This is a genomic window from Virgibacillus sp. M23 (assembly GCF_034190895.1).
Lineage (GTDB): Bacteria > Bacillota > Bacilli > Bacillales > Amphibacillaceae > Virgibacillus > Virgibacillus salarius.
This window is the reverse complement of sequence record NZ_JAWDHA010000010.1, coordinates 1-57,671: the sequence shown is the minus strand read 5'-3', so window position 1 is coordinate 57,671 and position 57,671 is coordinate 1. Positions and strand designations below refer to the sequence as shown.

At 37.1% G+C, this 57,671-nt stretch carries 65 protein-coding genes (1 of these 65 running past the window's edge); 26 read left to right on the top strand and 39 right to left on the bottom strand.

The features are described 5' to 3' along the window. Positions 1-851 carry the 5' portion of a citrate synthase/methylcitrate synthase gene (locus RVS70_RS06230; protein WP_205389488.1) on the bottom strand. The gene continues 244 nt to the left of window position 1, outside the view, so only the first 851 of its 1,095 coding nucleotides appear in the window; the start codon lies at positions 849-851; its stop codon lies beyond the left edge, outside the window. A gap of 110 nt (positions 852-961) precedes the next feature. Between RVS70_RS06230 and RVS70_RS06225 the strand changes: the two genes are divergently transcribed. Further along, complete coding sequence (locus RVS70_RS06225) at positions 962-1,843, top strand: LysR family transcriptional regulator (RefSeq protein WP_026682453.1); 882 nt, start codon at positions 962-964, stop codon at positions 1,841-1,843. Positions 1,844-1,973: 130 nt separating this feature from the next. Here the strand turns inward: RVS70_RS06225 and RVS70_RS06220 are convergent, their stop codons facing one another. Then, a complete protein-coding gene (locus RVS70_RS06220) occupies positions 1,974-3,521 on the bottom strand; it encodes a BCCT family transporter (RefSeq protein WP_026682452.1) in 1,548 nt (515 codons plus the stop codon). Between the two features lie 259 nt (positions 3,522-3,780). After that, entirely contained in the window at positions 3,781-4,602 is an 822-nt protein-coding gene (locus tag RVS70_RS06215; RefSeq protein ID WP_026682451.1) for a squalene/phytoene synthase family protein, read from the bottom strand. Positions 4,603-4,994: 392 nt separating this feature from the next. Between RVS70_RS06215 and RVS70_RS06210 the strand changes: the two genes are divergently transcribed. After that, on the top strand, positions 4,995-6,149 hold the full coding sequence (locus RVS70_RS06210; protein ID WP_026682450.1) for an MFS transporter: 1,155 nt from the start codon (positions 4,995-4,997) through the stop codon (positions 6,147-6,149). Positions 6,150-6,218: 69 nt separating this feature from the next. Here RVS70_RS06210 and RVS70_RS06205 read toward each other — a convergent pair whose 3' ends face one another. Both RVS70_RS06205 and RVS70_RS06200 read right to left on the bottom strand, forming a co-directional pair. Then, positions 6,219-7,268 carry a DUF3900 domain-containing protein gene (locus RVS70_RS06205; protein ID WP_121604420.1) on the bottom strand — a complete coding sequence of 350 codons (1,050 nt, stop codon included), beginning with the start codon at positions 7,266-7,268 and terminating at the stop codon, positions 6,219-6,221. Between the two features lie 233 nt (positions 7,269-7,501). Beyond that, entirely contained in the window at positions 7,502-7,654 is a 153-nt protein-coding gene (locus RVS70_RS06200) for a hypothetical protein (protein ID WP_161629284.1), read from the bottom strand. Positions 7,655-7,915: 261 nt separating this feature from the next. Here RVS70_RS06200 and RVS70_RS06195 point away from each other — a divergent pair, with 261 nt between their 5' ends. From RVS70_RS06195 to thrB, 3 genes are read left to right on the top strand one after another with little or no spacing between them, the layout of a single operon-like run. Beyond that, positions 7,916-9,244 carry a homoserine dehydrogenase gene (locus RVS70_RS06195; RefSeq protein ID WP_205389486.1) on the top strand — a complete coding sequence of 443 codons (1,329 nt, stop codon included), beginning with the start codon at positions 7,916-7,918 and terminating at the stop codon, positions 9,242-9,244. Beyond that, positions 9,213-10,274 carry a threonine synthase gene (gene thrC / locus RVS70_RS06190; protein ID WP_321132752.1) on the top strand — a complete coding sequence of 354 codons (1,062 nt, stop codon included), beginning with the start codon at positions 9,213-9,215 and terminating at the stop codon, positions 10,272-10,274. The genes RVS70_RS06195 and thrC overlap by 32 nt, the downstream gene beginning before the upstream one ends. Beyond that, on the top strand, positions 10,271-11,188 hold the full coding sequence (thrB, locus tag RVS70_RS06185; RefSeq protein ID WP_321132751.1) for a homoserine kinase: 918 nt from the start codon (positions 10,271-10,273) through the stop codon (positions 11,186-11,188). Before thrC ends, thrB begins: the two co-directional genes overlap by 4 nt. Before the next feature lie 67 nt (positions 11,189-11,255). On the opposite strand, the gene argF is transcribed toward thrB, so the two are convergent. The 8 genes from argF to RVS70_RS06145 form a co-directional block, all read right to left on the bottom strand. Continuing rightward, positions 11,256-12,224, bottom strand: a complete 969-nt coding sequence (gene argF, locus RVS70_RS06180) for an ornithine carbamoyltransferase (RefSeq protein WP_051388417.1) — start codon at positions 12,222-12,224, stop codon at positions 11,256-11,258. Between the two features lie 363 nt (positions 12,225-12,587). Then, entirely contained in the window at positions 12,588-12,740 is a 153-nt protein-coding gene (locus RVS70_RS06175; RefSeq protein WP_281949587.1) for a hypothetical protein, read from the bottom strand. Positions 12,741-13,088: 348 nt separating this feature from the next. Next, a complete protein-coding gene (locus tag RVS70_RS06170) occupies positions 13,089-14,282 on the bottom strand; it encodes a class I SAM-dependent rRNA methyltransferase (RefSeq protein ID WP_321132750.1) in 1,194 nt (397 codons plus the stop codon). A gap of 208 nt (positions 14,283-14,490) precedes the next feature. Then, positions 14,491-14,958, bottom strand: coding sequence for a GNAT family N-acetyltransferase (locus tag RVS70_RS06165; RefSeq protein WP_026679768.1), 468 nt, complete (start codon positions 14,956-14,958; stop codon positions 14,491-14,493). Positions 14,959-14,971: 13 nt separating this feature from the next. Then, positions 14,972-15,376: a VOC family protein gene (locus tag RVS70_RS06160; protein ID WP_205389731.1), complete on the bottom strand. Its 405-nt coding sequence runs from the start codon at positions 15,374-15,376 to the stop codon at positions 14,972-14,974. Positions 15,377-15,870: 494 nt separating this feature from the next. Further along, positions 15,871-16,647: an enoyl-CoA hydratase-related protein gene (locus tag RVS70_RS06155; protein ID WP_321132749.1), complete on the bottom strand. Its 777-nt coding sequence runs from the start codon at positions 16,645-16,647 to the stop codon at positions 15,871-15,873. A 34-nt stretch (positions 16,648-16,681) separates the two neighbouring features. Further along, positions 16,682-17,683 (bottom strand): NAD(P)/FAD-dependent oxidoreductase, encoded by a 1,002-nt coding sequence (locus RVS70_RS06150; protein WP_205389483.1) that lies wholly within the window; start codon positions 17,681-17,683, stop codon positions 16,682-16,684. Between the two features lie 393 nt (positions 17,684-18,076). Next, a complete protein-coding gene (locus RVS70_RS06145; RefSeq protein ID WP_321132748.1) occupies positions 18,077-19,030 on the bottom strand; it encodes a nitronate monooxygenase family protein in 954 nt (317 codons plus the stop codon). A 66-nt stretch (positions 19,031-19,096) separates the two neighbouring features. On the opposite strand from RVS70_RS06145, the gene RVS70_RS06140 reads away from it, so the two are divergent. After that, on the top strand, positions 19,097-19,627 hold the full coding sequence (locus RVS70_RS06140; RefSeq protein ID WP_026679773.1) for a gamma carbonic anhydrase family protein: 531 nt from the start codon (positions 19,097-19,099) through the stop codon (positions 19,625-19,627). A 154-nt stretch (positions 19,628-19,781) separates the two neighbouring features. Here the strand turns inward: RVS70_RS06140 and paaX are convergent, their stop codons facing one another. Together paaX and RVS70_RS06130 are read right to left on the bottom strand one after the other, a co-directional pair. Continuing rightward, a complete protein-coding gene (paaX, locus tag RVS70_RS06135; RefSeq protein ID WP_321132747.1) occupies positions 19,782-20,621 on the bottom strand; it encodes a phenylacetic acid degradation operon negative regulatory protein PaaX in 840 nt (279 codons plus the stop codon). Between the two features lie 425 nt (positions 20,622-21,046). Next, complete coding sequence (locus RVS70_RS06130; protein ID WP_321132746.1) at positions 21,047-22,378, bottom strand: phenylacetate--CoA ligase family protein; 1,332 nt, start codon at positions 22,376-22,378, stop codon at positions 21,047-21,049. Positions 22,379-22,685: 307 nt separating this feature from the next. Between RVS70_RS06130 and paaA the strand changes: the two genes are divergently transcribed. Genes paaA through RVS70_RS06080 form a run of 10 tightly spaced genes read left to right on the top strand, consistent with a single transcriptional unit; the run spans position 22,686 to position 30,815 of the window. Continuing rightward, on the top strand, positions 22,686-23,597 hold the full coding sequence (paaA, locus tag RVS70_RS06125) for a 1,2-phenylacetyl-CoA epoxidase subunit PaaA (protein WP_371414010.1): 912 nt from the start codon (positions 22,686-22,688) through the stop codon (positions 23,595-23,597). Between the two features lie 24 nt (positions 23,598-23,621). Continuing rightward, positions 23,622-23,981: a 1,2-phenylacetyl-CoA epoxidase subunit PaaB gene (gene paaB / locus RVS70_RS06120; protein ID WP_026679777.1), complete on the top strand. Its 360-nt coding sequence runs from the start codon at positions 23,622-23,624 to the stop codon at positions 23,979-23,981. After that, positions 23,978-24,793 carry a 1,2-phenylacetyl-CoA epoxidase subunit PaaC gene (paaC, locus tag RVS70_RS06115; protein ID WP_308036054.1) on the top strand — a complete coding sequence of 272 codons (816 nt, stop codon included), beginning with the start codon at positions 23,978-23,980 and terminating at the stop codon, positions 24,791-24,793. The genes paaB and paaC overlap by 4 nt, the downstream gene beginning before the upstream one ends. 31 nt (positions 24,794-24,824) lie before the next feature. Then, a complete protein-coding gene (gene paaD, locus RVS70_RS06110) occupies positions 24,825-25,322 on the top strand; it encodes a 1,2-phenylacetyl-CoA epoxidase subunit PaaD (protein WP_321132764.1) in 498 nt (165 codons plus the stop codon). Between the two features lie 19 nt (positions 25,323-25,341). Beyond that, positions 25,342-25,650, top strand: a complete 309-nt coding sequence (locus tag RVS70_RS06105) for an EthD family reductase (RefSeq protein ID WP_026679780.1) — start codon at positions 25,342-25,344, stop codon at positions 25,648-25,650. Beyond that, entirely contained in the window at positions 25,640-26,413 is a 774-nt protein-coding gene (locus RVS70_RS06100) for an enoyl-CoA hydratase-related protein (RefSeq protein ID WP_026679781.1), read from the top strand. Before RVS70_RS06105 ends, RVS70_RS06100 begins: the two co-directional genes overlap by 11 nt. Before the next feature lie 2 nt (positions 26,414-26,415). Beyond that, on the top strand, positions 26,416-27,198 hold the full coding sequence (locus RVS70_RS06095) for an enoyl-CoA hydratase/isomerase family protein (RefSeq protein WP_121604409.1): 783 nt from the start codon (positions 26,416-26,418) through the stop codon (positions 27,196-27,198). A gap of 17 nt (positions 27,199-27,215) precedes the next feature. Next, positions 27,216-28,739 carry an aldehyde dehydrogenase family protein gene (locus tag RVS70_RS06090; protein ID WP_026679783.1) on the top strand — a complete coding sequence of 508 codons (1,524 nt, stop codon included), beginning with the start codon at positions 27,216-27,218 and terminating at the stop codon, positions 28,737-28,739. Between the two features lie 10 nt (positions 28,740-28,749). Beyond that, positions 28,750-29,604 carry a 3-hydroxyacyl-CoA dehydrogenase gene (locus tag RVS70_RS06085; protein WP_026679784.1) on the top strand — a complete coding sequence of 285 codons (855 nt, stop codon included), beginning with the start codon at positions 28,750-28,752 and terminating at the stop codon, positions 29,602-29,604. Positions 29,605-29,615: 11 nt separating this feature from the next. Further along, positions 29,616-30,815, top strand: coding sequence for a thiolase family protein (locus RVS70_RS06080; RefSeq protein WP_205389480.1), 1,200 nt, complete (start codon positions 29,616-29,618; stop codon positions 30,813-30,815). A 133-nt stretch (positions 30,816-30,948) separates the two neighbouring features. Here RVS70_RS06080 and RVS70_RS06075 read toward each other — a convergent pair whose 3' ends face one another. Beyond that, positions 30,949-31,140: a hypothetical protein gene (locus RVS70_RS06075; RefSeq protein WP_121604546.1), complete on the bottom strand. Its 192-nt coding sequence runs from the start codon at positions 31,138-31,140 to the stop codon at positions 30,949-30,951. 513 nt (positions 31,141-31,653) lie between these two features. On the opposite strand from RVS70_RS06075, the gene RVS70_RS06070 reads away from it, so the two are divergent. Next, the gene (locus RVS70_RS06070; RefSeq protein ID WP_026679903.1) at positions 31,654-31,890 is read left to right on the top strand and encodes a 4Fe-4S binding protein; all 237 of its coding nucleotides are present in this window, start codon (positions 31,654-31,656) and stop codon (positions 31,888-31,890) included. Positions 31,891-32,033: 143 nt separating this feature from the next. On the opposite strand, the gene RVS70_RS06065 is transcribed toward RVS70_RS06070, so the two are convergent. The 3 genes from RVS70_RS06065 to RVS70_RS06055 are packed head-to-tail and all read right to left on the bottom strand — an operon-like array spanning position 32,034 to position 33,474. Next, on the bottom strand, positions 32,034-32,720 hold the full coding sequence (locus RVS70_RS06065) for an LXG domain-containing protein (RefSeq protein ID WP_321132745.1): 687 nt from the start codon (positions 32,718-32,720) through the stop codon (positions 32,034-32,036). 53 nt (positions 32,721-32,773) lie between these two features. Then, complete coding sequence (locus tag RVS70_RS06060) at positions 32,774-33,055, bottom strand: YwqI/YxiC family protein (protein ID WP_026679901.1); 282 nt, start codon at positions 33,053-33,055, stop codon at positions 32,774-32,776. After that, positions 33,055-33,474: a DUF5082 domain-containing protein gene (locus tag RVS70_RS06055; RefSeq protein ID WP_026679900.1), complete on the bottom strand. Its 420-nt coding sequence runs from the start codon at positions 33,472-33,474 to the stop codon at positions 33,055-33,057. The genes RVS70_RS06060 and RVS70_RS06055 overlap by 1 nt, the downstream gene beginning before the upstream one ends. Positions 33,475-33,761: 287 nt before the next feature. On the opposite strand from RVS70_RS06055, the gene RVS70_RS06050 reads away from it, so the two are divergent. Together RVS70_RS06050 and RVS70_RS06045 are read left to right on the top strand one after the other, a co-directional pair. After that, complete coding sequence (locus RVS70_RS06050) at positions 33,762-34,391, top strand: TetR/AcrR family transcriptional regulator (protein WP_026679899.1); 630 nt, start codon at positions 33,762-33,764, stop codon at positions 34,389-34,391. A 12-nt stretch (positions 34,392-34,403) separates the two neighbouring features. Further along, positions 34,404-34,937 (top strand): GNAT family N-acetyltransferase, encoded by a 534-nt coding sequence (locus tag RVS70_RS06045; protein ID WP_026679898.1) that lies wholly within the window; start codon positions 34,404-34,406, stop codon positions 34,935-34,937. A gap of 243 nt (positions 34,938-35,180) precedes the next feature. Here RVS70_RS06045 and RVS70_RS06040 read toward each other — a convergent pair whose 3' ends face one another. The 5 genes from RVS70_RS06040 to RVS70_RS06020 form a co-directional block, all read right to left on the bottom strand. Beyond that, on the bottom strand, positions 35,181-35,879 hold the full coding sequence (locus RVS70_RS06040) for a hypothetical protein (protein WP_321132744.1): 699 nt from the start codon (positions 35,877-35,879) through the stop codon (positions 35,181-35,183). Then, complete coding sequence (locus tag RVS70_RS06035) at positions 35,876-36,616, bottom strand: hypothetical protein (protein WP_205389475.1); 741 nt, start codon at positions 36,614-36,616, stop codon at positions 35,876-35,878. The genes RVS70_RS06040 and RVS70_RS06035 overlap by 4 nt, the downstream gene beginning before the upstream one ends. Next, positions 36,603-37,493, bottom strand: coding sequence for an ATP-binding cassette domain-containing protein (locus tag RVS70_RS06030; protein WP_026679895.1), 891 nt, complete (start codon positions 37,491-37,493; stop codon positions 36,603-36,605). Before RVS70_RS06030 ends, RVS70_RS06035 begins: the two co-directional genes overlap by 14 nt. Then, positions 37,493-37,876, bottom strand: coding sequence for a GntR family transcriptional regulator (locus RVS70_RS06025; protein WP_026679894.1), 384 nt, complete (start codon positions 37,874-37,876; stop codon positions 37,493-37,495). Before RVS70_RS06025 ends, RVS70_RS06030 begins: the two co-directional genes overlap by 1 nt. A gap of 190 nt (positions 37,877-38,066) precedes the next feature. Beyond that, positions 38,067-38,765 (bottom strand): ArsR/SmtB family transcription factor, encoded by a 699-nt coding sequence (locus RVS70_RS06020; protein ID WP_121604405.1) that lies wholly within the window; start codon positions 38,763-38,765, stop codon positions 38,067-38,069. An 89-nt stretch (positions 38,766-38,854) separates the two neighbouring features. On the opposite strand from RVS70_RS06020, the gene RVS70_RS06015 reads away from it, so the two are divergent. Next, positions 38,855-39,481: a flavin reductase family protein gene (locus RVS70_RS06015; RefSeq protein ID WP_026679892.1), complete on the top strand. Its 627-nt coding sequence runs from the start codon at positions 38,855-38,857 to the stop codon at positions 39,479-39,481. Between the two features lie 325 nt (positions 39,482-39,806). Here RVS70_RS06015 and RVS70_RS06010 read toward each other — a convergent pair whose 3' ends face one another. From RVS70_RS06010 to RVS70_RS05995, 4 genes are all read right to left on the bottom strand, one after another. Beyond that, positions 39,807-40,319, bottom strand: a complete 513-nt coding sequence (locus tag RVS70_RS06010; RefSeq protein WP_246484719.1) for a GNAT family N-acetyltransferase — start codon at positions 40,317-40,319, stop codon at positions 39,807-39,809. Then, a complete protein-coding gene (locus RVS70_RS06005; RefSeq protein ID WP_034678406.1) occupies positions 40,312-40,815 on the bottom strand; it encodes a GNAT family N-acetyltransferase in 504 nt (167 codons plus the stop codon). Before RVS70_RS06005 ends, RVS70_RS06010 begins: the two co-directional genes overlap by 8 nt. A gap of 83 nt (positions 40,816-40,898) precedes the next feature. Further along, positions 40,899-41,906 carry an HAAS signaling domain-containing protein gene (locus RVS70_RS06000; RefSeq protein WP_205389473.1) on the bottom strand — a complete coding sequence of 336 codons (1,008 nt, stop codon included), beginning with the start codon at positions 41,904-41,906 and terminating at the stop codon, positions 40,899-40,901. Continuing rightward, positions 41,890-42,258, bottom strand: coding sequence for a PadR family transcriptional regulator (locus RVS70_RS05995; RefSeq protein ID WP_166530416.1), 369 nt, complete (start codon positions 42,256-42,258; stop codon positions 41,890-41,892). The genes RVS70_RS06000 and RVS70_RS05995 overlap by 17 nt, the downstream gene beginning before the upstream one ends. Before the next feature lie 152 nt (positions 42,259-42,410). Here RVS70_RS05995 and RVS70_RS05990 point away from each other — a divergent pair, with 152 nt between their 5' ends. Beyond that, positions 42,411-42,860, top strand: a complete 450-nt coding sequence (locus RVS70_RS05990; RefSeq protein ID WP_026679887.1) for a YaiI/YqxD family protein — start codon at positions 42,411-42,413, stop codon at positions 42,858-42,860. Positions 42,861-43,199: 339 nt separating this feature from the next. Here RVS70_RS05990 and RVS70_RS05985 read toward each other — a convergent pair whose 3' ends face one another. Next, positions 43,200-43,673, bottom strand: a complete 474-nt coding sequence (locus RVS70_RS05985; protein WP_026679886.1) for an acyl-CoA thioesterase — start codon at positions 43,671-43,673, stop codon at positions 43,200-43,202. A gap of 267 nt (positions 43,674-43,940) precedes the next feature. Between RVS70_RS05985 and RVS70_RS05980 the strand changes: the two genes are divergently transcribed. Next, complete coding sequence (locus tag RVS70_RS05980) at positions 43,941-45,074, top strand: conserved virulence factor C family protein (protein ID WP_026679885.1); 1,134 nt, start codon at positions 43,941-43,943, stop codon at positions 45,072-45,074. Between the two features lie 307 nt (positions 45,075-45,381). Here RVS70_RS05980 and RVS70_RS05975 read toward each other — a convergent pair whose 3' ends face one another. The 3 genes from RVS70_RS05975 to RVS70_RS05965 form a co-directional block, all read right to left on the bottom strand. Beyond that, a complete protein-coding gene (locus RVS70_RS05975) occupies positions 45,382-46,284 on the bottom strand; it encodes a macrolide 2'-phosphotransferase (RefSeq protein ID WP_121604401.1) in 903 nt (300 codons plus the stop codon). A 566-nt stretch (positions 46,285-46,850) separates the two neighbouring features. Beyond that, positions 46,851-47,117, bottom strand: coding sequence for a hypothetical protein (locus tag RVS70_RS05970; protein ID WP_026679883.1), 267 nt, complete (start codon positions 47,115-47,117; stop codon positions 46,851-46,853). Between the two features lie 2 nt (positions 47,118-47,119). Then, positions 47,120-47,452: an ArsR/SmtB family transcription factor gene (locus tag RVS70_RS05965; protein ID WP_026679882.1), complete on the bottom strand. Its 333-nt coding sequence runs from the start codon at positions 47,450-47,452 to the stop codon at positions 47,120-47,122. Between the two features lie 534 nt (positions 47,453-47,986). Here RVS70_RS05965 and RVS70_RS05960 point away from each other — a divergent pair. Further along, on the top strand, positions 47,987-48,529 hold the full coding sequence (locus tag RVS70_RS05960; protein WP_034678403.1) for a hypothetical protein: 543 nt from the start codon (positions 47,987-47,989) through the stop codon (positions 48,527-48,529). 125 nt (positions 48,530-48,654) lie between these two features. Here RVS70_RS05960 and RVS70_RS05955 read toward each other — a convergent pair whose 3' ends face one another. The 4 genes from RVS70_RS05955 to RVS70_RS05940 all read right to left on the bottom strand — a co-directional run bounded on the left by RVS70_RS05955 (position 48,655) and on the right by RVS70_RS05940 (position 52,027). Then, on the bottom strand, positions 48,655-49,368 hold the full coding sequence (locus RVS70_RS05955; protein ID WP_034678401.1) for an isoprenyl transferase: 714 nt from the start codon (positions 49,366-49,368) through the stop codon (positions 48,655-48,657). 50 nt (positions 49,369-49,418) lie between these two features. Next, positions 49,419-50,879: a DUF4153 domain-containing protein gene (locus RVS70_RS05950; RefSeq protein ID WP_121604400.1), complete on the bottom strand. Its 1,461-nt coding sequence runs from the start codon at positions 50,877-50,879 to the stop codon at positions 49,419-49,421. Between the two features lie 186 nt (positions 50,880-51,065). Then, entirely contained in the window at positions 51,066-51,749 is a 684-nt protein-coding gene (locus RVS70_RS05945; protein ID WP_226983605.1) for an HAAS signaling domain-containing protein, read from the bottom strand. Then, positions 51,695-52,027 (bottom strand): PadR family transcriptional regulator, encoded by a 333-nt coding sequence (locus tag RVS70_RS05940; RefSeq protein WP_026679878.1) that lies wholly within the window; start codon positions 52,025-52,027, stop codon positions 51,695-51,697. The genes RVS70_RS05945 and RVS70_RS05940 overlap by 55 nt, the downstream gene beginning before the upstream one ends. Before the next feature lie 439 nt (positions 52,028-52,466). Between RVS70_RS05940 and RVS70_RS05935 the strand changes: the two genes are divergently transcribed. The 3 genes from RVS70_RS05935 (at position 52,467) to RVS70_RS05925 (ending at position 55,186) form a co-directional block, all read left to right on the top strand. Further along, positions 52,467-54,041: a Vga family ABC-F type ribosomal protection protein gene (locus RVS70_RS05935; protein WP_026679877.1), complete on the top strand. Its 1,575-nt coding sequence runs from the start codon at positions 52,467-52,469 to the stop codon at positions 54,039-54,041. A gap of 100 nt (positions 54,042-54,141) precedes the next feature. Beyond that, on the top strand, positions 54,142-54,564 hold the full coding sequence (locus RVS70_RS05930) for a MarR family winged helix-turn-helix transcriptional regulator (protein WP_026679876.1): 423 nt from the start codon (positions 54,142-54,144) through the stop codon (positions 54,562-54,564). Between the two features lie 16 nt (positions 54,565-54,580). Continuing rightward, entirely contained in the window at positions 54,581-55,186 is a 606-nt protein-coding gene (locus tag RVS70_RS05925; protein WP_321132763.1) for an alpha/beta hydrolase, read from the top strand. A gap of 90 nt (positions 55,187-55,276) precedes the next feature. On the opposite strand, the gene RVS70_RS05920 is transcribed toward RVS70_RS05925, so the two are convergent. From RVS70_RS05920 to RVS70_RS05910, 3 genes are all read right to left on the bottom strand, one after another. Beyond that, positions 55,277-56,230, bottom strand: coding sequence for a calcium/sodium antiporter (locus RVS70_RS05920; protein WP_026679874.1), 954 nt, complete (start codon positions 56,228-56,230; stop codon positions 55,277-55,279). A 133-nt stretch (positions 56,231-56,363) separates the two neighbouring features. Next, positions 56,364-57,212 carry a VOC family protein gene (locus RVS70_RS05915; protein WP_026679873.1) on the bottom strand — a complete coding sequence of 283 codons (849 nt, stop codon included), beginning with the start codon at positions 57,210-57,212 and terminating at the stop codon, positions 56,364-56,366. A 279-nt stretch (positions 57,213-57,491) separates the two neighbouring features. Next, on the bottom strand, positions 57,492-57,671 hold a 180-nt coding region (locus RVS70_RS05910; RefSeq protein WP_321132743.1), incomplete at its 5' end, for a hypothetical protein.

Sequence of the window (57,671 nt, the reverse complement as noted above, 5' to 3'; positions counted from 1 at the left end):
ATAGCTAAGTCTAACCATTGATCTTCTCCTAACATTTGTAATAGAACTTTTTTCAGGGAAATAGCTCTAGGATCCTTCGTCTTATATACACGATGTCCAAACCCCATTAGTCGTTCGCCATTCATCACTTTTTCAGAAATTACTTTTATTGCGCTCTGGCTAGCTGCGATTTCATCTAATAAAGAAATCACTCCCATAGGAGCCCCTCCGTGTAATGGACCTTTCATTGTTCCAATAGCAGATGTTAAGCTAGATACCATATCAGATTCAGTCGATGCGGTTACTCTAGCTGAGAAAGTAGAGGCATTTAAACCATGCTCAAGTGTAAGTAACATGTAAGTTTCAAGTGCCTCGACATGCACTTTTGGAGGAACAGCTCCAGTTAACATAAAGAGGTAATATTCAACATGGTTAAGCTCTTTAGCTGCATTCTCATCAAAGCTCTTGTTTTCTAGTACACTCTTTCTGTATCCAATGATTGATGGCATCAGTGCTGTTAAGGTAATCGCTTGATCGATGGTAGGCTTCCAAGTCATGTTATTGTTACCCATGCTGGAAATCGTTGTTCGGATAACGCTCATCATGTCCATATTGACTGGAAGGGAGTGAATCATTTTTTTTACATAGGTTGGTAGTTTTCTATTGGACTTAAATTGCTCGGAAAGTTGATGTAATTGTTGTGAGTTAGGCAAGCTTCCATACCATAACAAATAAGCGGTTTCTTCAAATGTTTGCTTTTGAACAAGTTCTTTAACATCATATCCTCTATAAATAAGCTTCCCATTTTGCCCATCAATGTGACTAATAGCTGTTTCTATACAAGTAATCCCTTTTAAACCGTGATAAATCATTTTCTCAACTCCCTTTCTTTTCTTACTTTTATTGTATAAAATAAAATCAATCCAGAAAATTAATTATATTTAAATATAATGATTAATTTTATTAATCAAAGGGGGCAATTATGGAATTTTCTTGGATAAAAACGTTTGTCACCGTTGCAGAACAGCAGAACTTTCGGAAAGCTGCCGAAGTCCTGTATATTTCGCAGCCGTCTGTTACGGTTCATATTAAACAATTGGAAAAAGAGCTTGGTATTCTATTATTTAACCGAACAAATAAAAGGGTAAGTCTTACAGAAGAAGGTAGATGTTATTTAGAAACTGCTCGGAAGCTCCTTAAGGTTTATCAAGAAGGAGGTAAAAAGTTACATTCGATGGCACAAGGATATAAATCGACCTTTCGAATGGCGATCTCACCACTCATTGCTGATACGATTTTGCCGTATGTTCTAAAGCAGTATTTATTAAAGCATAGCAATATCGAGATTTCCGTTATCATATTAGAGTCTAGGGATATTGAGGAAGTAGTCATAAACGAGGAGGTCGATATTGGGCTTTCATGCATGCAAAGCTTTAACCCCCAATTAACAAATGAAATCATCTATGAAGATGAAGTTATTTTAGTGGCACCACATGATGGAATGGACCCTGAATTTGCTCCTCCAATCACGGAAGAAGAGCTATTTAACCAATATCATTTGCTTACGCACAATCACCCAGAGTATTGGGAGAAGCTGTTAAAAAGAATAACGTATATGCATCCATCAGCAAAAACGATGAAAGTTTCCCAAGTTCATATTACAAAAAGATTTATTGAAGAAGGTTTAGGAGTCTCTTTTATTCCCAGATCAACGGTAAGAAGAGAATTATTAGAAGGAAGATTACTTGAAGTGCAATCAGATTTAAGCACATCTCTAAAGGCGAATACGTATGCCATCGTAAAATATCAGCATACTTTAGAAAAAGAGTTTTTGCGTTTTCTAACCTATTATAGGTATATATAGGTTTGATGGTTGTGCATTGAAATAATTTTTAGGCATGGTTTACATCTAAACTCCATTATATTATATACGTTCATTATTATGATGAAACATCACCAAAAAGCCCTTGCCATGATGAGCAAGGACTTCTTTATTATTTATCAACTTTTTTACGCATCTCCCGCTGCCAAATCAACCCTTGTTCAAGCGCCATCGTTCGTGCAATGCGTGGTGCACTCCATAAAGGTGGAAGTAAAAGCAGTGATACTGGAACAGCAGTAATAACAATAGAGTTTTGGATAGAAGTAACACTATCCTCTCCAATCGTTAAGATTGCTATTGTAGTTGCACCAAATATAAGAGCCCAAAACACGCGTAGCCAGCGCTTAGGATGATCATTCCCTGTTATTGTAGCCGCAACGGTATAAGACATCGTATCAGCTGTTGTTGCTACAAATATAATGGATACGATAAGGAAACCAACCCCCATATACATTCCAAACGGCAACTGATCTGTAATAGCCATAACCGCTGCAGGCATACCGCCTTCATTCAAAGCATCTGAAATGGAGCCTGGAACTTTATTTTCGAAATAAACACCTGTTCCTCCAACAATCGAAAACCAAAAATTATTAACGATGGGCGCAACGATAGAAACAGCGATAATTAATTCACGAATGGTTCTTCCACGAGAAATTCTACTAATAAACACAATCAGCATTGGTGCATACCCAATAAACCAGCCCCAGAAGAATATGGTCCAAAAGGACAACCAGCCCTCATCCCCACGAAACATGGTCATTGAAAAGAAATTCTGTAAATGTAAGCCTGTTCCTCCAACAAAAGCATCTATAATAAACATAGTTGGTCCAATAACGAGTACGATTAATGCTAAGAATATGGTAAAACCAACATTATAGCGGCTTAATGTTAGAATTCCTCTATCTACTCCAGTTGCTGCGGAGATAGCTGCAACAAACACTAAAACAATGATTACTATGATACTTACCGACAACGTATTCGGTATACCAAATAAGTGATTAAGACCGTAGGCAATTTGTAAGCCCAAAAACCCCAAAGGCCCTAATGTCCCTGCAACTGTTGCAAAAATAGAAAAAACATCAGCGGCAGAACCAATTAGGCTTTTTTGATATATCCGTTCTCCAAAAATCGGATATAATAATCCACGTGGCTTTAGCGGAAAACCTTTGCTGTAATGTACATACATCATAACGATTACAGCTAGTGTACCTAGAATCGCCCAAGCTAAAAATCCCCAGTGCATAAAGGATTGTGCAAAGGCCGCATACATATTATTAAATTCGCCACCACCGAATAAAGGTGGGGTTGTCATATAATGATACATTGGTTCTGATGCTGCCCAAAAAACACCACCACTTGCCAATAATGTAACCAGAATCATAGCTACCCATTTAAAATAGCTATATTTGGGCTCATCCTGTTTACCTAGTTTAACCTTCCCATACTTTGAAAAGGCAAGTGCTAAACCAATAAAGAAATTACCCAATAATAAAAGCTGCCAATAGGCACCAAATAGATCTGAAGAATACGTAAATAAAGTATTTACTGTATTTCCTACAGCATCTTTATTCCAAAGAGACAGCAGAATAAATAAAATTAATAATCCTCCACTAATGATAAATACCGGCCAATCCAATTTCGTGTTCTTTTTTGAATCCACGTTTTTCCTCCTAATATTATAGGAGCAAGTGCCTGTAATATTTTGCTTATCATTTGTCATTAAAGACCGTTGGATGGATAATAATTATTGCACGATATATGGAAGCAATAATCATGACAAAAACCCACCAGCTTGCTCAATTTTAAACACAGTTGTTGATTATAGGTTTCCACATGAAGTTTGTCAATTATTCATGAACTTGGTAGGTAATTTGCATAGCAAGACTCTTTGGTACATGCATTAAATTATATGAATGTGTTTATTGCTTCATAATCTCGTCAACCGTAGATTCAACCTCATCGCGAGTCATTTTTTCCTGCCCTTTTTCTAGCGCCTTTAATGTCTTATTAGCCAATGCTAAAGGAATCTTACAGAACAGGAGAATATGACGTGTCTTGATATCCTTTATGTACGTCTCTGCATGCCCTAGATTTTTCTTTGCATAAGTAAACATATCAGCACGACTCCAGCCATCGGGAATAAATTGCACACCACGCTGTGCATCTTCCTCTTGATTTCTAAGCATATTTACCGCCTGTAATCCTCTCCCATAGCCAATTGCCAAATCTTGATCCGTTTCTGTTTGATCGTACCAATACCATATGTCTGATAACATCACACCAACTAAACCCGCCACATAGTACGTATAATCATCTAGGTCATCTTTTGTTTTGATAATCCAATTCTTCTCAGTCCAGTCTGCCATACCAAGTGACATAATACTTGTTGACGTTTTTATTTTTGCAACAATATCTTCTGGGCATACTTTCAACCAGTCACCAAGCCGTAATGTAACCTCTGGGAGCACCGATTGATATGGACCGAGTAACTTAAGATAAGCTTCCTCGTCGAATCGATCTGCAGCCAATAACTTTCCAGTAGCTCGTAACAGATACTGTTTTGTTTCCGAATCTAATTGTTCATGGTCTTCTATTTCATCTACTGCTCTCATGCATAAGTATGCAGATCCGACCGTCTTTTTTAACACAGGTTTTAATAACGTAATTGGTATATAAAAGGTCCTGCTCGTTTCCTTAAGAGCACGCATGGCATCCTTTTGTAAATTTCCTTCTTTACGCAACAATGGTTCCTCCTTCAAGTCTATGAGGTAATAAAGTGAAACTTCAATCAGTAAGGGTTTTAATTATCCCACTGATGGTTAATACCACAAGGGTATGACCTAAAGGCCCTTGAATTAATCGGACATTTACTGGCAATCGATCTCCCACTTACCAATATTAGTTTCACTTTAGCTTAAAGTGGGGGCTTACTGCCAGTTATAGTTGGGATAACTAAAGTATATCAAAAAAATAGGATTATTTCTTTTGTCGTACTTAGGTAACAAAAATTCGCAAAATACACCCCAATCTTGTAACCATGTATTCCTTGTCAATTGAAGAAATTGGGATTACTATTGTATAGGAAAACGTTTAAGCATGACTTCGTATCTTCAAATTAGAAAGGCGTCATAGAATGGACAAACGCGTATATTTATTAACTATTATTTCTTTCGTTGTGGGAATGGTTGAATTAATTATTGGTGGTATATTAGACCTCGTAGCTAACGATTTAAACGTAAGTCTAGGAAAGGCTGGACTTTTAATTACAATATTTTCTCTAGTTTTTGCCATTTCCGCTCCAATACTGCTTATTGCCACAGCTAAAATAGAACGAAAACAATTAACATTAATTGCATTACTTATATTTTTAATAGGAAATTTAATAGCCGTTTTTAGCCCTATTTATAGTATGCTCTTTATTGGTAGGATTATTTCAGCAGCAAGTGGGTCGCTACTTATTATATTGTGCTTAACCATTGCTGCAAACATTGGCGATGATAAGTACCGTGGTCGAGCCATCGGGATTGTCTCTATGGGTGTTAGTGGTTCATTAGTATTAGGTGTGCCGATCGGGCTTGTCCTTGGAAATATGTTCGGTTGGAGAGCTCCTTTTGTCTTCATTGTTTTACTATCACTACTGTCTATGATCGGCGTTTATTATTTCATGGAAAAAGTGGAGCCCAAACCACAAGTGTCACTGAAAAAACAAATTCATTCGCTCAAAGAGAGTAAAATCTTACTTGGTCACGCCACTACCTTTTTATATATGGCAGGGCATACGATCTTATACGCTTACCTAACACCATTTGTAAAAGACACCATGCATTTGGGTGGCAACTGGCTAAGCATCATTTATCTTATTTTTGGAATCGCCGCTGTAAGCGGTGGAGGTATTGGTGGTGCATTCTCAGATCAATTTGGTTCGAAAAAAACCATTATATCAACACTTGTTATATTTGCTTTATCCCTGTTAACTATTCCCTTTACAACCTCCATCTTCGCTGTATTTTTAGTTGTCATGATAGTCTGGGGCATGATGAGTTGGGCAATCACACCGGCATTACAAAGCTACCTTATTGAATCAGCACCGGAAACTTCTGATATTCAGCAAAGTCTCAATAACTCTGCATTGCATTTTGGTATTGCATTTGGCTCCTTAGTTGGCGGAATAGTTATCGAACAAGCATCTGTACAGCAAAATGCAGCAATAGGTGGCATCTTCGTCATCCTATCACTTGGTACGATTCTAGTCTCAATGACGAAATCTCAGAAAAGAAGCTATGCCTAAGCCTTTTATATTATTCACCAGACTAACCTAAAGGGTCCCAACATACTTACCTATGTAGGACCCTTTTTGCTACTTTCGAGCTAAGACTCGATTTACCACTACTTCAAATTCATCTGGTTTATGAAATTCAATTGGTGAAAAGCCTTTATCAAAACTAATTTGATCTGCTTCAATCATTAACATATATTTTCCGTTCACTTTAGCCAAGTGCAATGTTTCTCCAAAATCAGAAAGGTGTGCTTTAATTGCAACATGGTCAAGCTTCATCTTCAGTTCAGCATCAGGTGTTTGCTCTACTATTTGCGCAGACGCCTCCACCACCTGCTCTGTTGTTAATCGTTCCTGTATCTCCCGTTCTGGAGTAACAGCCCATTCTTCAATAGCTTCTTCAAATTGTTCTTTTTCTTCACTTTCTTCAGGGAATGTCTCCTTAATATGTTCCTGAACCATTCCTATTACTTGTGTCTTCATGATTTCTGGCATGGATTTTTCATAAGACACAAATGGGAGAAAGTCCTCAAAATAACGCGCATGAGATGCTTGATGAACCTTAATCTCTGCCGCGTCCATCATCCCTTCCTCTGGCATAAATGGATATTGAATCGACTTCATATTTTTCGTCGTAATTGCCATTTCAACATTCTCTACTAGGGTTTCCTCATCAGTAATAGTTGCTACTTTCGGTTCAAAATCACATTTCATAATGAAAACAAACGGGTCATCGAAGAACTTGGTCAATTTTGCAGAAGCTATTAACAACGCTCCCCCTCTTACAGCGCTTGTATCCATATACATTTGGGCAATTTGATCAGCCGCCTCTCGAAAATCTTCGGTTGACGCAGAACTTCTCACTTTTTGAAATAAGTTATAATTTGGATTAGAGGTTAATTCATGGCCGGGCTCAACAATAAACCTACCAATCTTTGTTGGAGCGTTTTCTGATTTCGCATGCCGCTCCACTTTCCGTTTGGTAATTCTGGTTAACTCTCCATCTAAAAAATCCTTAAGAGGATTATTATCATATCTATCCTTATCCAATGTCTGAAAGTGCTTTGATCGCTTATCCTCGCCATCCACATGAATAAGATAAAAGGATAAATAATTTATTGAAAACTCCATTTAATCACCTATCTCTTTCTCTGCCTTCCTAAGTATAAAAAGACAATAGAGAGGCGTCAATGAATATAAAATGAAACTTCATTCCGTGGGGGTTTTGTTACCCCTCACGGATGATTAGTACACAAGGGTATGACCTAAAGGCCCTTGAACCAATCGGACATTTACTGGCAGTCCCTCCACCTTTATTTCTTGAAGTGGAGTTTTACTGCCAGTTATATGTGGGACAAATAGCATCATTTGTTATTTTTTCGAAATAAAGCAATAGAAACAATACCAAGACCAAGACCAATTGCTCCCCCAGCTTCTAAATGACCAAACAACATTCCAATGCCTGCACCTAGCAATAAACAAGTAACAAACGTTAATCCGGCTGTTGCATCGCTCATACCATACACCTCCATCACTGACCTACCTTAGACTCAGTTTATTCGCACGACGTAACAAAAGTTAATGAAGTTACAGAATTCCAACTTATTTAAAAGAAAGCTGGGTACTTAGAAAAAACTACTCTGAAGAAAAGAATATGATGACGAAAAAACCACATCTTGAAAAAACGTAACTTTTCTATGCGTACAAAAAATTGACTATTGCTATAGTTCAGTATTCGTGTTTAAATAGCTATTAAACAAAAACGATGAGGTGATGAAGTGGGAAACACGGTTTCTATCGGTCTATTAGGATTAGGAGTAGTCGGTTCAGGAGTCATAAAACTTATTGAAAGTCATCAGGAAGAGCTTATTCACCAACTAGGTTGTGAGGTTAATGTAAAAAGCGTATTAATTCGTAACCTTGAAAAAGCTCGTAATGTAGAAATAGATCGAACGTTTCTCACTACGAATCCTGATGACATAATTAATGACCCGGATATCGATGTAATAGTAGAAGTAATGGGTGGAATTGACGAAACATATCATCATATTTTACAAGCTTTTGCTGCAAAAAAACATGTTGTTACGGCAAATAAAGACCTTGTTGCTTTACATGGCACAGCACTAGAAAAAGCAGCAAGACAAAACAAATGTGATTTCTATTATGAGGCAAGTGTTGCTGGTGGTATTCCCATTTTGAGAGGAATTTCCGACGGACTATCATCTGATCGAATTCAAAAGGTAATGGGAATAGTCAACGGAACTACCAACTACATTCTAACAAAAATGAGCAACGAAGGTGTTTCCTACGAAAATGCATTAATGGAGGCACAAGAACTTGGATTTGCTGAGGCAGATCCAACAGCCGATGTAGAAGGTTTAGATGCGGCTAGAAAAATGGCGATTTTAGGAAGACTAGCATTTTCTACAGATATTGCTCTCGAAGATGTAGAAGTATCTGGTATTAAAAACCTAGAATTGGCTGACCTTCAATATGGTGAAAAATTTGGCTATACTATGAAATTAATTGGCTATGCTCAATGCTCGGATCAACAAATAGAAGTAAGTGTTCAGCCGACACTACTTTCAAAAGAACATCCGTTAGCAGATGTAAAAAATGAATATAACGCTGTTTATGTGTATGGTGAAGCAGTTGGTGAAACAATGTTCTATGGGCCAGGAGCGGGAAGTCTGCCAACCGCAACAGCTGTCGTTTCTGATCTTGTAACGGTAATTAAGAATATGCGCCTCGGTGTAAGTGGTAAACACTCACTTGAAGCAAGATTTGAAAAACATTTACGAAGTTCTGACCAACGTTCTGGACAGTATTATTTACGAATACATGTCAAGGATCGGGTAGGTGCTTTTTCTGAGATATCTACATTATTTAACGACCTAAATATTAGCTTTAAGCGGATTCTTCAGACGCCAATTAAAAAACGGGAGTTGGCTGAGATCATTGTTGTTACACATCACACTACGCTTCATAATTTTCAAGATGCGCTAAATCAACTGCACAATTTAGATGTGGTACTGCAGATAAAAAGCTATTATAAAGTGGAAGGAGATGCAGCACATGAATTGGCCGGGACTACTAAAAAATTATAAGGAGTTACTACCTATAACAGAAAACACACCAGCTTTAACATTACATGAAGGCAATACACCATTAATTCATTTCTCTACATTGTCTAAAGAGCTTGGAATAGAACTTTATGGCAAAATTGAAGGCGTTAATCCGACCGGTTCTTTTAAGGATAGGGGAATGGTTATGGCCGTAGCAAAAGCGGTTGAAGAAGGCAGTACGTCAATCATCTGTGCATCGACTGGAAATACCTCAGCTTCTGCAGCTGCTTATGCAGCAAAAGCAGGAATTAAAGCAATTATTGTGATTCCTAAAGGAAAAGTTGCATTAGGAAAATTAGCACAAGCGATTATGTACGGTGCGGAGATTGTGGAAATTGATGGAAACTTTGATGAAGCACTAGCAATGGTACGAAAATTAAGCGAGTCATCTCCTGTTACATTAGTCAACTCTGTTAATCCATATCGCTTAGAAGGTCAAAAAACAGCGGCCTTTGAGGTATGCGACCAACTTGGAACTGCTCCTGATATTCTTGCCATACCAGTAGGCAATGCAGGAAATATTAGTGCATATTGGAAAGGGTTTAAAGAATATAACGATATAGAACAGTCAGGTCTCCCAAAAATGTTTGGCTTTGAAGCAGAGGGAGCGGCTGCTATTGTTCAAAACAAAGTGATTCCACATCCTGAAACTATAGCCACGGCCATACGGATTGGGAACCCGGCTAGTTGGAAGCTAGCAGAGGAAGCAAGGGATGAATCAAAAGGTATCATAAACTCCGTAACGGATGATGAAATCGTAGCAGCTTTCAAAAAACTAGCAGCAAGTGAAGGTGTTTTTGTTGAGCCAGGGTCATGTGCATCTATTGCCGGACTAATTAAACAATGCAAAAAGGGAGTTATTAAAGAGGGGAGTAAAGTGGTTGCAGTTCTTACAGGAAACGGATTAAAAGATCCACAAACTGCAATTGACCAATTAACGATTAACCCTGTTTCACTACCTAATGATGAAAAAACAGTTATGGAGTATTTAGAAAACAAGGTGCAAATATGAATGGCTTTACCATTTCTGTACCGGCAAGTTCTGCAAATATAGGGCCAGGCTTTGACTCGCTAGGTTTATCCCTAGGTCTATATTTAACATTATCTGTAGAGAAGCATAGTCATTGGGAAATCCAGCACCAATCACTTCTATTACCTGACTTTGAAAGCTATGATAAGCATTTTATCTATCAGATTGCAAAAGAAACAGCACATCACTATGGAAAGCAACTGCCACCTTGCAAAGTTACCATCGATAGCTCTATACCATTAGCTCGCGGTCTTGGAAGTAGTGCATCTGCAGTAATTGCTGGCATCGAGCTTGCTAATCAACTGTGCCGCCTACAATTATCGCTACTCGACAAATTAATGCTAGCTACAGAAAAAGAAGGGCATCCTGATAATGTTGCAGCCTCATTAGTAGGAGGTCTTGTAGTAACAGCCTCAACTGCAAATGATAAAATTAACTATTATAAATGGAACAGTCTAAACATAGATATTATTACAGTTATTCCAGATACAGAATTAAAAACGGAAGCCTCAAGAAGCGTACTACCTGAGCATTTCACTAGGAAATATGCAGCAAGTGCTAGTAGTATTTGTAATCTATTTATTGTTGCGCTCACTTCCCATGACTATCATTTAGCAGGAGAAATGATGGAAAATGACCTTTTTCATGAGCCATTTCGTGCTACCCTAATTCCAAAATATACAGAGATCAAAAAGGCAGCGAGAAGTCTTGGAAACTATGGAACTGTGATTAGCGGAGCTGGACCAACAATGCTAGTATTTGCTCCAAAGGGTAAGGGGCAGTCCATCGCAGGTGAATTACAGGGTCAATTTTCTTTCTATAACATTTGCCAAGTGAATATCGACACCCAAGGCATGAAGGTAACATCAGGAAAAGAAGAAGTTGCGGAAAATTGATTCTGCAACTTCTTTTGCTCGTGATTTGCTGTTATTTTCAATGCTTTTTTGCTTATTAAATACTACCCTATTTGCCTAATAGTGCAACCATCAAAGCCTTTTGTGCATGCAGACGATTCTCAGCTTGTTGGAAGACAACAGAATGTACTCCATCAATTACATCAGCAGATACTTCCTCACCGCGATGAGCTGGCAAACAATGCATAAATATTACATCCGATTTGGCAAGCGAAAGTAGACTTCGATTAACTTGATAGCCTGTAAATGCTATTTCTCGTTTTTGTTGTTCTTCTTCCTGGCCCATACTCGCCCATACATCTGTATAAATTACATCAGCTTGCTGAACCGCGTCTTCAGGGCAATCGGAAATTTCTAAAACCGCTCCAGATTCAGAACCAATTCGCTTTGCATTTATAACCACATCAGCATCAGGTTGATAATTTTTCGGTGAAGCAATTGAGAGGCGCATTCCCATTGTTGCCGCACCAATCAAAAGCGAATGCGCCATATTATTCCCATCACCAATATACGCTATTTTAACACCATTTAACTGACCCTTTAACTCTTTTATTGTTTGGAAATCAGCTAAAACCTGACAAGGATGATATAAATCCGTTAATCCATTAATAACAGGGATGCTAGCTTTCTCTGCTAGCAATTCAATTGTTGATTGTGAATATGTTCGAATCATTATACCGTCCACATAAGATGACAACACTTGAGCTGTATCTGTAATTGATTCACCTCTCCCTATCTGGATATCATTGGAACTTAAAAATATACCACTCCCCCCTAATTGATAGATTCCTGCTTCAAAAGAAACTCTCGTTCTCGTAGATGCTTTATCAAATATCATGCCAAGTATTTTTCCTTCTAGATAATGATGGGGAATTCCTTTCCTACGTTCATACTTTAGATTCTCTGCTAAATCTAATAAACTATTAATCTGTTCCTCCGTATAATCAGCTAATGTTAAAAAATTCCGACCATGTAATTCATGAAACTTTGCTGTCGCTCGTTTTATTCCCACTCCCAATTACATCTCCACCTTCCAAATCGTATATGAATTATTATGCAATAAAAAGAATAAACATACAATACGTTTTTCTATTTCGGATCAAAAATAAAAAACAAACGCCATATAAAGTGAAACTTCAATCAGTTGGGGTTTTTGTTTATCCCCACGGATGGTTAGTACGAGAAGGGTGTGACCTAAAGGCCTCGGACATTTACTGGCAGTTGATCCCACACTTACCCATATTGGATTCACTTTATTGCTTGAAGTCGGAGTCTTACTGCCAGTTATATGCAGGTTAGAAAAACTGAGCAAAATTCGCTCCGTCCTTATCACTAAATGCTCAGATTTACGCTTCCTCTAGTAGCTATTATGGAATAATAGCTACTGCTTGACCACCACTCCGGCTGCCCACTTCCCTTTCCGTGGGGGTTGTCCTTCAGCTAACTTTTTTAGCAAAACCCGCTCAAAAAAGTGGATCTTCAGGTCAAACATTTCCCACAGGAGTTGAAGGATAGCGATTTTCACTTTACCCATTGTAAAAAAAGTCAACTATTACTTATGACAAGAATTGTTGCACCTTCGCATAGCGGAGACTAATTACGTAGACTCCTGCGGGATTAGCGCGAGCCGAAAATCCACTTTGCAACGTGTTCTTCTTTGCAAAGTTAGTTGAGGCGTGCCCACGGAAAGCGAAGTAATTAGTCGGAGCATTGCCAATATACATCTAACATTTCAAAATAACTACTTGGCTTAACGCAGTCATTGCACTGATTTTATACTTTCTTATCTTTGAACAAAAGCGCAAGCACCCGATTAAAAATGTAGCGACTGGAGTTAATAAAAAATCGCTTCAAACAAAATTTCGAAGCGATTCAGTCAAATTTATCCTAGTTGTATGATTAAGACCTTTAAATAATTTCCTTGAGGGAATCTTTTATCTGTTTGGAAATCAGCTGGTAGCTGAAATTCTTCAAGAATCCTATATGATGTGTTCATCTCACTACATGCTTTGTCTATAAACCCTTTGAATTTTTTCATACCCAAACTTGCATTATTTGTAGATGCAACGATAATACCATGTTGGTTCGTTATAGAGATGGTATCCTTTATCAAATCTGGATAGTCTTTAGCAGTACTAAAGGTTCGCTTTTTGGACCTTGCGAAGCTAGGTGGGTCTAATATAACCATATCAAAGCTAAGTTGCTTTCTTCGAGCATATTTAAAATAGTCAAATACATCCATTACTATAATATCCTGCTGTTCGAAATCAATACCATTTACACTAAATTGCTCGATTGTTTTTCCTTTACTCCTCTTAGCAAGATCTACACTCGTGGTTTTGGCCGCTCCTCCTAATGCTGCGGCTATCGAAAATGCTCCAGTATAAGAAAAAGTGTTTAGCACCTGTTTATTTTTTGCATATTTATCTCGAATAGCGACTCTCACATCACGTTGATCTAAGAATACACCTACCATTGCTCCATCGTTTAGATAAACAGCGTAATGCATTCCATTTTCCTTTACGATGATTGGAAATTCTCCACGGTTGCCTTTGACAAAATCGTCATCATCAATATAGTTACCTTTTCTATCGAACCGTTTCTTTTCATATATCCCATGATAGTCACCAAGTTCGTCTATCACACGTACAATATGCTCTTTAAATGCATAAATCCCTTCACTATACCAGTTAATCAGATAATATCCAGCGTAATAATCAATGGTAACTCCACCAATCCCATCACCCTCACCGTTAAAAACGCGAAACGCATTTGTATCATCTGATTGATAGAAACCTTTTCTTTTATTTATTGCCGAAAGTAGTTTCTTTTTGAAGAACGAAAAGTTAATGTCTTCATTTAATTTATTGGTCAATATCCACCCAATTCCTTTATTTTGTATACCATAGTAACCTTTTGCTAGAAATTGGTGATTTTTATCCAATAAATGGATAATCACCCCTTCCTGATGAAGTACATCTAAATTACGAACAGCATCTTTTACGATAAGTGGATATCCATTTATATATTGCTTACTATATTTTTCCTTTACATACAATTCAATTACATTTGTCATCGTTTCATCCTAACTAACCTTTTTTCTCATTATCGCACGGAGATTATGAAAGGAAAAGCAAATTATTAACCGGGATCTGTATGACCGATATATCGTAGCATTGCATTTGTAATTCTCTCCAACTCACAAGCAATGGAATGTTGATTCAACTCTTGTTAATCAACTAATAACCTTTCAATTCAATAGCTTTCATTAATAAACCACCAATCTATGTATCTAAATCTTTACGAACAAATTCTCTTTTTTTATGAAAACCTAATTTTTCATAAAAATTTCTGGCCACATGATTGTCTACCCAATAATCAAGTTCTATACAGTCTACCTTCAATGTATAAGCTATATTTTCTAATTCTATCATGAGCGCTTTGCCATAACCACTACTCCTAGCTGTTTCTTCAATGCTAATTTGATGCACATAAAGTGATTTATATTCTTTGTTAAATGGGGTATTTGATTTTGTCACAATTTCATAGAAAATAAACCCTTTAGCTGTTTCTGCATCAAATAATACTAGAAAATAATTATTTTCATCCTCCATATATGTTTGAAATAGCTCAATCATCTTCTCGTAATTATACGGCTTAAAGTATTCAGGATATAACTGAACATGCAATTCATGAACACCTCTATTTAGTCTAGCAAGCAATTTATAGTCTCTTGAATGCTCTAGCTTCACCTAATGCTCCTCCTTAATTTCCATTACTAGCCACTATTTCTACTTTAATACGGTCAGGATCCTCAAAGAAAACCGCATAATGATCGACACCTCCAGCATAGGGATGCTTATCTAAATAGAGAATAGCAACTCCTCTCGCTATTAATTCCTCTGTAATTTCATCAATATGCTCTTTCGATTCTCCATGAAATGCTAAATGATTAAGACCGATCCTACGCCGATGATATCCATCTTCTAAAAATCTATTATCTGTTTGAACAAAAACAATGTATGTATGCGCTAATATCCAGCTTTGACCCCAATCCCATTTCTGATAAACACTGTATCCTAACTCTTCTAACAACCATCCCCAGAATTGAACACTTTCCTTTAAATCAGATACATTTAATTCAATATGATGCAGCAATCCCTTTGACAATAATATCACTCCTAACTGAAACATTAAAACCATCTATCTTTTCTATTACGATTTCTACCTCTTCCATACTTCTAATCGATCAAATAAAGTTCAATTCGTGGGGTTTTTTTATCCCCCTCGGATGATTAGTACCACAAGGGTATGACCTAAAGACCCTTGAACCAATCGGACATTTACTGGCACTCCACTTATCCATATTGGTTTCTCTTTATTGCTTGAAGTCGGGGGCTTACTGCCAGTTATATGCGGATAAATTGCGAAGAGTCCCCTGTTTACCTCTAACCAGCTCGATAAAAACTGCATTACTTGAGTTAGGAAAACCAAAGGCTCGTTTATAACGTACAATATATATCAAAAAACTGAATGCTGCGTAGCATCCAGTTAGTTATTCCGCCATCTCCATGAATTAGAAGCTAAAGTCTCAAACCACAAAGTCTAGTTATACAAAGAGGGGAAACGGGAAATGAAAGAAAATCCCGGTGTTGAATTCTACTTTACTTTCCCTGAAATTTTGGCTTTCTCTTTTCCTTAAAAGCAAGTAAAGCTTCGATCCTATCTTGAGTTGGAATAATAGATTCATAAGCATTTGCCTCAATAGCTAATCCGGAATGGAGATCGATATTACTTCCTTTATCAATAGCGAACTTCGCCTGATTTACAGCTAATGGAGCATTAGCAAGAATTTCGTCTGCTAAAGAACTGGCTTGATCCATTAATTCTCCGTGTTCTACAACTGAATTTATTATTCCCCACCTTTCAGCAACTTTAGCTTCAATTCTCCGAGCAGTCAAAATCAATTCTTTGGCTTTAGCCGGACCTACTAGTCTAGCTAACCGCTGTGTACCTCCTGCTCCTGGAATAATCCCCCAACTAACCTCGGTTAGACCTAGCATTGCATCATTTACTGCTATTCGAAGATCACATGCTAAAGCTAGTTCAAATCCACCTCCAAAAGCGTGTCCGTTTATTGCAGCAATGGTCGTCTGTGGCAGTTCATCAATTTGTAAAAATACTCTACGAATCTTATTTACATTCCTTCTAACTTCAGCTTCAGATAACCCTCGTCTTTCCTTAAGGTCTGCACCAGCACTGAATGCTTTTTCACCTGAACCTGTAAATATAACTACATGTATGTCTTGTTTACGTTGTAGGTTACGTATCGTTTTATCCAACTGCTGTAACATATCATAATCAAAGCAATTTAATACTTCTGGTCGATTCAGTATAATGATTGCTAATGAACCTTTCTCTTCCACAACTACTTTATCCATCTTCCTCCTCCTATAACGAAAGCTAATTTATAGGTTATTTTGCAGTAGCAAAGATACTGGTACTATGTCCTGCATGTAATTTGGCTTTGGGATCCGCTATTTTCTTAGCATGATTCACAGCTATTGGTGCTTCACCAAAGCCTGTTGCAATTAATTTGGCTTTTCCCTCGTACGTACAAACATCGCCTGCTGCAAAAATGCCTGCTATGTTTGTTTCCATTCTAGAATTAACAAGAATAGCATTTTTTTGAAGTTCTAATCCCCATGTTTTAACAGGTCCTAAAGAAGTGACAAAACCGAAGCTTACAATCACATCATCTACATCATATACGAATGATTCATCACCCTTCACTTCTTGAATTAAGACTTTTTCTATAGCTTTATCCGTACCAATAAGCTGCTTAACCTCATAAGGTGTTTTAACATTGACACTTGATTTTTCTAAAAGTGATACACTATGTTCATGAGCACGAAAAGAAGGTCGTCGATGTATTAATGTTATCTCTTCGGCTATAGATTCCAGTGCTAATGCCCAATCTACAGCAGAATCTCCTCCCCCACAAATTAAAACCCTTCTTTCGTTAAATTGTTCTAGGTTCTTGACTGAATAGTGCAGACACGTTTGCTCATACAGATTTGCATATTCTACTTTCAATTTTCTAGGTTGAAATGCACCAGCTCCAGCCGTAATAATTATAGTCTTAGAATAATGGATATCCTTCGATGTTATCACCTTAAAACTACCATCTTCTAAACGAATGATATGCTCTACTGTTTCACTTAAACGAAATGTTGGTGAAAAAGTGAATGCTTGTTCATATAACCGCCTAACCAATTCATGGGCTTTAACACTAGGAAATCCACCGACATCATAAATATACTTATCAGGATATAAAGCAGACAATTGCCCACCCACCTCTGGCAAACTATCAATCACTTTAACGGATGCATTTCGCATACCTGCATAAAAGGCAGTGAAAAGACCTACTGGCCCTGCTCCAATAATGGTAATATCATACAACGTATCTTCTGACATTACCCTTCCCCCTTTCAATTAATATTGCAGTCACAGTCATTATCATGTAAAGCACAAACCAACAACTAAATATCGTATTACGTTTTAAATACGAATCCAAAATATTTGTTATATAAAGCATACGTAATTCACCATGTACTGTCAATATAAATATGAGAATATTCTTTATAACAGCTCAGGACCTTGGGGATAGACAACGGAATTTTAAAAGCTAATATGATAAAAAAGAACGGCTACTTAAATCGCACCGCTCCTCTCTTGTAATCATATTCGTTTAGAAAAGACGTCACTTAGAATTTCTACCACGCTATACCCATATGGGTTTCTCTTTATTACTTGAAGTGGGGGCTTACTGCCAGTTATATACGAGATAAATTCCGTCCTTAGATTACCTCATGATTTTCCAAATGGTAACTGATGGTTATAAAGGGTTTGTGCCTCTTGTATCATTCGTTGAAAAAGCTCTTTAACCGTCGGGATATCATTAATAATCGACGCGACCTGTCCAGCATTCACATGACCTTCTAAAAACTTTCCTTCTAGTGCTCCCAAAATATGATGGTTTTCATCCGTTAGATCTAGGTATGTTTTTAAATCTGGATTATTCCTTTCTTCCTCTAACAAATGCTTCCCATAAGGGGTCTTTAAGATCCTTCTTATTTTTCCATATGAACGACCAACAATCATCGTCCCATCAGAGTCAGCGGCACAGAGCGCGCGTTTATATAAACTATGTACTTTCGCATCCTTTGTCGCAATTAGTCTTGTTCCTAACTGCACTCCTTGTGCACCCAAGCTCATTGCAGCCAACACTCCCCTTCCATCACCTATACCTCCTGCAGCAATAACTGGAATAGCTACAGAATCGCATATTTTAGGGACTAGTGTAAATGTAGTAAGCTCTTCCGGTGCATTAATCCCAGCAGCTTCAACACCCTCTGCCACAATAAAATCTGCTCCTTTTTCCTCTGCCTTTATAGCTTGCCTTTCGTTCGCTACCACACAGATTACAATAATATTTTCATTCTTTAATTTAGTTATAAAGGGTGCTGGGTTACCAGCAGACAACGAAACAACAGGGATTTGGTATCCTATAATCAATTTTATTAACTCATCTACATTCTTCTGTACTGATAGTGGTACATTTATAGCAAATGGCTTAGAGGTTTGTTTACGGATTTTGATAATCATATCTTCCAGATAGTTAAGCGAAAGAGTACCTGCTCCAATTGTTCCCAACCCTCCTGCCTCAGACACAGCAACAGCCAATTCTGCATGACTTATGTTACCCATGCCTCCTTGAATGAAAGGAAGGGAAATTCCTAGCTTGCGTGTTAAGTCATTCACTTTTATCCACCTCCGTATAGAATGTGTTATACTGAATTATAACATACTTTATAGGGAGGAATATAGATGATCTACCGTTATAAAGATGCTATACCATCTATAGATGAAACCGCTTTTATTGCTGATGGTGCAAAAATTATTGGAAATGTTGAAATTGGAGCAAAGTCTAGTATATGGTTTAACGTTGTGTTACGTGGAGATGAAGGTCCGATTAAGGTTGGAAAACGCTGTAATATTCAAGAAAACACCATGTGCCACTTGTATGAACAATTTCCATTAACACTTGAAGATGAGGTATCAATTGGCCATAATGCAATTGTTCATGGATGCACATTAAGAAGAGGTGTACTAGTGGGAATGGGTGCTACGGTATTAGATGGGGCTGAGGTAGGAGAATATACGATTATTGGAGCAAATAGCCTTGTCCCATCGGGAAAAGTAGTCCCTCCTCGCTCTCTCGTTCTTGGCTCTCCTGGAAAAGTTGTAAGAACATTAACAGATAAGGATATTCATATGATCGAGGAAACGATTGATACGTATGTTCAGAAAGGACAAGAATTTAAACAAATAGATGTCCTTGAAAAAGTTTTTGAATAGATATTTTCATAGGCTGGAATATACGAAACCTCTCGGGAAGCACAGACACTCGATGAATCGATTTCCCTGACGATATGGAATCATTTCTTCCACGGAAGTGGAGTATATTCCAGTTTTGTAAGAGCAATACTATCTTTTGCGACAGCCCTACTCGCTATACGTTAATATCTCCAGAATCAAATACAGACTCAAAAAACCTTGTAGCTGGTTCTTTAAGGATTTGATAATAATCTGTGAAAAGCGAAGCAGCTGAATCACCTAACCAATTGTCTGGTAGTAATTCTTTAGGTAGACTAGGGTCGATAAATAAAAATTTTCTGTATTGGTGTACAAGTAATGTTCGTTGCACAAAACAGTTGCCGTCATTCATCTCGCCTTTTTCAATTTTGCTCTTATCAATAATATATTTTTGACTATATGCTTGAATAAATTGTGAATAACGTTCATTCACTGCTTCCAAATCCCAGCACTGCTCTACTAAATCTTTATTTTCCTTTGTACCCTCATATGTACCATGAAAAAAGTTAACATAAGCGTCAATATCATATTTTTTTATTAAATCTTTTACCTGCTGTTCTAATGGATTAGGTGTGATCCAACAGCTATTAGATAAAAGACCAAACCCACTCCATACTAATTCTTGCCGCAATTCATCTCTAAGATGGCGCTTTTCTTCTGGAATCGTATAAAGAAGTAGCCTCCATTGCCCATCCCATGACGGTGCTTCTATTTGATAGATCCGTTGAGCAGCTTCATCCATACGAGCCTTTCCTCTCTCTGTTAAAAAGTAATAGCTCCTATTTCCATTCTTTTGGGACTTTACCCACCCTTGCTTATTCATACGAGAAATAGCCGCACGCACCGATTGTTCATTATGACCGAATTCTTCCAATAACTGAATTAAGCTTCCAATCCAAATAACATTGCCATATTGACTAACATAGTCACCATAAAGCGTGAAAATCATGGAGCGTGTATTAAATAATTTTGCCATTTTGTAATTCCATTCCCTTAATCATTGTATATATTCAAAATCATTGAACAAGTTATCCATTCCTATTCTAGCCGAAATAGCTTAACTTGAAAAGAAAGAATCTGAGATAAAAGTAAATAAGAACCAATAAAAAACGAATGATAATTGTTTTAAATTAATTATCATCCGTTTTTTGATTAGAATAATTAATATAGTACATTACATATGCGAACCTCCTTGAAAAAGAAGAACGCTTTTTCTGCGTGCCATGTATCGCTGCCGAAGCCTTCCTTATCCAGCGGGAACAGCACGAGTCCGAAGATTCACTTGATAACGCACTTTTCTTTACCAAGTTAGCTACGTACGTGCCCGTGCAAAGTGAGTATATTTCAGATTGTGCGATGATACTCCTATATCGATTCATATTTTGTAGCACACTCTATACACTATAATGTGGCAGACATCGACGGACGTTTATCAATAATTCGTCTCGCCTTTCCTTCTGAACGTAAAAGTGTTTTAGGCTTTGTCAAACGAACATCAACAGATACAAGCAGTTCCATTTTCAATGTCTTTTTAACTTTTTGAATGAGCTCCAATGACTTTTGGTCATTAAATGATTGTTCAGATAAAGAATTATAAAACAACTCGCATACTTCCACGTGCAATTCCACATGGTCCATTGCACCTTTCTTCAGCAAGTGAATTTCATAATGTGGCTCCAATTCTTCTGCACTACAAATGTAACGTTCAATTTCAGACGGAAATACATTAACCCCTCTAATAATTAACATATCATCAATTCTGCCCTTCACACGGCTCATTTTAATTGTTGTCCTACCACATGCACATCTTTCTCTACTTAATGATGCAACATCACCCGTCCGATATCGAATAATTGGTATGGCTTCCTTCGTCAAACTCGTGAAGACTAATTCTCCATCCTCCCCATCAGGTACAGGCTCTAGCGTTTCAGGATTAATAGCCTCTACAATGAAATGATCCTCGGCAACATGCAATCCTTCTTTACATTCACACTCCATTCCGATGCCGGGTCCCATAACTTCACTTAAACCATAGATGTCTAACGCATCCAGATCAAATATTTGCTCTATTATATCCCTCATTTTCTCTGACCAAGGCTCTGCACCAAGGATTGCCACTTTCAACGACGTGTTTGCTGGATTAATTCCTTGATTTATCATTGTCTCACCAATGTTTAATAGATAAGAAGGCGTCGAGCAAATAATACGTGGCTTAAAATCTTGGATCATAGCTATTTGCTTATTTGTATTCCCTCCGGAAATTGGAACAGTTGCACATCCTAGATATTCAGATCCATGGTGAATACCTAATCCACCTGTAAAAAGACCGTAGCCAAAAGCATTATGTAGAATATCACCCTTCCGGCCACCAGCCATATAAATAGCACGAGCCACCATATGTCCCCAGTGGCTAATATCATTTTTTGTATATGCAACGACAGTTGGTTTACCACTAGTACCAGATGATGCATGGATTCTAACGACCTCATTAACTGGAGTCGCTAACAACTGGAACGGATAATTCTCGCGTAAATGGTGTTTTTTCGTAAAAGGAAGTTCTTGGAACTGCTGCCATGAACAAAAGTCATCGGGAGTAATAGGAATGCGTTGCAGAGCTTCTCTGTAAAAAGGTACATTTTCATAAGCATGTTTAATGGATTTCTTTAGTCGAGACCATTGTAAATCCTTCATTTGCAGATGACTCCACTGTTCTTCTTTTGAAAAAGTAGACATAATATTCCCCTTTCACATGATATTTTTTAAACGAATTCACCAAAATTGTTACGTATAAAGTATCTTTTATTGAAAGCGCTGTCAATATTTGTGATGCTGTAGTAAAAGCAACAATTCATTCATAAGCTTAATTACATAGGTGTTTATTATATTAACAAAAATTTAAAAATATTTCGCTATTGATATTTATATAACGTTTTATTATAATTGCGTTAATTAATCGTAATAAGGAGTTGAGAAAATGTATATTTATGGAGGCGCATCTGCTGCTGATCATGAAAAGGATACAGAAAAGCATACTGTTTTCATGAAACGAATAGAGGCAGGAGAAAAAATTGAGGCAGATGACTGGATGCCAGATGAATACAGAAATGCATTAATCAAACTCATATCCATGCACGGAATTAGCGAAATCATGGGAGCTCTACCTGAAAAAGAATGGGTACCCAAAGCACCCAGCTTGAAAAGAAAACTAGGCATTATGGCTAAGGTTCAAGATGAAATGGGTCATGGCCAATTATTACTTCGTGTAGCTGAGGATTTAATTAAACCCTATGGTAAAAACAGGGAGAATATCATGCAAGACTTATTAAACGGCAAGCTTAAGTTTCATAATGTTTTCCATATGCCCACAAAAACATGGGCAGATGCAGGCATAGTCGGTTGGTTAGTAGATGGAGCAGCTATCATTTCACAAACAAATATGTTAGACGCCTCATATGGACCTTACCAACGAGCACTTCAACGAATTTGTCAGGAAGAAGTATTCCATGCACAGCATGGAGAATCTATTATTATGGCTCTTGCAGAAGGATCTAACAAGCAAAGAGATATGTTACAGGAAGCTCTTGATCGTTGGTGGTCATCATTACTCATGTTTTTTGGGCCAGCTTCAGCAACAACAACTGGTTCTTCTAAGCAGGAAATAACTACGAAATATCGAATTAGGAAAAGTTCTAATGAGGAACTAAGGCAAGCTTTCTTGGATAAGTACTTACCTCGAATTTTCTCTTTGGGATTAACGGTACCAGATGAAACTATTCATTATGATGAAGCCAATAAACGTTGGGAATACAAGCAACCAGATTGGAATGAATTCAAAAAAATCATTAGTAATAATGGGCCTTGTTCAAAGCAACGATTACGATTAAGAGACATAGCCTACGAAAATAATCGATGGGTTCGACAAGCTTTAGCTCCTCAAGCTGTCGTCTCCTAATTAAGAAAGGAGGATCATGCAGATATGACTAGTCACGATGGATCGAATTTTTACCAGGAGTATGAAGTTTTTAGCAAAAAAAATGCAAAATCACCTATTCAGCATCAATTTAGTTTACTAGCACCTAACGATGAAATGGCATTAAATATGGCACAGGAAAATTTTATGCGCAGAGAAAATGTTATTGATGTATGGGTTGTACCACGCAGCCAAATTCGTTCTATGACCAGTGAGGAGCGGCAACTATGGACGAAACGATTAGATAACAAGGAATATCGTACAACAAAAGGCTATGGATACCTACGGAAAAAATGGCGTGAAAAAGAGCAAGGAATGCTAGATGAGAAAGAAATTATGTCGTGGAAAGAGGTGAAAAAATTGTGAAACGGATAGATACAGCAAAAGAAGCGAAACAAAATCCTTCCTACTTTGAGGCACTTGTTGAATTACTATTTCAGCTTGCCGACGACGACTTTATCATTTCCTTCCGAGGATCTGAATGGCTAGGCTTAGCTCCTCACATAGAAGAAGATGTAGCTCTTTCGTCCATTACCCAAAATACAATGGGGCACGCTTCTCTATATTACCACTTGCTAGAAGACTTAGATATAGGTAACGCAGATAAGTTAGCACATGAACGGCAAGCGGTGGAAAGAAGAAATGCCAGCTATTTTGAGAGAAAAAACGGTGAAGGTTCATACTTGCAAGAACCTTATTACGACTGGGCGCTAACAGTAGTAAGACAATTTCTTTTTGAAACAATGAAGAAAGTTAAATTGGAGACCATTATAAATAGTTCCTATCAACCACTAGCAGATATTGCTAATAAAGTTTTAATGGAGCAGCCATATCATTTAGCACATTGGCGCATGTGGTTAAAGCAGTTGCTTGGATCGACAGAGGAAGCACAAAATAAGGTTCAGTTTCAATTGGAAGCTGCCTGGCCAGCTTGTGCGGATATTATAGGCTTAGGTCCAAAAGCATTTGAACTTGAGAAGCATCATTTAATTGCAGGTGAGGATTACCTTCGAAAGCAGTGGCTAAAAGAGCTGGAACAGTCTTTATCCTTACCATCTTCGCTTTTTGTTGATAATCATCCTGCGAGGGGAAGATATGGAGAACATACAGCAGATTTAGATCAAGCATTAAGCACGCTAAGTGAAGTATATAATAGTGACCAAAAGGCTGTATGGTAAGCATTTGCTTAAGGAGGTGACCAACTTGAGTATGGAGCTAAAACAAAAGGAAATCTATGAAACGCTTAAGAAGGTTGATGATCCTGAATTAACCGCAGTTAGCGTGGTTGACCTAGGAATGGTTCATAAAGTTTCTATCGATGGAGGTACAGTATCAATTACGATGGTCCCTACATTTGCAGGCTGTCCTGCTTTAGATTTCATCCAAAAAAATGTGCAGACTGCAGTCCAAAAGCTTCATTGGGTTATGGATTGTCAGGTTACTTTCTCCTTTCAATTAACATGGTCGACCACCTCCATTACGAATCATGGCAAGGAACAGTTAAAAAAGCACGGGATAGCTCCTCCACCTGAAAATTATATTCCAGGGGATGAGTGGACAGTGGACTGTCCATACTGTGGTTCTGTATTTACATCAATGGAGAATGTATTTGGACCTACTGCGTGTCGTAGTATTTTATATTGCGCAGCTTGTAAAAATCCATTTGAAGCAATGAAACCTGTATTAGATTATCATACCATCACTTAATTTAGAAAGGGGTATATATATGGTGAAACTTATTGCGTTATACAAACAACCGGAGGACAAGGAAGCATTTGATGAGCATTATTTCAATACACATACACCAATAACAAAAAAGATTCCTGGATTAAGAGAAATGAAGGTTACTAGAATTGTAGGTTCACCAATGGGGAAATCTGATTATTATTTACTATGCGAGATGTATTATGACAACCATGATGCATTGAAACAAGCAATGAAAACAGCAGAGGGAAAGGCATCAGGAAAAGATGTTATGAATTTTGCAGGTGACATCGTATCACTAATGATTGGTGAGGAAATTGATGACGAGTGAGTATATAAACACGTATACCATAGATAAGGTCGGTGTCATCCAGCTATTTCGCCCCAATGTAGCGAATGCTTTAAACAGGTTAATGGTTAAGGAAATTGTTGAACAGTTGGAGCACTTTGACCATAATTCTTCGGTTCGAGTTATTCTTTTGAAAGGAAATGAAAAAGCGTTTGCAGCAGGTGCAGATATTGGTGAAATGCTGGATGATTCTCCACTATCACTTGAAATGTCTAACCCATTTGCTGACTGGGATCGTATCAGATTAATTAAGAAACCAATCATTGCAGCTGTTGAAGGTCTTGCCTTAGGTGGAGGGTTTGAATTAGCACTACATTGTGATTTAGTAGTTGCTGGAGAAAACGCTACATTTGGTTTTCCAGAAGTGTCATTGGGCGTCATGCCAGGAGCAGGTGGAACCCAACTTTTAACAAAAGCAGTGGGCAAAGCAAAAGCATTGGAATGGATATGGCTTGGAAAAATGATCCGTGCACAAGAAGTACTCGATCACGGTGTCATTAATCAAGTAGTAGCTAACGAAATTGTTGAAGAGGAAGCAATGCGACTGGCAGAGCAACTTTCTAATCAAGCACCTTTGGCCATTCGGTTAATAAAAGAGGCAGTATATGAAGCTATGGATACATCTTTAATGGAAGGGTTGAAGTTAGAAAGAAAGAACTTTTATCTTACTTTCTCTTCACAGGATCAAACAGAGGGCATGAAGGCATTTATGGAAAAACGAAATCCTTCTTTCAAAGGAGAATGAATATGAATGAAAATTTTCAAGCCATTAACTATAGCCAATCAAACGGCATAGCTACTATTCTACTGAATCGACCTTCTGCCTATAATGCTTTTACAGAAACCATGAATCTAGAGATTATGAAAGCTCTACGATTAGCAGTAAAGGACGATTTAGTTAGGTGTATCGTCATTACAGGTGCAGGAAAAGCCTTTTGTTCAGGAGAAGACTTAGCTGGCATAGATACTAACACAAATCATGCTACTCTATTACGCAAACGCTATCATCCGATGATGGAAGCTATGAGAAAAACTTCTAAACCCATCGTTGCAGCTGTCAATGGAACGGCTGCAGGCGCTGGCATGAGTTTAGCATTGGCAGCTGATTTCCGATTAGTGAAGCCAGATGTTAAATTTGTAAGTGCATTTATCAATATTGGCTTAATACCAGATTCTGGATTCTTATATATCCTACCACGCCTTATTGGATATGCCAAGGCATTAGAAATATCTATACTTGGTAAACCGATAACCGGCAAGGAGGCATATCAGCTTGGATTAGCAACCGAATTAATCGATTCATCTGAATGGGATGAAAAAGTTAGTGCGTTTTCGCAAAAACTTGCGGCTTTACCGACCAAATCCGTTTCATTAATTAAACGCTATATGCTAGATGGCATGAATCTTCCTTTTGATAACATGCTCGAAAAAGAAGCGCAAGCACAGCGAATTGCTGGAATGTCAAAGGATCATCATGAAGGATTGCAGGCATTCAAAGAGAAACGCAAGCCAACATTTGTTGGCAAATAATAAAAGGAGTGATAACAATGGCAAGTACTGTCGTAGCAGATTTAGCAAAAGAGGTTAAACCGATGAAACGAGATTACTACCGAATGATTATAAATGGGGAGCGTGTTGATAGTAGCTCTAAAGAGACATTCACAACATACAACCCGGCTAAGGGTGAAATTTTAGCCACAGTTGCAAGGGCAACGACAGAAGATGCAGAAAGAGCTGTACAAGCAGCAAGGCAATCATTTAATCACGGTAAATGGAGAAAATACCCTGTAGGTAAGCGTGCTCGTGTCCTTAATAAAATTGCTACTATTATGCGGGAGCGCTTCAATGAGCTTGTTGAAATGGAAGTACTTAACAGCGGTAAATCGATAGGAGCTGCACAAGTTCAAATAAATCAATCTATCGAAGACTTTGAATTTTATGCCGGAGCAATTGTCGGTCATCGCGGAACCGTTAATAACATGCCTAATGGATTTCTAAATTATACACACAAAGAACCAATCGGTGTTTGCGCTCAGATTATACCGTGGAACTATCCAATGATGATGGCAGCCTGGAAGATAGCACCCGCAATTGCTGCAGGATGTTCTGTCATTATAAAGCCTGCTAGTTTAACACCTATTACAGCAATTATATTAAACGAAATTTGTCACGAAGCTGGAGTACCTGAAGGAGTTGTTAATACACTTCCTGGTTCAGGTAAAGTTATCGGCGACTATCTTGTAGAACACAATGACATCAACAAGGTAGCGTTCACCGGATCGACCGATACTGGTAAAGAAATTATGAAAAAGTCTGCAAGCACCTTAAAGCGTTTAACGCTTGAGCTTGGTGGAAAGTCACCAAATATTGTATTCGAAGACGCAGATTTAAATGCAGCAGTACCAGGTTCATTATTTGGTATCTTCTTTAACACTGGACAATCCTGCGAAGCACGCTCTCGACTCTTCGTTCATGAATCTATCTATGATGAATTTATGGAGCAATTTATTGCCAAAACGGAAAGATTACAATCTGGTGATCCCTTTGATAAAGGTACACATCTCGGCTCCATCATTAGTCAAGAACAATTGGAAGTCATTGATGGGTATGTGCAATCCGCAATACAGGACGGTGCGACAATCGCTACTGGTGGCAAGGCATTGAAAATAGAAGGGTTTGAAAACGGATATTGGTATGCGCCGACCATCATTACAGATGTCACTCCTGACATGAAAGTAGTTCGAGAGGAAATATTCGGACCGGTAGTTGTCGTAGAAACGTTCACAGATGAAAAAGATGTTGTTAAACGAGCAAATGATACTGAGTATGGGCTTGGATCTGCTATTTGGACTACTAATCAAGGTAGAGCAACACGAGTCTCCCACCAAATTGAAGCAGGTATTGTAATGGTAAATAATCCATTTTCAGCATTCCCTGGAACACCATTTGGAGGATATAAGCATTCCGGATTTGGTAGAGAACTTTGTGTCGAAACACTAGATCTCTACTTGGAAGACAAAAGTATACTCTCTTATTATGGACCCAAACCATTAAATCCATTTGGTGTGTAGGAGGTTACAGATGACTAACCAGAATATTACAGTCGCTGGTGCAGGAGTTATGGGCCGAGGCATTGCATATGTCTCTGCCCTTGCTGGCTTTCATACTATTTTAGTAGATGTTTCTAAAGATCAATTAGAGTCCGCCATAAAATATGTAAATACCACGGCTCAAAAAGGCATTCAAAAGGGAAAAATCACTAAAAAACAGGCAAAAAACGTATTAGCTAATTTAGAAACAACTAGTAAATTAAAAGAAGCCCTTGTGACAACAGATTTATTTATTGAAGCAGTTCCAGAGAAGCAGCATATTAAGAAAATGCTAATGCAGGATGCTGATGCGTTTGCTCCGAAGCATACTATATTTGCTTCTAATACTTCTACTATTAGTCCGACCGAACTAGCATCTTTTACTAATCGACCAGAACAGGTTGCAGTCATGCATTTTTTTAATCCAGTCATACAAATGCCGCTTGTTGAAATAGTTCGTGGCATTCAGACAAACGATCAAACAGTAGAAGTTATTCAAGAGGTAGCAAAAAAATTAGGAAAGGAAAGTGTACAAGTTAATGAGTTTCCAGGTTTTGTTACTAGCAGAATAAGTGCATTAGTAGGAAATGAAGCATTTCATATGCTTCAAGAAGGTGTAGCAACTGCTGAAGATATAGATAAGGCCATTCGTCTAGGGCTAAATTATCCAATGGGTCCTTTAGAGCTATCCGACTTGGTAGGACTAGATGCACGTCTCAATAATTTAAAATATTTACATGAAACATTAGGAGAAAAGTACCGGCCAGCACCATTATTAGAACAGCTTGTAAAAGCAGGTCGATTAGGAAAAAAAACAATGCATGGCATATATAAGTACAATGAGTAGGAGGAAATACAATGCACGAAGTTGTTATCGTTGATGCCGTTAGAACCCCCATCGGTCGTTACAATGGCGCTTTAAAAACGGTGCGTCCAGATGACTTAGGTGCACATGTCCTACGAGCCATTAAGGAACGAAATCCTGCATTACCACTTAATAAAGTAGAAGAAGTCATTATGGGGAATGCAAATGGTGCGGGTGAAGATAATCGCAATGTTGCTCGGATGTCTACCCTCTTGGCCGATTATCCAACAGAAATTGGCGGAACTACGATCAATCGGCTTTGTGGGTCAGGATTAGATGCTGTTACTTATGCTGCAAGAGCCATTGCATTAGGACACGGTGATATTATGATTGCAGGTGGAACAGAGAGTATGACACGAGCTCCCTATGTATTGGGAAAATCAGATAAGGACTTCAAACGTGGTGATCAAATTCTCCAAGATACAACAATTGGTTGGCGATTTACGAATCCTTCCTTAGAAGAAAAATATGGTACCGATTCTATGCCAGAAACAGCAGAAAACGTTGCTAAGCTATATGAAATCTCTCGATCAGAACAGGACGAATTTGCTCTTCAAAGTCAAATGAAAGCTAAATCAGCAATGGACAATGGGATCCTTCAAGCAGAAATAACTCCAGTACCTATTCATGATCGAAAATTAGGGGTATATAACTTAGAAATAGACGAACACCCTAGATCGCATACTTCTAGAGAAAAACTAAAGAAGCTCCCTCCCTTGTTTTCAGATGGTAGCGTAACTGCAGGAAATGCTTCTGGAATTAACGATGGCGCCTCTGCCATCCTGTTAATGAACAGAGAAACAGCGAATAGGCTAGGATTAGAACCAATGGCTACCTATGTTACTTCAGCTGTTGCTGGTGTAGAACCGAGAATCATGGGAATTGGTCCAATTACAGCTACTAAGAAAGCATTGAAAAGAGCAAATATGACTGTCGATGACCTTGATTTAATTGAGTTAAATGAAGCATTTGCTGCGCAATCACTTGCTTGTATACGTTCATTAGAATTAGATCAGGAAAAAGTAAATGTTAATGGGGGGGCCATCGCTTACGGCCACCCATTGGGAGCCAGTGGAGCGAGAATCTTAACCACTTTAGTACATGAAATGAAAAGAAGACAATGTAAAACCGGTTTGGCTACAATGTGTATTGGTGTCGGTCAAGGAATATCTATCATTGTTAAAAGAGATTAGGATGCAGTGAAACTTTAATCAGTTGTGGACCTTGTTTATCCCCACGGATTGTTAGTACCATTAAGAAAAACGGAGCAAAATTCGCTCAGTCCTTATCACTAAATGCTCAGATTTACGCTTCCTCTAGTAGCTATTATGGAATCACTCCGGCTGCCCACTTCCCTTTCCGTGGGGTTTGTCCTTCAGCTAACTTTTTTAGCAAAACCCGCTCAAAAAAGTGGATCTTCAGGTCAAACATTTCCCACAGGAGTTGAAGTGGCCGGCCTTCGCTATTATCAGGCTCTACAACGCTAGCATGAAGTAACACAGCTGCTTTTATACTCACGGATAACGATTTTTTGTAAAAAAAGTCAACCTATTACTTATGACAAGAATTGTTGCACCTTCTCATAGCGGAGACTAATTACGTAGACTCCTGCGGGATTAGCGCGAGCCGAAAATCCACTTTGCAACGTGTTCTTCTTTGCAAAGTTAGTTGAGGCCGTGCCCACGGAAAGCGAAGTAATTAGTCGGAGCATTGCCAATATACATCAAACATTTCAAAATAACTACTTCGCTTAACGCAGTCATTGCACTGATTTTATACTTTCTTAACTTACAAGGATATGACCTAAAAGCCTTTGAACCAATTGGGTGTTTACTGACAGTCGATCCCCCAAGTATCATATTCGTTTCACTTTATTGCTTGAAGGGGGTATTACTGCCAGTCATATGTGGGATAAACTGTTGCACCATAATACCGTTTTCCCTTCATCCTTTTCAACGTACTAAACAATAACACTACAAAGCTTATGCCTTATAAAGTATGGTAATTCGATAAAGTAAAGGAGACTTTTTTATGGCATTTGTTATTACTTCACCATGTGAAAACGAAAAAGCAGCTGAATGTATAGAAGTATGTCCTGTAGATTGCATTGAAGAGGGTAAAGATATGTTTCATATTGATCCCGATATATGTATTGAATGCGGAGCATGTGAAGCAGCATGTCCTGTACAAGCGATTTATATGGAAGAAGATATTCCAGAAGAAGAGGAAAAATATATACAAATTAATCGAGCTTTTTTCGAAGATTAAAACCTAACTCTACAAAAACCAATCTATACGATTCAAAAAAATAATAAGACTTTGATTGACTGTTATCAAAGTCTTTCTTTTATATCCTATTTAAAAATTAGTGATTAGCTACGCATATATGCTGTGACTTGATAGAAGTTCAGCTATTGATCGTTGGGTGGATGAACTTCTTTAATGACTTCATCATACGGACTACTATTCTTTAAAGCTGAACCATCATATGTTGAAATAGAATTACTTTCACGATAAAAAACGTCCTTAATATTGGCCATATAGTTTTTCATTACTGTTAGTTCTTGTAACAGAGGCTCTAACGTATTCATCTGCGAACGATCTAAGGCATACAACTGCTCGATTACTTCATTCTTGTTATTCTTAGCTTGCTGAATACCTCTAAGTAGATCATGGTCATCGAGCAATGGTAGAGAAATAATATCTTGGATCTTATAAATTTCATGATTTACTTCATCTGTTATTCCCTTCGTCACATCTTCCACTCGCTGTAAGCCATGTTCCAGATCATTTTCTAAAAAAGATTGCTGAACTAAGCCATCTGCTGCTGGTTCATATGAGTGTACAGCCTCTTTTAATTGGATAAGCGCCTGATCGTATTCTGTAAGAAAATTATCGAGATATTGTAGAAATGGTTCATGGACATCTGCAAAAAAAGAGCGAATTGCAGTTCCCGTATTTCCTTGCAATGCATGGTCCAACGATGTCAATTGGTGAACGGCTTGTCGTATATCATTCATTTGTTGTTGTACAGTTGTAAGCTTTGTTCGTAACCTATCAATATAGTGATTTAACTCCTGAATGTCTAATGTTTTCATGGAAACCTCCTGATGGGGAACGCTGTTGAAGAGTTATCGTGGTCGTTTTCCTATTATTTAACAATCTGTATGTTGGAAGCTATTCGTTCTTCCGTCTCTAATAATTGATTTACTGCTTCCAATGTTTCTTGTTCATGAGTAAGAAGTAATGCTTGGTAAGAGCTCAATACATCTTCTAATAAAAGATTAATTTCGTTTACTTTATTTACCATGTCTAATGATATGTCACTTTGGGCATCACTTGGTATTCTATTTTCCAATGATTGAATGTTTGTTCGTAAGTTTGCTAACGCCTTTTCTATCGGTGCATAATTTAGCTTTATTTCTTCACTCACTAACTCATTAACTCCCTTCGTTGCTTATCATATAAGTGATCAAGCTCCGTATTATGTGTAGATACATCCATACGAATATCAATAATGGCTTGCTTCGTTTCCCTTATTTTGTCATTTAATTGATCAAGCGTTTGAACTAACTGATAGTCATACAGGGATTGATAATTTGATAGAATTTCTTGATCCCGATACTGTTGGAACTGATTTGCAAGTTGTCCATACCACGTAGTTTCTGATAATTCTGGGTTTATACATAGATCTCTATGCTGTTTAAGCTCTTTCTGATAATCATATAAATTAGAATGGACTAATGCCAGTCGCTCCAATTCCCTGCGTTTTTCATCTAATTGAGCATTTAACATGTAAAGGGAATTCTGTGTCCGACTGATTTGTCCATTAATCCAGTTTAAGGATTCCATTTTCTCACCTCGGTGCTGCTTGAAGCTTCAGTCATACATCATAAAATATATTAGCATTAACATTACTATTATATAGCATAAAATTCCCCATTTTAAGAGGCATAAAAGCCTATATTTAGAAGAGCCTGTTTTTACAGGAGTGATTGTCTTAGGTAATACGAATCAAAAAACACTAAATGTATTAAATATTTAAATTCGTTGTAATATAGCACATTGATTTTAATTAGGATGTCATTTATAATTACCTAAAATGACATACTTGTCACTTTAGGTAAAGGAGGCAATATATGGCCCCCAAAGTTACTAGTACATACAAAGTGAAAAAAAAGCAACAGCTACTACTTGCGGCCCGTGAAGTCTTTCTAAGTAAAGGATACACAAATGCAACTATACAAGATATTATTGATATTGCTGGTGTATCAAGGGGAACAATATATAATTATTTCAAAAATATAGATCATGCCTTTGTGGAGGTACTCTATAATGACGATCAGTACCTGTTGCCGAATATCCAAATAGATAGTAGAAAATCGGTTTGGCAACAACTTACTTTTTGGATTGAACAACTAGTAGATATTCACACGAATCAGCCATCCCTTGTACAAGCACGCAGTGAATTCTTTCTTTCTTCTAACTATGTTAACAACAAGGAGCATTTCTCTTATATTAAAAAGCGATATGAAGTAATGGTTGAAGGAATTAAACATACCATCCAACAAGGAAAAGATGCCGGTCAATTAAATCCAGTTACAGATGGAGATACCATTGCACACTATCTTATTTCATTTATGGATGGAATGATATTAAACACCGATTTACTTGGATCACAGGTGACAAGCATGGAAAAGCAAATAGATTTTTTCTTGGAATCGTTAAAGACTTTGCTTTGTCCAATAGTACAAACACCCCAAAAATAGGAGCGTGATCATATGTTATTTGAATCTTCTAGAATAAAGTTAAGAAAAATGACAATCGAGGATACGGACCTTTACCACCAATGGAGAAATGATATAGATGTTATGCAGACAACGAGTCCTAATCTAGATATTTATACATTTGAAGAAACGAAATCATTTGTCAGAGAAGTCATTCTCCATAGTAGCACATCAAAAAGCTACATCATTACCGTTAAAGACAGCGGCGAAACACCCATAGGCGTTATTTCGCTAATACAAATAGACAATGTAAACCACAACGCAGAATGCATTATTGATATTGGTAATAAAGACTACTGGGGAAAGGGCTATGGTAAAGAGGCAATGCAACTGCTACTAAACTATGCATTTTCAGAAATGAATTTACACCGACTATCTTTACGAGTGTTTTCCTTTAACCTAAAGGCTATTAAGCTTTATGAAAAATTAGGGTTTTTTCACGAAGGAAGATCTAGGCAATTTTTATATCGAAATGGGAAATGGCATGACTTATTACATATGGGAATGCTACGTACTGAATATGTTTGAAAGGAGGCAGGGACAAAAGTAGGCTTATCAAAAAAAGACGAACTATACTAGATGTATGACAGCATCGGAAATATACTTCACTTTCCACGGGCACGGCCTCCGTTTCTGTAGCTCCTCATTTCGAGTCGCTACAGGGATCTTTGGACTCGTGCTGTTCCCGTAGAGTCTACGTATATTTCCTACGCTTCACTACTATTGTTCGTCCTTTCAGTTACATCACTGTATAAACCTTTAGGGAAAGCCTCACTCTGATTTAAATATATGCATTCCAGCAGATTCATCTAAGTGAACCTTAATGGAATGATCAATACGGACAAAAAGTAAATCCTGACCATAAGAAATGTCTGCACCATTACTCATAAATTCCTCACCAGTAAATTGGTTAAATGGAAATTCCCTCTTAAAGGTATTCTCCTCTACTGAAACTTCTTCTGGCTTCATCATGTATAGTACATTTTTCTCTTGCTTGATAATTGGTAACGGGGCTTGATCTGTCATTCGCTTTCCATACATATAAGTAGGTGTTTGATAAAAAGTGACCTCAACCTTGTCTTTTAAATCATCCGTCCGTTCTACGAGAATCGTTGTACCATTGAAATTATTCTCAGGTGCATAGATTTGCAGTTCTTCTTCTGCCAATGAATATTCCCATTGTCGACGGATAAACCGAGGATCAATCTCATCTTTCCTTCCACTTTCTATATAATCATATATATACGGTACATTCTCTACCTTCTCTTCCTTAATTGGCTTTTCAATTGGTAATATATAAGAAATACAAGCAGCAATAAGTAGCGTCATAATATATAGTGCAAACAACCACTTGATACCTCTTCTATAACCACCTACATATTTCTTCCATACATTTGATATAACAAATACGATTATAATAATAACAAGAAGTAAGACAATAGGTAAAAAGGTTACGATAACATCATTCATTGTCTAACCTCCTTTCTATTACTAAGTAGTGTAGCTGCACTACATAATAAGGCAATCGTTACAACCATCTTTGCACTAAATAGTAATATGGAGGTTTCTTGATAATAAAACGCTGTCACTTTGGAAGTGAATTGCCCTTCCCCATCAAAAGCAACAAGTATTCCTATGAATACAACCGGAACAATGATAGTGAGAAGTCGATGCATTTGCGTAACAGTGCCAATAAGATAGCCAATCGAGCCTGCTAATAAAATATACAAAATGGTCGCTATAATTCCACTTAGTTGATCCATCCTGCTAATCGCCGTTTCTGCTTCTATAAAAAATGTGTCACCAATTACGTATAAGACTACTTTCATTAACGGCTTGGATAGTAATGCCGTTGAACCACTAATAATACTCATAGTCAATATGACTGCGATATTTGAAAGATTATTACTAAGCCGATTCGTAACAAATGTATAGCTTTCTTCTTGATAGCTTCTAGTTGTCATTAATATAGAACTAAAAAATGCCCAAAGGATGGTGAAGATGATAACTAAATCGGCGGAGTAATAATTAACATCTATACGAATCCCATATCCACTCGTACCACTCATACCAGAGCCACCTAGAGCAAAAAGAATGGCAAGTAGCTGTAAAACAACCAAAGAATTAAATAATCCTATATAGCTTTTTAATTTATATATATACTGACTGTAAACCAGACTTCTAAATGAAATACTATTTAAAGACATCGTCAATCCTCCCTTGTTCCTGATCAGTTAGATAAATGCAAAGATCACTGGGAGTAACAGGTGATACGCTAATGCCAAGTCGCCTAGCCTGATCTAAATCAAATGGGTCATTTTTAATAACTACATAGGAGCTATTTACACCAACATTCTCCATATGGATGATCTGTTTATTTTTAACCCATTGCCTTACTATTTCAGTTCTACCTGTTAAACCAATCGCATAATTCTTAACGTCATCGATTGGCAAATGAAATAATTTCTTTCCGTGCTTTAACAACAGGACATGCTCTAGCAATTCTTCTATTTCCTCTAAGTGATGACTAGAAATGATAATCGTTCGCGGAACAGTAAGATAATCCTTTAATAATGCTCTGTAAAAATCCTTTCGAACAGCATGATCCATACCTATTGTTGGCTCATCAAAGATTGTCACTGCACATCTTGAGGCTAGCCCCAAAATCATATGAAAGGTGCTTCGCTTCCCCTTAGATAATTGACCATGTTTCTGCTTCGGATGGAATTGAAAATATTCAAATAAACGATTGGCTAATTCCCTATCCCAATTTGGATAAAATCGTTCCGCCTCTATAAGAATATCCTTAAGAGAAAGTGTCTGTGAGAATACCATTTGATCATCAATATAAATAGAGTTAACAGCAACAAATAAATTATTGAAAGGATGTTCCTCAAGAACATGCACTTTCCCAGAAGATTCCCTCCATAATCCTGAAAGAATCTTTAATAATGTCGTTTTTCCCGCCCCATTCCTACCAACCAGTCCAGTAATTGTATTTTCATTGATAGAAAAGGAAATGTCATTTAATGCATTTTCGCCTCCTCGACTTTTACTTAATTCTTCACAGGTAATCAATCCCATTACACATCCCCCTTTTGCTTCTTCATTGTTAGCTTTAACATTTCTATTAACTCTTCTTCGTCTACATCTAACCGGTCTGCTTCCAACGCTACTTCCAGTATGAGTCCCTTTAATGTTTGATTCTTCCGTTTATCAACAATGATTGATCTTGCTTCCGTTGTTACAAACTTTCCAAGTCCCCTTTTTCCATACAAAACCTTTTCGTCTGTTAATATATTTAATCCTTTAGCTGCAGTTGCAGGATTTATGGTAAACATCTCTGCGAGTTTATATTGAGAAAATACTTTATCATCTGGCTGGAAATTACCATTTAATATTTCTGTTTCGATCCATTCTGCAATTTGGACGTAGATAGGTTTCGTGCCATCAGTACTCAAATGCATTCCTGCAGCCTCCCTTCCAATCAGATGTAGGTTAGTGCATTAGTCATGTAATGTAGTATATTACTTTTTCAGATAAATTACAATAGGTAAAATCATTAAATAACACCAAGACTAATAAATTTAACACAAAATAAAACCCCAACTTCTAAATATTTTCTAGAAATTGGGGCAAATTATACATTTGCAGTTTTTACGATGAATGTGACATATCGACAGCGAATATTTCTTTAAATCCTTTTTCTCCCTCAGCTGTAATTTTTATCGCACGTGTTTTAGGTAATTGCTGAATCCAATGTAATTCTATAAAACGCTCTAACAATGCATTTCCCAGTGCACCGGCAAGGTGTGGTCGCCTTTCACTCCAATCTAAGCATTTATGTGAAAAAGAACGACGCTTCTTTTTTAGCTTCTCTAGATCTATTTGAAAACTTGTAAAAAATTCTTTCCCATCCTCAGTAATTGTAAATATTTCTTTCTTTTCATCAATTAAACCTTTATGAAGGAAGGAAGTCGTTATTGCTACACCGAGATTACCAGCAAGATGGTCATAACAAGTTCTAGCATAACGAATGGCTTTATCTTCCTTTGCTTGCTTTAAAGACTTAATCTTAATAGGTGGTGCTATCGATAAAAAAGATTCCATTACTTGAGCAACTTCTTGACTTTGGATTCCGTAATATCGATGCCTTCCATGCTGAGAAACAGCTACGACATTTGCATCAACCATTTTTGCTAGATGAAAGCTTGCTGTCTGAGGTTTTATTCCTGCCATATACGCTAACTCACTAGCAGGATGATATCTACCGTCTAGTAATACCGTTAATATGGCAGCTCTTGACGCTTCACTTACAAGTGAAGCTATTATCGCCGCATTTGTATTTGTTTTCATAGACTTCCTCCTTTTGTAATTCATATTTCGATGATAATCGAAATAATTACGTTATACAATCAAATTAATGAATGAAAGGAGATAGAAACATGAGAACAAAAAAATGGAAGCACGTACCCGTCACTGAAACAATTCAACCCAAAATTCTTTATTACGGAACACCAGTTATTTTACTAAACACATGCAATGAGGATGAAACAGTTAATATTAGTCCATTGTCATCATCGTGGGCATTAGGTAATACGATCGTATTAGGAATTGGTCTAGGTGGGAAAGCAATCGAAAACTTAGAGAGACATCCTGAATGTGTTCTTAATATTCCAGACCCTTCCCTCTGGGAGAATGTTGAACGACTCGCTCCATACACCGGGAAAGACCCTGTACCAAATTTTAAAAAAGACAATGGATTCAAGTATGAGAAGGAAAAGTATGCTGTTAGCGGGCTAACTCCTTGTCCTTCCAAAGAGGTTAAGCCGAATCGTATTGCAGAGTGCCCCATACAAATTGAAGCGATCGTGAAGAATATTCAGATTCCCGAATACGCTCCATTCTTTGCAATTGTTGAAACACAGGCTATCCATGTACATGCACATAAGGAAATTATTATGAATGAAAATCATATTAATCCAAACAAATGGAGTCCACTACTATACAATTTTAGACATTACTTTGGTATTAGTGATGAACTTGGCAAAAGCTTTCGATCTGAAATTTAGGTGAAGGAAAAGGATAAAACAGGTTGGTGTATAATGCAAACAAGCTGTTGAAAAGCAACACAATGAAGAGCATCTTGGTGAATTCTACACTAAAGGAAGTGAAAAACGGAGAAAAAAGAGATCCAACCAAGCAAAATCGCTAAAGGAATGGGCTTGTCAAATAAAAGGAAACTTCAATTAGTGGGGGATTTTGTTTATCCTCCAATCAGACCTTTACTGACAGTCGATCCCCACTTACCAATATTGGTTTCACTTTATTGCTTGAAGTGGGGGGCTTACTGACAGTTATATGTGGGATAAAACTGGTGCGATCTTTATTAGCAGCTCAGTCTATCCCGATAACTTTACTTCGCCGCTCCAATAAAATAACATCACGCCATACGCCATCTAGTTTTCCAATTCGTTTTCGAATACCCACTTCATAGAATCCTGCTTTTTCATGTAAATAAATACTTCCTACATTTTCTGGGAAAACACCAGATTGTAGTGTCCAGAAACCAGCAGCTTCACTTTCCGCTACTAGAAATTCCATTAGCCTTCTCCCTAATCCCTTTCCCCTACTTTTTGCACCGAGATAAATGCTTAGCTCCGCAACACCAGCGTGAGCTTTCTTAGATGAAATTGGCAGTAAAGCAGCCCAGCCTACGACTCTACCATGTTCACGTACAACAAGTCTACATGTTTGTAAATACTTACTATTCCACTCATCCCAAGTTGGTGGTTCTGTATCAAATGTTGCATTTCCTGTCTTAATACCCTCTATATAGATATCTCTTACCTCTGGCCAGTCTTCCTTTTTCATGTATTCCATAATGATAGAATCAATGCTGTTAGTCATTGTTGATCCAAAACCTCCTTTTCAGTGTGCCATCTTCATCAATAAAGCTATTATCCTCTAACCCACCATTATTTACTATGGTTTTGGCTGAACCAATATTATCCTCATCACATGTTACTAGTACACGCTTTATCTTTAAATCCTTGCACACTCCCAAAGCTTCATGAAGCATACGAGTGGCATATCCCTTTCTACGTTCGGAGGGTCTAACACTGTATCCAATATGCCCACCAACATTTAATAAAAAAGAATTAAGCTCATGTCGAATATCAACCATTGCTACTATTCTATTCTCATCATTAATTAAGAAATAATTTGAGCTTGGTACACGATTCCCATGACCGCTTTGTCTTAAAGTCCTTGCCTTCAGGTAGGCACCATAAGTGTCATGTCCTGTTAAGTCAAAACTACTAGGAATCATCCGTGTCAGTCCCCATTCTTCCACATAAGCTCGGTGTTCTTTTTCCCATTCCTGAGCTGGCTCAACTAACCTCATCAATTCCACCTCTTCCCTAATAAAAAACCATATTGATTATAATTGATAGTAATTATAATCAATATGGCGGAAAAAGAAAACATCTATTTATTCATTTTTCTAACTTTTAACCACCCAGCAATGATATTCCATATTAACCCTACAATCATTAAAATTAATGTCCAAAGAGTTGCCGTTTCCCAGATTTTTTCAACAGTTTCATAGCTTTCACTTCTCTCTGTTATCATACCAGCCTGCTCAAGTTCTTGCATAAACGCGGGGTTCCAAAAATCAGGCCCGGTTACCATCAACAGAACTACCACAACGGTTATTATATCAATCACCACCGTAAATATAAGCAATTTACTAGTCCATTTTCCTTTTATTAGTTTGACAATTTCTTTAACTATAGCCAGGTTAAGAATGAGAAGGATAAATAACATATAACCTGAATACGTATCCTCATTTAAGAACGGGACTACAGTAGCAAATTCTCCTGTCTCAAAGCGCCACACGCCAAAGTAGTTACTTGAAAAGACCGCCATTGCCATAACAATTATAAAGAAAATAATCGCTGTAATCGGTTCGGATCGCTTAATCTGTCTTTTTAGGTCGGGAAGTTGCGGAAGATCAGATGGTGTCCAATTCTTTTCTATATTCAAATCTTGTCCATTTACTTGAACATACTCCAACAATACAAATACAGCTATTACCCAGCCAATCGCCATAGGTATCATCGTGAAAAATGACACAATATAATCTACAAACTGCTCCAATAGACTTGCTGGGTTAATGATAATTTGAATTACAAATTCAAAACTCATAACAATAACAACAGAATATAATGTTATTTTCATAACCGTCATAAATGGATCATAAAATTCAGGACCTATGATATACTTTTTTGTTTCACGATACTGCTCCGCAAGCTGCTTTGGGTCTCCTAGCTCGAGTAATACTTGCTCAGCGTCCTTATCAGTAGTACGCTTTCCATCCGTTCGTTCTTCCAGCATATCTGTAATTAGACCTTTAAGCTCTTGAGAAATATCTGCTCGCTGCGATTGAGGCAGCCGCTGCGTCACTGCGTAAATATACCTATCGATGATTTCCATCCGAGTCTCCTCCTTTTTCTAAACCAATTAAATGGTTTAAGCTATCCACCATTTCCTCCCATTCTTGCCATAATAGTTCAAATACTTCTGCACCTCTTTTGCTTAACATGTAGTATTTCCGTGGCCTGGCTTCATCTGTATTCCAAGTGCTTTCCAGCAATCCCTGCTTTTCTAGTCTTCTTAGCAATGGGTATAACGTCCCTGGTTCAACATGGATTCCCTCTCCATTTAGTTTCGTTACTAGAGAGTATCCATACTGTGGCTTCGATAATTGACTTAAAACACCAATTGTTAGCGTACCCCTACGTAGTTCCTGCGTTAGTTTATCTAAGTGCTGTTTAATATCGCTCATCTTATCAACTCCTAAAAACATTATGGTGTATGTCGTACACTATTGTAAAGTGCACATTAATAACCAAAACAAAACATATACTTTAACTTGACATTTGAGAGCTTTCAAACTATGCTCACCCCAAGATATAAGTACAAATGAGGAGTTTTATCATGCAAATATATGTAGATGCAGATGCTTGCCCTGTAAAGGATTCTGTCATTCAGTTAGCGAATGAATTTGAAATTACTGTTACACTTGTTCAAAGCTTTTCCCATTTTTCTAATCGACGCGAATTAGATGGAGTCAAAACTATTTATGTTGATGCAGGTGCTGACGCAGCAGATTATCGAATTATGAAATTAGTACAAAAAGGTGACATTATTGTAACTCAGGATTACGGCCTTGCATCCTTAGGGCTTGCTAAACACTGTCAAGTAGTTCATCACAAAGGCTTCCTTTATACGAACGAAAATATTGACCAGCTTTTACAAACACGCTATTTAAGTGCTATGGCAAGAAAAAGTGGGCAACGAACAAAAGGGCCGAAACCTTTTTCAAAAGAAGATCGTAGGCTATTTAAAGAACGGTTTAGAAATTTACTGGAACAACGGCAGGAATGATAAATGGATGACTGCTAGCTATTCTTTTCTCTACAAAAAAGAGGCTGAGACAAAAGAATGAAGAAACAATAAAAAACGAAAAGATAATTAATTTGAATTAAATATCTTTTCGTTTTTTGATTAGAATAATAAATTTAGCACCTGAAATAAGCGAGGATCCGGCGGGAACAGCACGAGTCCGAAGATCCACTTGGTAACGTGTTTTTCTTTACCAAGTTAGCTGAGGCTGTGCTCGCGGAAAGAGCGTATAGTTTCACGGTGCGGCGATGATACTCCTATTGATAACATGATTATTCGTATTTTGAGTAAAGAAGTGTGTTTTGTCCCTGCCTCTTTTTTCTACTTTCTATTTGTCGCACGCCTTTTCCGATTCTCTCTTCGATATGGAGCTGTTTCATGTAATTTCTTTTCTTCATTCGTTTCTGGATATACTTGTGGCACAGGGATAGGTTGTCCTTGTTCATTGACTGCAACCATTGTGAGGAATGATTCCGTTGTTAATCTTTCAACCTGATTAATTAGATCACGCGCCGTTACTTTCACATATACTTCCATTGAACTTCTTCCTGTATATGTAACAAAAGCTTCCAATGTTAAGGAATCTCCGGCTTTCGCTGATGAAAGAAAATCAACCGAATCGATTGATGCCGTAACAACCGCACTTTTTGCATGCTTCATCGCACAAAGAGCACCAATTTCATCGATATAAGCCAATACCTTTCCACCAAAAATAGTATCTAAATGATTCGTATCTGGTGGGAGCACCAGCCTTGTTTGCACTGTCCTTGATTCGTTTATTGATACTTTTTCCATCTTTCCATCCTCCTATACGATTAAAAACATCTCCTACATGAGAAGATGCCCTGTAAGCTAACTTTTAAAATCAACCTTACTATTATATCATACCAACCATATACTATTAGAATTTTAATATATCCATATAGATTATCTTTTGGCCATTTGTTAAAATTAATAGTTACTATCGCTTAGCTCTTGCAGCAAAAAGTAGGAATGATAAATGTTAAGTCGGCAGCTCATTCAACTAGCGTTAAGCTTTAATCTAAAAAGGAGGAATGTTTTATGAAGATTGTATCAATTGAACCAACACCTAGCCCATATTCCATGAAAATTAATGTTGATGAACACCTCACGGATGGACAAACTCAAAACTTTACATTAGCTGATGACAAACAGGATGCACCTGTTTATATACAAGAATTGTTCGAAATTAAAGGAGTAAAAGGTATCTACCGCGTCATTAATTTTATCGCACTGGAGCGAAATCCGCGAGTTGCTTGGGAGGAAATACTTCCGGCGGTTCGAGAAGTTTTAGGATCAGTAGAAAAAGAAAATGATGATGTTATTTCGACCAGCGCTAGTAACGAAGAGGCTTTTGGAGAAGTCCATGTTTATATTCAAACATTCCGCTATATTCCGATGCAGGTGAAATTAACAGAAGGTGACAATGAAAAACGCTTCGGCCTGCCTGATAGATTTATGAACGCTGCAATGAACGCTTCCACAGCTTCAGAAAACATGCTTGAAGAACGAAAATGGATCGAGCAAAACCCGCGATACGGTGATCTAGAGGAGATCGGACAGGATGTCGTTGAGGAGGTTTCAGCAAGTTACGACAACCAGCGATTATCTGACCTTGTCAATTATGCCTTAACTAATGATACATCCTTTGTTTCCTCTCTAAATAAAAAGGTGACACTTGAAATGCTTAATAATCCGAACTGGAAAGAACGCTATGCTGCGTTGGATCAAATGAACCCAACAAAAGAAGATTTACCTGTTTTAGACAAAGCACTAGAGGATGAAAAATCATCCATTCGTAGATTAGCAACTGCCTATCTCGGCATGATTGAAGACAAAGACGTACTTCCCTATTTATATAAAGCATTAACAGATAAAGCTGTCAATGTTCGGCGAACAGCAGGAGATTGTCTCTCCGACCTTGGATTTAAAGAGGCGATACCTGAGATAATCCACTCCTTATCTGATAAAAGCAGACTTGTTCGCTGGCGTGCAGCGATGTTTCTATACGAGCTAGGAGATGAAACTGCTATTTCAGCTCTAAGAACTGCTATGGAAGATCCTGAATTTGAAGTTAGAATGCAAGTGAAGATGGCTTTAGCACGAATTGAAGATGGAGAAGAAGCAAAAGGCTCTATTTGGAATCAAATGACACAGGCAACAAAGAAAGAATGATCAAGGCGGTACTTAGCTAAATGCAATTCTAAATGAAGAATGTACTACTATAACTCCGGAAATATACGTAGACTTCTTGAAAAAGAAGAGCGCTTTTCTACGTGCGATGTAGCGCTGCCTATGCCTTATCCTGCGGAAAAAGGCATAGGCGAAGCCACATAGTACGTTAACACGATGAGACTCGTTAGCCGCCCACATAAAGCGAAGTATATTGCCAGATCCGTTTAATTGCACGAGTCATCGCTTTTTCTTTGCTTAAAACACTTTCGTCCCTGTCTCCTTTTTTGACACATACTAGTAAACAAGACTAGTTGTTTAACATCAACGCTTCTTGTGCCATGTTTTTATATTCATCTATTCCAGAGATTAATGCAAATTCGGCAATGGAAACCGGATAAGCTGCAGTAAGCTCAACAATATGTTCAAACATGGTTGGCCAAACATAACCTCCAGCTTCTTGATATGCAGCAATTAATTTTTTCACGGCATCCTCTCCAAATGATGCAAGATGCGCTACAAAATCATTAGCAGGATCATCTACTCTAGCTTCTGTCCAATCAATAATCCCAGTAACCTCCGCGTGCTTATTAATTAGTATATGGCCTGCATGTAAATCACCATGAATCATTGCTGTTTGTTCTGGCCACATCGCATCTGTTTCAAGCCAACTTTGCCAACGCTCCCATAATGAATCACTAATCGTAAATTCTGCCTGCACTTTATCCATACGGCTTTTCATGGATGCTCGTGATTCTGTTGGTGTATAAACGGTCACTCCTGCTTCCTTAGCAGATTGATGATTACTTTCATGTAGCTCTTTTATTACTTTTCCCAAGGTTATATGAAATTCAACTGGTACATTCTTGTCGTCAATTTCCCAAACATAACTTTTTGCTTCAGGGTCAATAGTCCCTGCCGGAATACCAGTTAATAGCTTATACGCAATCAAATCATCGGTGAAAATAGACCAATTTGGGATTTGAACAGTAAGATTCCTTTCAGCAATATCTAATATTCGCTTCTCCTGTCGGGCCCTTGGAATTACATCTTTACGCCTCGGCATCCGAAGCACCCATTGATCACCAAGCTGATCCTCCGCAAAGAAAACATGAAAATCTAATCCAGATTGATTCTCTTTTAGCGACTGTTCCACTAAATTCATATTATGTTTTTCCGCCAATTCCATAACTTGTTTTTTTGACAATGTCATGACAACCACTCCTCCCCATAGTTAGTGCCCCTTTTGTGATGGCTAATTATAACCAAATAAAAAACACAGACCACTGCCTGTGTACTGTATTATATAGATCACCCTTTATTTTTTCTAAACGAAAAAAGGGAGGTATACCCCCCTTTTTTACAGAACTATATGATTTCCTAAAAGGCAGACTATTCCCATTTACGCTACAGTACAAGCCAGCGTCCTTGAACTTATTCAGTTAATAGTTCAATCTTTTGGAAACGTAGTCTGTTTAAAATCATTAGGAAAACCTCCGTTCATTTTTAACTATTACTAGAATAGCACATATTTTCCAAATTGCAAGTTGATTTAACTATTTCATCGATACGTACCATGTGTTGGTTGAAACCTTCCTGACGATTGAAAAATGCTCCACATTATAATGTCCATACAACACTCGATCAGTGTTGCTTGAAGTCGGAGTCTTTTATTACGCTAGAAGAACTTCCCTGAAACATTTCACATAACCACTATCTTAAAACCTTTTTTGCTCGCCTTAGCGGCAAGTCTTTAAGTTATATTTGAGCTTCTCACTGCTACTCCACTTCTTTTAGCATTTTTTCCATGGAAGCAACCTTTTCTTTGATTTCTTTCATATCAGCAGTTAATTTTTCTTGATGCGTATTAGACGCTTTTTGTACTTCAATTGCTTCGGCAGCAAGTTTTTGATATACCTCTTCCTTTGAAGTTTTAATTCTTGTCTGCCACACTTTCGTAAGCGATACAAGTAATACAACCGCAAACCCAATAAGAAACACAACAAAAAGCATTCCTGCTAATTCATACATTGTTTCAGAATCCATTCCTATTTCCCTTCTTTCTTTTTAAATGTTATTGTTTTAGCTGCTTCTTTGATTAGTTCTGGAGTAATTCTAAAATCAAAAGAAGCGAGCTCATAATATTTCATTGCTTTTCCATCATGCGATAACTCCATTTCGTTCGTGACAATTCCAGCCTTTTCTAACTTCTGTAAATGCATATACAATAAAGGTCTGCTCATCTCTGCCTCTCTAGCCAATTGACTAACATACTTTCGCTCCTGATCTAAAATAGAAATAATTTTTAAGCGATGAGGATTAGCTAATGCCTCAAAAAAGGCAAGTAGCTGGTCTCCATTTAAATGATGCTTCTTATCCATTTCTCTCTAACACTCCTGGCTTCATTATCAATGCATTTACCATGGACACTTATTCTTCCCCATTGACAAACAAATAATTATCATGTGTAATAAATTTATTACATGTATTATAATTTGTCAACACATGTTTTGAAAATATACATCTCAAGTCGTATACCTAGATATTTCCTAAGCTACTTATAATTAATGAAGTAGTACCTTATGATTAAGTAGGAACAAAAACACAAGCGCTCAATTAGAAACGTAGCGACTGTGGAGCGAGTCAACGGAGATAAAGGAATCACGGTATGCTTACAAGCCGATGATAACTATCCTAGGGTGTCGTGAAGTCGCCTCGTTTCTGAGCACTGGAGCTGGACGGCTCAACACACCCATATTTTTCCACATGGCTAATTTTATAATTTCCTAGACTAGAACAAAATCTAAAAATTTTTTAGAATCTATTTAGGACTTTATTACGTATTAATTAATATAGTTGGACTTATCATTTAGAAATTTTAACTCATGAAGTATCGCTTAATGGGAGAGAGGGCTATGCAGAATAAAAAAGTTTATATACTGCTAACAGATACTGGGACAGTTTTTACGAGACTGATCCGGTTATATACTAGAAAACCATACAATCATGCTTCTATCTCGTTTGATCCTTCTTTGGAACGTGTTTATAGTTTCGGAAGAAAAACAGCTAAAAATCCTTTTATCGGTGGGTTTGTTCAAGAGGACGTAAAAAATGGACTATTTAAGCAGGCAACAGGTGTAGTTCTATCCTTTACTATTACGGAACAGCAATGGCAGCAAATGCGAGCATATATTCAACAGCTTGAAGAGGAAAAAGATAAGTATCGCTATAATTTCTTAGGGTTAATTGCCATTATTTTTAATATGCCATTTAACCGAAAAAATGCTTTCTTTTGCTCTCAGTTTGTTGCAAGTGTATTGAAAGAGAGTGACATCGTCGATTTTGATAAGCCTATATCCTTAGTAACACCACATGATTTACAGCAAGTTAATCATTTTCAAGCAATTTATCAAGGTAAATTGAAAGACTATAAGCTTCAAACCGTTCAGAATCTTTAAAGCAAGGATAAGGCTCAGAGATAGTCAATGCTATTTATGGAAACTAGAATATAACCTCCAAAATTATTTTATAATTTCCTAGATTATAAAAAAGCTCAAGGCTTGGCTAGACCAAGCTTGAGCTTTTAACTTAATAGTTCGCTATGTTTCGTCCATTGTTTACGTTGAAATTCTCGTATTGCAGCACATAGTTCCTGTTCATTAAAATCCGGAAAGTACACATCGGAAAAATAGAGCTCTGCCATAGAAGATTGCCATAATAGAAAATTACTAACTCTTTTTTCTCCACCAGTACGAATTACTAACTCTGGATCTGGCAGTTCACTTGTATACAAGTAATTTCGAAACAACTTTTCGTCTACTTGATTAATATCAATTTGTTCATTTCGAGCTTCATCAATGATCTTACGGATTGCTTGTAAAATGTCAGCTCTTCCTCCGTAATTAAAGGCAAAGTTAACAACGATTCCAGTATTATTCTTTGTTTCTTCGACAGCTTGAATAAGTGACTGTTTTGTCCGCTTTGGCAATTCATCGATATTTCCTGACAAGCGAATCATTATATTTCTCTTCTGAAACTCTGGAAGTTTTTGTTTAAAGAATTTAACAGGTAGCTGCATCAAATAATTAACTTCATCTTTTGGGCGTGACCAATTTTCCGATGAGAAAGCATATAATGTTAAGACTTTTATATTTAATTCTATACTAGCATCGATAATATGCTCCATAGCTTGTGCTCCAGCATAATGTCCTTCACTTCTCGTTAACCCTCGTTGTTTTCCCCATCTGCCGTTACCATCCATCATAATAGCAACGTGTGTAGGAATGTATGCGTTCATAAAGATCCCCCTTGCATTAAACTCCCTATTGAAAAACCAGGGATCGTTTTTTAATCTACATATAAATTATCTAATTTGTCTTCTATCTTCTGTCTAGTAAAATTAAAGGATTGCCACGACTTTTCTGTATTCCGCTGCACCTGGTTGATTCGTCCTATTAATAACTCCTCTAATCCATGATAGTTAGGTTCCTTTGTATATAGTTGTAGCAAGCCATTCCATCCACTATATGAAAGTGTGTTCAAATAATAGATATCTATCTTTCCAGTCTCTTCATATCTTTCTAAGTTCTTATCTGTCACAAGCTTTTCTATATTGATCACATTCATCCCTGTATAAAAGATCATTCCTGCTATAAGATAAAAATGCAAAAGTGATAGTCTTGTTAACCATACACGTATTAATGTATATGCAAATATTACCATAAGGAAGATCATGAATCCATGCGCTAATACTCGATCTAACGTATAACCATATGCTTCTTCATACATACTGAGCCTTTGATATGCAGAAATAAGCATAATCGAAGTCAAACCTATCAGCAAAGTGTAAAGAATTTTTAACATACGGTTAAGCTTGACACTAGTATTTTGTACGAAGCGCATAAAGCTAATTAGTATCGACCAATTAATTAATGTTACAATGATTAATTCAAAAAAACCTTTCCTTGCATATTCAGCAAAAGTGTAACCGGAATGAAGGCTTTCACCAAAAAAATACGAAAACTGAATGCACACGAACAGTAAATACACAGAAAGCAGCATGAGAAGAATCGTAACTGCTGTCAGCCCGTTCCAATTTTTTTCTTGTGGGCCTGTTATCCCTTCACGAGTAGAGGGCTTTTTTGGCAAAACACGAAACAAACCGAAGAAAAAGAATGCTACTAATAGCACAATAGCTATACGCCAAAATTCCTTTAAAAGATTCATTTGCATTATAAAATTGGGTACACGCAGCACTAATTCTTGAAACACCTTATCGGCAGACATTAGTAAGGTTATAACAATGAGTAACAATGGGATACCAATTCCTAGTCCAATCAGTATGGGTTTTATAGGTATTACCATATCCTTATTATTGTATTTAAAAACCCGTTTAAATAATTCGTCACAAGCATTTAAACTATAACGTACGGACTGGCTACACTTTTCTTTCAATATTGTTACAAATTCAATACTAACCCAAGCGTATTGGTCTGGTGTTGTAATTAAGACAAGATGACAATATATAAGTAACGGAATAACAACTAAGTTTATTTCATAAAACAGAATCGAGTCCAAATATAAATAACTTCCTGCTAATAGCCAAATAACAACCATCAACAGCATACCAATTCTTCGATGATAAAATGCAAATTGAAAATGCAGAAATATTACCATATATAATGCCACAATAAATACGATATAGGAGATACCTATCTTACCATGAAAAAAACAAACTTCTGCAACTATCCCTAATCCCAAAGATACTAATAATAACCACACACCTCGCAAATTTATTTGGTTTACCATCTAATCCCTCCAAACATTGTTATTTTATATATAGAATAACTATGTATATAGAATAACTATGTATATAACTAAAAATTTTTATCTGAAATTAATGTGTAAGCAGCGCGATCAAGTTGCTGTTATTATCACGCTACTTTTAGTAAAACAATCACTACGCTGTATCGTATGATTAAGGCTAAGCACTTATTATACAGATAATTTACGTCCCCAACGAAAACCAACCAAACACACGGGATATAAAACTACTGTAAAACCTATACAAAGCATGATAAAGGGCACATTTAACAAGGGCTGAAACCACTCATAGGGAATAAGTTTAAAAAGGGTTAAATACATAAGCAGTAAATTTGGTACAACAGAGACGATAAACGTTTTATGTAATAGCCTTCTACCACCATCACCAAACTCCTTACCAATTTCATAGCCTAATAGTCCCCAAAATAATGTATAAACAATCATTATAATAAAAGTAGTCTCTGTTAGTCCATGCCATAATTGCTCCACCCAATGCCAAGAGAAAACATTATAAATTATTGTTAGAATTACTCCGCCAAGAAACATAGCAATATTTAAACCAACGAATAACCATTGTGTTTTTTTAGGAGTAATCGCTGCTTCCTGTCTCCACAAAAGTGCTATTTCTTGAGGGGAACCAAGTCTTTCAATTAATTTCGAATAGTTATCTACAGATTCAGCACCTTCTTCCTTCATCCATTCATGAACATGTAATTCATATTCTGCTAAAATATTAACTTTATCTGGATGATCACCTATTGCTTGTTCTAGTTCTTGAAGGAAGTATTGACTTGCTGTCTTCATGATTCCTTTCTCCGGATTAAATTGTTCATCACCTGTACATAGCGATGCCATTCATTTGTTTTCTCTTCCAGCATTGCTTTCCCTTGCTCTGTTATGCAATAATATTTCCTTGCTGGTCCCTTTTCTTGCTCTTGCCAATAAAAAGTAATATATCCCTGTTTTTCGAGTTTATGGAGCGCGGGATATAATGTTCCTTCTTTGATTTGCAAATGATGTTCACTACGCTGGTCCATTTCCTTAACTAGCTCATAGCCATACATATCGCGTTCATTTAAAAGCTGTAATACAAGTAAGGAAGTACTTCCTTTTACTAACTCTCGGTTAAACATTTTCTCACCTACCTAGAAATATTAGGTATATACACTATATAAAATACTTGCTCTTTTGTAAAGGGCTATCATAAATGTCTAACACCATATTTGAATTATTAGCCGATTGTATTATAGACAAAATAAAGGAAATTATATATAATTGCACTAATAAAATTGTAAAGGGTGACCTAATTACATGAAGTACTAATCCTATTCACTGAAAACATTCGAGTAAGGGTAGTCTAATAACAGATTCAATCTGTTTATTTTGCTATGCCATTAACGAAGTTTCAGAATAGGATTGTGCTTGATGTGACTGGTTAAAAAAACGCTGTCTAATGTATTTGATTATTCGCAGACAACCGTGTAAGTTAGCCAATACACATTTGCCTCCTATTCTGAAATGAGTGGGAGGCATTTTTTGTCTCTACTTTTAAAGGAATTGGAGATGAAATGTATGAAGTTATTGGAAGCTCAAAAATTAAAAGTATTTATACAGGATCGGAAATTAATTGATGTAGAAACACTTCGTATCCATAAGCACCATCGAATAGGTCTTGTCGGAAAAAATGGAAGCGGAAAAACAACCTTGCTCCAACTACTGGCAGGTGAAGAAACGCCTGAAGAAGGTGAGGTAATCTCACAAGGAACACGTGAATTACTTCCCCAATTGAAACGAACAACTACGACCAAAAGTGGTGGTGAAGTTACACAAGAATATATAAACCATTCTTTGGCAAAAAAATCAGATATCTTATTTGCGGATGAGCCGACTACGAATTTGGATACATTTCATATTGAAAAGTTGGAAAAACAGCTACAAAAATGGCATGGTGCATTGATCATCGTTTCCCATGATCGAGAATTTTTAGATGCACTATGTACGACCATTTGGGAATTAGAAGACGGGAGATTGTCCGTATACAAAGGCAATTACTCAGATTATCGCGCACAAAAGAAGCTCGAAAGAAGACAGCAGGAGCAGGCTTATGATCAATATATCAAAAAGAAAACGCAATTGGAAGAAGCCCTAGAATTAAAAGAACAAAAAGCGCAACGAGCAACTAAAAAGCCAAAGCAGACAACTAACTCAGAAGCCAAAATAACAGGTGCCAAACCCTATTTTGCTAATAAACAAAAAAAATTACGGAAAACAGTCAAAGCCATAGAAACTAGGTTAGAGAAACTAGAAAAAGTGGATAAAGTGAAAGAACCTACTCCCATTAAAATGAATCTACCTAATGATATAAAGATAAATGGTAGGATAATCTTACGTGTTGAAGACCTAAAAGGAAAGGTGGGAAAACGCACTCTCTTTAATCAAGTTCGTTTTCACGTTAGAGGCGGAGATAAAATCGCCGTAATTGGTCCTAACGGAAGTGGGAAAACTACGCTCATTAAAAAAATGGTAAACGAAGGAGAACATGTTCATCATTCGCCATCAATGAAAATTGGTTATTTTAGTCAAAACCTAGATATACTTGATACAAATGAAACCATTATAAAGAATGTCAGTATTACATCGATTCAAGATGAGACCTTGATTCGGACTGTATTGGCAAGGCTCCACTTTTCTCAAGATGATGTGTATAAACGTGTGCAAGTACTTAGTGGGGGAGAACGTGTAAAGGTTGCTTTTGCTAAGTTATTTGTAAGTAATATAAACACCATTGTTTTAGATGAGCCAACCAATTTTTTAGATATCGAAGCAGTAGAAGCACTGGAAGAATTGCTAAAAAATTATCAGGGAACAGTACTATTCGTCTCCCATGATCGGCGTTTTATCCAAAGCATTGCCTCACGAATTATTGCTTTTAAAAGTGGTACAGTTGACATCTTTGAAGGTACCTATGACGAATTCAAAAACCATATACCAAAGACGGAAGAAAATGCAACAGAGCAAGAATTGATTGTATTAGAAACAAAAATTACAGAAATACTAAGTAAACTTAGTATAGAACCTTCAGAGGAACTAGATGAAGAATTCCAAAGACTTTTAGCACGAAAAAGAGAGTTGATAAGAAATAAATGACGATTGTTACACACATGAATAAGTTGACAGACTCTAACGAATGATTTACATTTAATTAATAATAAATTAATTAAATATAAATGTCTAAGGTGGTTAAATATTGAGTGAAAATCTATCATTAAAATCATTTGTTGTATTAATGAAGTCTTCAAAAGCCGTTCAGGAGCGAATAAAAAAGGATATCAGCAGCTATGGTATGCGAACTTCTGAATTTACTATATTAGAAACGCTATACCATAAAGGAAATCAAACGATTCGAGAAATATCGGAAGGAGTATTAATTAGTACGGGCTCTATCACATACGTGATTGATAAGCTAGAAAAGAAAGGTCTACTTGAAAGGCAACATTGCCATGAAGATCGGCGCGTTGTTTATATTCATATTACGCATGCTGGGAAGGAATTAATGGATGAAATATTCCCAAAGCATCAAAAGGTTATTGAAGAATTGTTTATCGGAATTAACGATGAGCAAAAGAAATCGTTAATTGATGTTCTTAAACAAGTTGGACGCCGCGCATAATCCAGGAAGGAGATTCATCATGAAGCATATCTTTCAAAAAGGAACAGATCAAACAAAACCAACGCTTTTATTATTACATGGTACAGGCGGAACGGAGCAGGATCTTATTCCATTGGCAAGTAAAATTGATCCAGAAGCGAATATCCTCAGTGTACGCGGTAATATTCTTGAAAATGGAATGCCACGCTATTTCAAACGATTAGCAGAAGGAGTATTCGATGAAGCAGATTTAATTTTCCGTACAAAAGAACTAAATGAATTTTTAGATGAGGCTGCAGAAAACTATCAGTTTGATCGTCATCATATCATTGCTGTTGGATATTCCAATGGCGCTAATATTGCTGTAAGTTTACTTTTTCATTATAAAAATCCCTTAAAAGGTGCTATTCTTCATCACCCGATGGTACCTCGAAGAGGAATTTCATTACCAAATCTTTCTGGGATCAATGTATTTATTGCAGCAGGTACGAATGATCCAATATGTCCTGCTGAAGAATCTGAAGAACTGAGGCAATTATTAGAAAATGCAGGAGCAAATGTAAAATTACATTGGGAAAATCAAGGTCATCAGTTAACGTTAAGTGAGGTAGAGGCTGCGAGAAATTGGTACCAACAGTTATAAAATAGGAGCACTAACGTATAATTGAACTGCACCCTATTGTAAGATCTGTCTAACAACGGAGGTGCAGTTCATCTTATGCTTATTTTTTTGTTAATTCCGAATAATAATGTAAGCTACATATAGCACATAACCAGCTACAAGAAATACTCCCTCTGTCTTCCCTATTCGATAATTTGTCCTCGAAAAAATTAGCAGCAAAACCGTTAAACCAATCATCATGATAATGTCTATAATAACTTTACCATTAACAGCTAGTGGCGTAATCACAGATGATGTTCCAAGTACAAATAAGATATTAAAGATATTGCTTCCAACGATATTTCCTAATGCAATTTCACTTTCCTTTTTCAAAGCAGCTGTAATGGAGGTCACTAGCTCTGGAAGGGAAGTTCCAACTGCAATGATTGTTAAACCAACTAGAGCTTCACTCATTCCCAGTGAATAAGCGATTTCCTTCCCGTTATTAACTACCATTTGTCCACCAATAACAATACCAGCTAATCCCAGTACTGTAATTAAAATGTTCTTCCCCCATTTTGTTTGTTTTGCTGATTTGTCTTGCGCTGTATTTTCTCTACTCTTTAATGCGACCTCAATCACATAATACATAAAAACAGAAAGGAATAGTAAAAAGATTAGTCCATCACTTCGAGAGATATAGTTTATCTCAAACCCTTGTAAAACCGTATCGCTAATTAAAATTAATAGTGCTACACTGGCCAATAATGTAAATGGAATTTCCTTACGAATCGTCTCATTTTCTACTTTGATTGGGAACAAAATCGTCGCAATCCCAACGACAAGTGTTAAATTAAAAATATTACTCCCAATAACGTTCCCCATTGAAACATCTGCAGTACCTTGTAAAGCCGCAACAATACTCACCGTTGCTTCAGGTGAGCTAGTACCAAATGCCACGATTGTTAAACCTATTAAGATTGGTGGAATGCGAAGCAATCTAGCAATATTCGATGAACCATCCACAAATAAATCTGCACCTTTAATTAACAAAACGAAACCAATAATCAAAAATAAATATGCCATGTGACCTTCCTCTTCTACAAAAAGTTATCAGTTGTACTACGGTTTAATGTATCAAAAAGTCACAAAAACATGTAGACATATTTAAATTTCTTTAGAAATTCTTCAAAGAAAGAGCTAGGAAATGATAGCTTTTTTATTTCCGTAAATGAATGAGATTCTTTGAAGGGTCTTCCACTAAGTATCCATTATTCTCTTCCTTTATTTTAACCTCACTAGCCTTTAAGCGGTCGATTGCATCATCTAATGTTTGCTTATCTGGGTAAACAAGTGTAAATAATTTTAGACCCACACTATTATTTTCCGGTGCCGGTGCTCCCTCACCATTCCATATATTAAGTCCAATATGATGATGATAATTCGCTGTAGATATAAATAATGCACCAGGATAGTTGGAAACGACGTTAAATCCAAGACCTTCTACATAAAATTGTTTGGCTTCTTCTAAGTGTGCGACATGCAAGTGAATATGACCCATAACCGTTTTATTTGGTAAATACATCCATGGTGATTTCAATTCAGCTAGAAGCCCCTCACCTTCTAACGGTTCTGTTGCCATGGTCACTTGATTATTTATCCACTCCCACGCTGACGATAGTCGATCAGAATAGACCTCAATACCATTACCATCTGGATCTGATAAATATAATGCTTCACTAACAAGGTGATCAGATGCCCCTAACTGGACATTTTGTTGCAAACAGTGCATTAAAAAAGAAGCAAGATCAGCACGTGTTGGTAATAATAATGCAAAATGGTACAAACCCGTTGTTTTCACCTGCTTAGATAATACTTTTTCTGGCTCCTCTAAGGTGAGTAATGATGTTTTGCCATCCGCTGTTAAGACCACCTTCCGCTCATTCCTTTCAAGGATATGGAATCCAATGATGTTCTGATAAAAATCAAGTGAGTTGTTCAGATTCGTAACATGGATGGATACGTCGCCTACATATGTTGCACGATTGCTAAAGAATGTTCTTTCCATAACCATTGTCCTCTCTTCTTTTATATAATTACATTTTGAAATACAGTTACTTTATGTAAGTTTATAATCTATTTTATTAACTGTCAATTTATTAATCTATACAAATGAATTAATACATACCTATAAATTCACGTCTTATACTACAACCTTTATTACAATCAATGATAAGCACAATTTGATCATGACGTTTTAACTAAAAAACCTGAATAAGAAAAACTGAGCAAAATTCGCTCAGTCCTTATCACTAAATGCTCAGATTTACGCTCCCTCTAGTAGCTATTATGGAATAATAGCTACTGCTTGCTTGACCACCACTCCGGCTGCCCACTTCTCTTTCCGTGGGGTTTGTCCTTCAGCTAACTTTTTTAGCAAAACCCGCTCAAAAAAGTGGATCTTCAGGTCAAACATTTCCCACAGGAGTTGAAGTAGCCGGCCTTCGCTATTATCAGGCTCTACAAC

Bases quoted from the DNA above. Each gene is read 5' to 3' on its own strand.
- RVS70_RS06225 (WP_026682453.1), top strand. From the start codon at position 962: ATGGAATTTTCTTGGATAAAAACGTTTGTCACCGTTGCAGAACAGCAG.
- RVS70_RS06210 (WP_026682450.1), top strand. From the start codon at position 4,995: ATGGACAAACGCGTATATTTATTAACTATTATTTCTTTCGTTGTGGGA.
- RVS70_RS06205 (WP_121604420.1), bottom strand. From the start codon at position 7,268: ATGGAGTTTTCAATAAATTATTTATCCTTTTATCTTATTCATGTGGAT.
- RVS70_RS06200 (WP_161629284.1), bottom strand. From the start codon at position 7,654: ATGAGCGATGCAACAGCCGGATTAACGTTTGTTACTTGTTTATTGCTA.
- thrC (WP_321132752.1), top strand. From the start codon at position 9,213: ATGAATTGGCCGGGACTACTAAAAAATTATAAGGAGTTACTACCTATA.
- thrB (WP_321132751.1), top strand. From the start codon at position 10,271: ATGAATGGCTTTACCATTTCTGTACCGGCAAGTTCTGCAAATATAGGG.
- RVS70_RS06175 (WP_281949587.1), bottom strand. From the start codon at position 12,740: ATGGGTAAAGTGAAAATCGCTATCCTTCAACTCCTGTGGGAAATGTTT.
- RVS70_RS06170 (WP_321132750.1), bottom strand. From the start codon at position 14,282: ATGACAAATGTAATTGAATTGTATGTAAAGGAAAAATATAGTAAGCAA.
- RVS70_RS06155 (WP_321132749.1), bottom strand. From the start codon at position 16,647: ATGGATAAAGTAGTTGTGGAAGAGAAAGGTTCATTAGCAATCATTATA.
- RVS70_RS06150 (WP_205389483.1), bottom strand. From the start codon at position 17,683: ATGTCAGAAGATACGTTGTATGATATTACCATTATTGGAGCAGGGCCA.
- RVS70_RS06140 (WP_026679773.1), top strand. From the start codon at position 19,097: ATGATCTACCGTTATAAAGATGCTATACCATCTATAGATGAAACCGCT.
- paaX (WP_321132747.1), bottom strand. From the start codon at position 20,621: ATGGCAAAATTATTTAATACACGCTCCATGATTTTCACGCTTTATGGT.
- RVS70_RS06130 (WP_321132746.1), bottom strand. From the start codon at position 22,378: ATGTCTACTTTTTCAAAAGAAGAACAGTGGAGTCATCTGCAAATGAAG.
- paaA (WP_371414010.1), top strand. From the start codon at position 22,686: ATGAAACGAATAGAGGCAGGAGAAAAAATTGAGGCAGATGACTGGATG.
- paaB (WP_026679777.1), top strand. From the start codon at position 23,622: ATGACTAGTCACGATGGATCGAATTTTTACCAGGAGTATGAAGTTTTT.
- paaD (WP_321132764.1), top strand. From the start codon at position 24,825: ATGGAGCTAAAACAAAAGGAAATCTATGAAACGCTTAAGAAGGTTGAT.
- RVS70_RS06105 (WP_026679780.1), top strand. From the start codon at position 25,342: ATGGTGAAACTTATTGCGTTATACAAACAACCGGAGGACAAGGAAGCA.
- RVS70_RS06100 (WP_026679781.1), top strand. From the start codon at position 25,640: ATGACGAGTGAGTATATAAACACGTATACCATAGATAAGGTCGGTGTC.
- RVS70_RS06095 (WP_121604409.1), top strand. From the start codon at position 26,416: ATGAATGAAAATTTTCAAGCCATTAACTATAGCCAATCAAACGGCATA.
- RVS70_RS06090 (WP_026679783.1), top strand. From the start codon at position 27,216: ATGGCAAGTACTGTCGTAGCAGATTTAGCAAAAGAGGTTAAACCGATG.
- RVS70_RS06085 (WP_026679784.1), top strand. From the start codon at position 28,750: ATGACTAACCAGAATATTACAGTCGCTGGTGCAGGAGTTATGGGCCGA.
- RVS70_RS06080 (WP_205389480.1), top strand. From the start codon at position 29,616: ATGCACGAAGTTGTTATCGTTGATGCCGTTAGAACCCCCATCGGTCGT.
- RVS70_RS06070 (WP_026679903.1), top strand. From the start codon at position 31,654: ATGGCATTTGTTATTACTTCACCATGTGAAAACGAAAAAGCAGCTGAA.
- RVS70_RS06065 (WP_321132745.1), bottom strand. From the start codon at position 32,720: ATGAAAACATTAGACATTCAGGAGTTAAATCACTATATTGATAGGTTA.
- RVS70_RS06055 (WP_026679900.1), bottom strand. From the start codon at position 33,474: ATGGAATCCTTAAACTGGATTAATGGACAAATCAGTCGGACACAGAAT.
- RVS70_RS06050 (WP_026679899.1), top strand. From the start codon at position 33,762: ATGGCCCCCAAAGTTACTAGTACATACAAAGTGAAAAAAAAGCAACAG.
- RVS70_RS06045 (WP_026679898.1), top strand. From the start codon at position 34,404: ATGTTATTTGAATCTTCTAGAATAAAGTTAAGAAAAATGACAATCGAG.
- RVS70_RS06040 (WP_321132744.1), bottom strand. From the start codon at position 35,879: ATGAATGATGTTATCGTAACCTTTTTACCTATTGTCTTACTTCTTGTT.
- RVS70_RS06035 (WP_205389475.1), bottom strand. From the start codon at position 36,616: ATGTCTTTAAATAGTATTTCATTTAGAAGTCTGGTTTACAGTCAGTAT.
- RVS70_RS06030 (WP_026679895.1), bottom strand. From the start codon at position 37,493: ATGGGATTGATTACCTGTGAAGAATTAAGTAAAAGTCGAGGAGGCGAA.
- RVS70_RS06025 (WP_026679894.1), bottom strand. From the start codon at position 37,876: ATGCATTTGAGTACTGATGGCACGAAACCTATCTACGTCCAAATTGCA.
- RVS70_RS06020 (WP_121604405.1), bottom strand. From the start codon at position 38,765: ATGAAAACAAATACAAATGCGGCGATAATAGCTTCACTTGTAAGTGAA.
- RVS70_RS06015 (WP_026679892.1), top strand. From the start codon at position 38,855: ATGAGAACAAAAAAATGGAAGCACGTACCCGTCACTGAAACAATTCAA.
- RVS70_RS06010 (WP_246484719.1), bottom strand. From the start codon at position 40,319: ATGACTAACAGCATTGATTCTATCATTATGGAATACATGAAAAAGGAA.
- RVS70_RS06005 (WP_034678406.1), bottom strand. From the start codon at position 40,815: ATGAGGTTAGTTGAGCCAGCTCAGGAATGGGAAAAAGAACACCGAGCT.
- RVS70_RS06000 (WP_205389473.1), bottom strand. From the start codon at position 41,906: ATGGAAATCATCGATAGGTATATTTACGCAGTGACGCAGCGGCTGCCT.
- RVS70_RS05995 (WP_166530416.1), bottom strand. From the start codon at position 42,258: ATGAGCGATATTAAACAGCACTTAGATAAACTAACGCAGGAACTACGT.
- RVS70_RS05990 (WP_026679887.1), top strand. From the start codon at position 42,411: ATGCAAATATATGTAGATGCAGATGCTTGCCCTGTAAAGGATTCTGTC.
- RVS70_RS05985 (WP_026679886.1), bottom strand. From the start codon at position 43,673: ATGGAAAAAGTATCAATAAACGAATCAAGGACAGTGCAAACAAGGCTG.
- RVS70_RS05980 (WP_026679885.1), top strand. From the start codon at position 43,941: ATGAAGATTGTATCAATTGAACCAACACCTAGCCCATATTCCATGAAA.
- RVS70_RS05975 (WP_121604401.1), bottom strand. From the start codon at position 46,284: ATGACATTGTCAAAAAAACAAGTTATGGAATTGGCGGAAAAACATAAT.
- RVS70_RS05970 (WP_026679883.1), bottom strand. From the start codon at position 47,117: ATGGATTCTGAAACAATGTATGAATTAGCAGGAATGCTTTTTGTTGTG.
- RVS70_RS05965 (WP_026679882.1), bottom strand. From the start codon at position 47,452: ATGGATAAGAAGCATCATTTAAATGGAGACCAGCTACTTGCCTTTTTT.
- RVS70_RS05960 (WP_034678403.1), top strand. From the start codon at position 47,987: ATGCAGAATAAAAAAGTTTATATACTGCTAACAGATACTGGGACAGTT.
- RVS70_RS05955 (WP_034678401.1), bottom strand. From the start codon at position 49,368: ATGAACGCATACATTCCTACACACGTTGCTATTATGATGGATGGTAAC.
- RVS70_RS05950 (WP_121604400.1), bottom strand. From the start codon at position 50,879: ATGGTAAACCAAATAAATTTGCGAGGTGTGTGGTTATTATTAGTATCT.
- RVS70_RS05945 (WP_226983605.1), bottom strand. From the start codon at position 51,749: ATGGCATCGCTATGTACAGGTGATGAACAATTTAATCCGGAGAAAGGA.
- RVS70_RS05940 (WP_026679878.1), bottom strand. From the start codon at position 52,027: ATGTTTAACCGAGAGTTAGTAAAAGGAAGTACTTCCTTACTTGTATTA.
- RVS70_RS05935 (WP_026679877.1), top strand. From the start codon at position 52,467: ATGAAGTTATTGGAAGCTCAAAAATTAAAAGTATTTATACAGGATCGG.
- RVS70_RS05920 (WP_026679874.1), bottom strand. From the start codon at position 56,230: ATGGCATATTTATTTTTGATTATTGGTTTCGTTTTGTTAATTAAAGGT.
- RVS70_RS05915 (WP_026679873.1), bottom strand. From the start codon at position 57,212: ATGGAAAGAACATTCTTTAGCAATCGTGCAACATATGTAGGCGACGTA.